We start from the raw sequence: 57,056 nt of genomic DNA, 5'->3' as shown, positions 1-57,056 counted from the left end.
AAGGGCGGCGACATCATCGTCCCTGGCGGCATGTTCACGTATCAGGTCGTCGTGCGCAGCGAGCGCGTCTACGGTGTTCAGATCACCTACTTGGGTTTCTGAGCGAGCTGACACCGGCGCAGGCAGGGCTTCCTTCAGCCCGCGGCCGACGCGTTCCGCAACCGCGCGAACGACGCCTCCAGCCCCCGCTTCAGCACCCCCGCCACCGGCCGCTCCACGAACCGGTGCACCAGCCAGCTCAGCACCAGGAACCCTGCGATCACCGCAGCCACCAGCACCCGCGCGTCCATCGTGTCGCGCAGGCGGTTGATGACCGTCGTACCGGCCGCGTAGTGCATGAGGTACAGCGGATAGGTCAGGCTGCCGGCCGTCACCAGCCACTTCCAGCGGATGCGGTCCGTGGCGCCGAGGGCGATGGCGACCATGGCCAGCAGGAAGACCGTGAAGATCAGTACGCTGCCGCGCCAGCTCGAGACATGTTCGACCTCGTCGATCCTGATGCCGAGCTCCCGCTGCCCCATCAGCCAGGCCATCGCGAGGATGCCCCACAGCAGGAGGTCCTGGCCGAAGCGGTGCATGAGGTAGAGGGCGAGGCCGGCGATGAAGTACCAGGCGCCCTCCGGGTTGGCGACCAGCTCCAGCAGCGGGAACTCCGCCACCGGCGCGAGCATCGCGGCCGCGCCCCAGACGCAGCAGAACACCACGACCTTGCGGTATGTCAGGCCGGTCGCGACGACGAGCAGGAACAGCAGATAGAAGCGCAGCTCGGACCAGAGGGTCCAGTAGACGCCGTCGACGTTCTGCACACCGGAACCGGTCTGCAGCATCGTGAAGTTCAGGAGGACTTCCCGCAGGCGCAGACGGTCCCACACGCCCGGCAGTGCGACCAGTACGGCCGTGGTGAAGGCGACGGCGAACCAGTACGCCGGGTAGAGCCGGATCACCCGGGAGACGAAGAACTGGCGAGGGCCGCGGCCCCAGCAGGACATGCAGATCACAAAGCCGCTGATCACGAAGAAGATCTCGACGCCGATCCAGCCGTAGGCGGCGACGTGGAAGACCGACGGCATGATGTCGGACACCGGCCGGTCCCAGACCAGGTTGTGCGGCTGGTCGACACGGTAGGTGCCGGCGAAGTGGTGCACCGCCACCATCAGCGCCGCGACGAGCCGGATGCCGTCGATGGCGTAGAGGCGGGGGCGGGGCCGCGGGCGCGGCTGACCGGCGGAGGCCGGGACGGCAGCGTGTCTGCCCGGCGGCCGGAGCGCCCGCAGCGGCTGCGTGGGCCGGTCGGTGACCGTGGATGAAGGCACCGGCTCACCGTAGGCCCCTCACCACCACCCCACAGCGAACAGACAGGAACATTCGGTGCGCGGGCGAGTCGAAGTTGACCGAGCTTTCCCCGACACATCCCGCAGGGTTCGCCAAGACTTCATCAGCCGCCGTACAACACTGCCGAGCAGCAGCGCCCTACAGGGCAAAAGGGGCCCGTACGACCGCGAAACCGGTCGTACGGGCCCCTTCAGGAGCTCAGCTCAAGCTGGAGCTACCCGGTCAGGCCGAGGATCACTTGTTGATCTTGGTGACCTGGCCGGCGCCCACGGTCCGGCCACCCTCACGGATGGCGAACTTCAGGCCCTCTTCCATGGCGACGGGCTGGATGAGCTCCACCTTCATCTCGGTGTTGTCACCCGGCATGACCATCTCGGTGCCCTCGGGGAGGGTCACGACGCCGGTCACGTCCGTCGTACGGAAGTAGAACTGCGGACGGTAGTTGTTGAAGAACGGCGTGTGGCGGCCACCCTCGTCCTTGGAGAGGATGTAGGCCTGCGCCTCGAACTCGGTGTGCGGGGTGACCGAGCCCGGCTTGATGATGACCTGGCCGCGCTCGACGTCCTCGCGCTTGATGCCGCGGAGCAGCAGACCGACGTTCTCACCGGCCTGGCCCTCGTCGAGCAGCTTGCGGAACATCTCGATGCCGGTGACCGTGGTGGTGGTCTTCTCGGTCTTGATACCGATGATGTCGACGGTCTCGTTGACCTTCAGGACACCACGCTCGATACGACCGGTGACGACGGTGCCACGACCGGTGATCGTGAAGACGTCCTCGATCGGCATCAGGAACGGCTTGTCGACGTCGCGCTCCGGCTGCGGGATCGACTCGTCGACGGCCTTCATCAGGTCCAGGACCGACTGGCCCCACTCCTTGTCGCCCTCGAGCGCCTTGAGCGCCGAGACCTTGACGACCGGCAGGTCGTCGCCCGGGAACTCGTACTCGGAGAGGAGCTCACGGACCTCGAGCTCGACGAGCTCCAGGATCTCCTCGTCGTCCACCATGTCGGCCTTGTTCAGGGCGACGACGATGTACGGAACGCCGACCTGGCGGGCCAGGAGCACGTGCTCCTTGGTCTGCGGCATCGGGCCGTCGGTCGCGGCGACCACGAGGATGGCGCCGTCCATCTGGGCAGCACCGGTGATCATGTTCTTGATGTAGTCCGCGTGACCGGGGCAGTCGACGTGGGCGTAGTGACGGGTCTCCGTCTGGTACTCGACGTGCGCGATGGAGATGGTGATACCGCGCTGGCGCTCCTCGGGAGCCTTGTCGATCTGGTCGAACGCCGAGGCCTCGTTCAGGTCCGGGAACGCGTCGTGCAGCACCTTGGTAATGGCGGCCGTGAGGGTCGTCTTACCGTGGTCGATGTGACCGATGGTGCCGATGTTGACGTGCGGCTTAGTCCGCTCGAACTTCGCCTTCGCCACTGGGGTCCTCCTGTGGAGTGGTTCTGAACGCCTTGCTTCATCGGCGCCAGGTGATCTTTGCTGGAAAGCCCGGGCCCCGGGGCATTCCGCCACATTTGCGGTGGAATGCCCCATGAGGCTCCGGAGTCAAGCCTAAAGCGTCTGAACGCGGTGCGTTACTCGCCCTTGGCCTTCGCGATGATCTCCTCGGCGACGTTCCGCGGAACCTCGGCGTAGGAGTCGAACTGCATCGAGTAGCTTGCGCGACCCGACGTCTTGCTGCGGAGGTCTCCGACGTAGCCGAACATCTCCGAGAGGGGCACGAGACCCTTCACGACGCGGGCACCGGCCCGCTCCTCCATGGCCTGGATCTGGCCACGGCGGGAGTTGATGTCGCCGATGACCTCACCCATGTAGTCCTCGGGCGTGGTGACCTCGACGGCCATCATCGGCTCGAGCAGCACGGGGCTGGCCTTGCGCGCGGCCTCCTTGAAGGCCTGCGAACCGGCGATCTTGAAGGCGAGCTCGGAGGAGTCGACCTCGTGGTAGGCACCGTCGAGAAGCGTGACGCGGACGCCCGTCATCTCGTAGCCGGCGAGGATGCCGAACTGCATGGCCTCCTGCGCACCGGCGTCGACCGAAGGGATGTACTCCTTCGGGATACGACCACCGGTCACCTTGTTCACGAACTCGTACGACGTGTCGCCGCCCTCGAGGGGCTCGATCGCGATCTGCACCTTGGCGAACTGACCGGTACCACCGGTCTGCTTCTTGTGGGTGTAGTCCACGCGCTCGACGGCCTTGCGGATCGTCTCGCGGTACGCGACCTGCGGCTTGCCGACGTTGGCCTCGACCTTGAACTCACGGCGCATGCGGTCGACCAGCACCTCGAGGTGCAGCTCGCCCATACCACCGATGATGGTCTGGCCGGTCTCCTCGTCCGAGTGGACCTGGAAGGAGGGGTCCTCCTCCGCGAGACGCTGGATGGCGACACCCAGCTTCTCCTGGTCACCCTTGGACTTGGGCTCGATGGCGACCTGGATGACCGGCGCCGGGAAGTCCATGGACTCCAGGATCACCGGCTGCTTGTCGTCGCACAGCGTCTCACCGGTCGTGGTCTGCTTCAGACCCATGACGGCGATGATGTCACCGGCGCCCACCGACGCGATCTCCTCACGCTTGTTGGCGTGCATGCGGTAGATCTTGCCGATGCGCTCCTTCTTGCCCTTGACGGAGTTCAGCACGGCGGTGCCGGACTCCAGGCGGCCCGAGTAGACCCGGACGAAGGTGAGCTTGCCGAGGTGCGGGTCGCTCATGATCTTGAACGCCAGCGCGGACAGCGGCTCCTCCTCGGAGGGCTTGCGCTTCACGACCTCCTCGGGGTCGCTCACCGCGTGGCCCTCGATGGCCTCGATGTCGAGCGGGGAGGGCAGGTAGCGGACCACCGCGTCGAGCAGGGGCTGAACACCCTTGTTCTTGAACGCGGTACCACAGAACACCGGGGTGACCGTGATGTCGCTGGACTTGCCGGAGGCGATCGTGATGCGGCGGATGGCCGCGTACAGCTGCTCCTCGGAGGGCTCCTCGCCCTCCAGGTACAGCTCCATGATCTCCTCGTCGTTCTCCGCGACGGCCTCGAGCAGCTTGCCGCGCCACTCGTCGGCCGCCTCGGTGTGCGTGGCCGGGATGTCGACGACGTCGTACATCTCGCCCTTGGTGGCCTCGGCGGACCAGACCAGGGCCTTCATGCGGACCAGGTCCACGACGCCCTTGAAGTCGGCCTCGGCACCGATCGGGAGCTGCATGACGAGCGGCTGGGCACCCAGACGGTCGCTGATCATGTCGACGCAGCGGTGGAACTCCGCGCCGGTACGGTCCAGCTTGTTGACGAAGCAGATACGCGGAACGCGGTAACGGTCCGCCTGACGCCACACGGTCTCGGACTGGGGCTCGACGCCGGCGACGCCGTCGAACACCGTCACGGCACCGTCGAGCACACGCAGCGAACGCTCCACCTCGACGGTGAAGTCGACGTGACCCGGGGTGTCGATGATGTTGATGGTGTGGTCGACGTCCTCCAGCGGCCAGTGACAGGTGGTGGCAGCAGAGGTGATCGTGATGCCACGCTCCTGCTCCTGCTCCATCCAGTCCATGGTGGCAGCGCCGTCGTGGACTTCACCGATCTTGTAGGAAACGCCGGTGTAGAACAGGATCCGCTCGGTGGTGGTCGTCTTGCCCGCGTCGATGTGGGCCATGATCCCGATGTTGCGGACCCTGGCCAGGTCAAGCGAAGTGGTAGCCATAAGGCTTCAGTCTTCTCTCGGTCTCGATGGGGTCTGCGACTACCAGCGGTAGTGCGCGAAGGCCTTGTTGGACTCGGCCATCTTGTGCGTGTCCTCGCGCTTCTTCACGGCCGCGCCGAGGCCGTTCGAAGCGTCGAGAAGCTCGTTGAGCAGACGCTCGGTCATGGTCTTCTCGCGACGGGCGCGGGAGTAGCCCACGAGCCAGCGCAGCGCCAGGGTGTTGGCACGGCCGGGCTTGACCTCGACCGGGACCTGGTAGGTGGCGCCACCGACACGGCGGGACTTGACCTCGAGGGTCGGCTTGATGTTCTCGAGAGCGCGCTTCAGCGTGATGACCGGGTCGTTGCCGGTCTTCTCGCGCAGGCCCTCCATGGCGCCGTAGACGATGCGCTCGGCGGTGGAGCGCTTGCCGTTCAGCAGCACCTTGTTGATGAGCGAGGTGACAAGAGGAGAACCGTAGACCGGGTCGATGATGACCGGGCGCTTCGGGGCGGGGCCCTTACGAGGCATTCTTACTTCTCCTTCTTGGCGCCGTAACGGCTGCGAGCCTGCTTGCGGTTCTTGACACCCTGGGTGTCGAGCGAGCCGCGGATGATCTTGTAGCGAACACCCGGCAGGTCCTTCACACGGCCGCCGCGCACGAGCACGATGGAGTGCTCCTGCAGGTTGTGTCCCTCACCCGGAATGTAAGCGGTGACCTCGATCCCGCTGGTCAGACGCACACGCGCGACCTTACGCAGGGCCGAGTTCGGCTTCTTCGGGGTGGTCGTGAACACACGCGTGCAGACGCCGCGACGCTGAGGGGAACCCTCGAGTGCGGGCGTCTTGTTCTTCTCGACCTTGTCCTGCCGGCCCTTGCGGACCAGCTGCTGGATCGTAGGCACTACTTCTCCGGTTTCTGTGTGCCGATGGGTACAGCTAACCTGGAACGTCGCCGACCCACGCGGTCGGGTGTGTCGAATCCCGCAGACTCCCGCCGGAAGACGGAAAGGGCGCAGATTACGGTGGCCGCTAACGGCTCGCTATGCGGTTGAGGACACGCACAAGAGCCAGGGCACACCCCAGGCACAAGGTCTGAGCGTACCTACCTCATTCGCTGCGGTCAAAACAAATGGACACCGCCCGCATCGCCGTGCGCCGCATGTCAAGCCCATGCAGCGTCCGTGATCTTCGAAACAACGTTCGTGATCTCCGTGATCGTCACGCCGACACGACGGCCACCAGCAACAGCATCAGCATGAGGGCCCAGCCGGCGGTGGACATCCAGCCGAGGACCAGCCCGGTCAGCGCAAGCCCGTCGCCGTGTTCCCCCGTGCGGCGGATCTCCGAGCGCGCGGCATGCCCCAGCACGACCGCGGGAATGCCGGTGAGCCCGACGGTCACCAGACACAGCACACCGCAGATCGCGGACCCGACCGCCTTGTCGTTCGTCCTCGGCCCGGCCATGGGCAGAAACGTCCGCGGCACGTACGAGGCCGCGGCGGGCAGCGGTACGGGCCCCTGGGGCAGGTCGGCGACGAGCAGGCCCAGCTCCCCCACCGTCCGTGCCTGGTACGCCCGCGCGACCCGCTTCTCGAACTCGGGCTGCTGCAGACGCCCTTCGCTGAATCCCGCTCTGAGCACATCCACGGCCCGCTCACGATCCGCGTGGGAGGCGAGCATCGATGCGTTGCTCTGCCACGGCTGGGGGACGCTCGGCCCCTGCCACGGCTGCCAAGGCGACGGTTGTGACACCGGAACACCTCCCCGGACGGCGATACCTACATCATCCTCCGACGCGCCAGTTCCGGCATCAGTTCCCGCACCGCTCTCTGACAACCCCCTGACGGCTCCCTGACGGCTCCTGCGCCCCGCCCCCCACACGCCGACGGGCGGCCACCCGCGAGGGGTGACCGCCCGTCAACTCACGCTGCCCGCTTACTGGTTGTACGGACCGTAGTCGTAGTCCTCCAGCGGCACGGCCTGGCCGGAGCCAGTGCCGAACGGCGAGTAGTCGATGTCGTCGTAGCCGACGGCCGAGTACATCGCGGCCTTGGCCTCCTCGGTCGGCTCGACCCGGATGTTGCGGTAGCGGGACAGGCCCGTACCGGCCGGGATGAGCTTACCGATGATGACGTTCTCCTTGAGGCCGATCAGGGAGTCGGACTTGGCGTTGATCGCCGCGTCCGTGAGGACCCTGGTCGTCTCCTGGAAGGACGCCGCCGACAGCCAGGACTCCGTGGCCAGCGAGGCCTTGGTGATACCCATGAGCTGCGGCCGGCCGGAGGCCGGGTGGCCGCCTTCCTGGACCACACGACGGTTCTCGGTCTCGAACTTCGAGCGCTCGACCAGCTCGCCGGGCAGCAGCTCGGCGTCGCCGGACTCGATGATCGTCACGCGGCGCAGCATCTGCCGGATGATGATCTCGATGTGCTTGTCGTGGATCGACACACCCTGCGAGTTGTACACCTTCTGGACCTCGCCGACCAGGTGGACCTGGACGGCACGCTGGCCCAGGATGCGCAGCACGTCGTGCGGGTTGGTGGCACCCACGGTGAGCTTCTGGCCCACCTCGACGTGCTCGCCCTCGCTGACCAGGAGACGGGCGCGCTTCGAGATCGGGTACGCCGTCTCGTCGCTGCCGTCGTCCGGGGTGACGACGAGCTTCTTGGTCTTCTCGGTCTCCTCGATCCGGACGCGGCCGGTGGCCTCGGAGATCGGGGCGACACCCTTCGGGGTACGGGCCTCGAAGAGCTCGACGACACGCGGCAGACCCTGGGTGATGTCGTCACCGGCCACACCACCGGTGTGGAAGGTACGCATCGTCAGCTGGGTGCCGGGCTCACCGATGGACTGGGCGGCGATGATGCCGACCGCCTCACCGATGTCGACCAGCTTGCCGGTGGCCAGCGAGCGGCCGTAGCACATGGCGCAGGTGCCGACGTGGGACTCGCAGGTCAGGATCGAGCGGGTCTTGACCTCCTCGACACCGTGGTGCACGAGCTGGTCGATGAGCACGTCGCCCAGGTCCACGTTGGCCGGCGCGATCACCTTGCCGTCGATGACGACGTCCTCGGCGAGCATGCGGGCGTAGACGCTCGTCTCGACGTCCTCCGCCTTGCGCAGCACGCCAGTGGCGTCCTTCGAGGCGATCCGCAGCTTCAGACCGCGCTCGGTGCCGCAGTCCTCCTCGCGGATGATGACGTCCTGCGAGACGTCCACCAGACGACGGGTCAGGTAACCCGAGTCGGCGGTACGCAGGGCGGTGTCCGCCAGACCCTTACGGGCACCGTGCGTGGAGATGAAGTACTCCAGCACGGACAGGCCCTCACGGAAGGACGCCTTGATCGGACGCGGGATCGTCTCGTTCTTCGCGTTCGACACCAGACCACGCATACCGGCAATCTGACGCATCTGCATCATGTTGCCTCGTGCACCCGAGTTCACCATCATGAAGATCGGGTTGGTCTTCGGGAAGTTCTCGTTCATCGCCTCGGCGACCTCGTTGGTCGCCTTGGTCCAGATCGCGATGAGCTCCTGCGTGCGCTCGTCCTTGGTGATCAGACCGCGCTCGTACTGCTTCTGGACCTTCTCGTCCTGCGCCTCGTAGCCCTTGACGATCTCCTTCTTCGCCTCGGGAACGACGACGTCGGAGATGGCGACGGTGACACCGGAACGGGTCGCCCAGTAGAAGCCGGCCGCCTTCAGGTTGTCGAGCGTCGCCGCCACGATGACCTTCGGGTAGCGCTCGGCGAGGTCGTTGACGATCTCGGAGAGCTGCTTCTTGCCGACCTCGTAGTCGACGAACGGGTAGTCCTCGGGCAGCAGCTCGTTGAAGAGCGCACGGCCGAGCGTCGTCCGCAGACGGAACGAGTCGCCGTTCTGCCACTCGCCTTCCCCGATGCGATCATCGCCCTCCTCCTGCACCGGCGGGACCCAGCCGCGCGGCGGGATGGTGCCCACCGGGAAGCGGATGTCCACGCGCGACTGCAGCGAGAGCTCCCCGGCGTCGAACGCCATGATCGCCTCGGCGACCGAGGAGAAGGAGCGCTCCTCGCCCTTGACGTCGCGCATCTCGCCGTCGGTCGTCAGGAAGAACAGACCGAGGACCATGTCCTGGGTCGGCATCGTCACCGGACGGCCGTCGGCGGGCTTGAGGATGTTGTTCGAGGACAGCATCAGGATGCGGGCCTCGGCCTGCGCCTCCGCGGACAGCGGCAGGTGCACGGCCATCTGGTCACCGTCGAAGTCCGCGTTGAACGCGGTGCAGACGAGCGGGTGGATCTGGATGGCCTTGCCCTCGACCAGCTGCGGCTCGAAGGCCTGGATGCCGAGGCGGTGCAGCGTGGGCGCACGGTTCAGCAGCACCGGGTGCTCGGCGATGACCTCTTCGAGGACGTCGTACACCACGGTGCGGCCACGCTCGACCATGCGCTTGGCCGACTTGATGTTCTGCGCGTGGTTCAGGTCGACCAGGCGCTTCATCACGAACGGCTTGAACAGCTCCAGCGCCATCGCCTTCGGCAGACCGCACTGGTGCAGCTTCAGCTGCGGACCGACGACGATCACGGAACGCGCGGAGTAGTCCACACGCTTGCCGAGCAGGTTCTGACGGAAACGGCCCTGCTTGCCCTTGAGCATGTCGCTCAGGGACTTCAGCGGGCGGTTGCCGGGACCGGTGACCGGACGGCCACGACGGCCGTTGTCGAACAGCGCGTCCACGGCCTCCTGGAGCATGCGCTTCTCGTTGTTCACGATGATCTCGGGCGCACCGAGGTCGAGAAGGCGCTTCAGGCGGTTGTTGCGGTTGATGACACGGCGGTACAGGTCGTTCAGGTCGGAGGTCGCGAAGCGGCCACCGTCCAGCTGCACCATCGGACGCAGATCCGGCGGGATGACCGGCACGCAGTCGAGCACCATGCCCTTGGGGCTGTTGCTGGTCTGCAGGAACGCGGAGACGACCTTCAGGCGCTTGAGCGCCCGGGTCTTCTTCTGGCCCTTGCCGGTACGGATGATCTCGCGGAGGCGCTCGGCCTCCTCGTCGAGGTCGAAGGACTCCAGGCGCTTCTGCAGCGCCGCGGCACCCATCGAGCCGTCGAAGTAGGTGCCGAAGCGGTCACGCAGCTCGCGGTAGAGGAGCTCGTCGCCCTCCAGGTCCTGGACCTTGAGGTTCTTGAACCGGGTCCACACCTCGTCGAGACGGTCGATCTCGCGCTGCGCACGGTCGCGCAGCTGCTTCATCTCACGCTCGGCGCCCTCACGGACCTTCCGGCGGACGTCGGCCTTGGCGCCCTCGGCCTCCAGCTCGGCCAGGTCGGACTCGAGCTTCTTGGCGCGGCCCTCCAGGTCGGCGTCGCGGCGGTTCTCGACCTGCTGCCGCTCGACGGAGACATGCGCCTCCAGGGAGGGCAGGTCGCGGGTGCGGCGCTCCTCGTCGACGTACGTGATCATGTACGCCGCGAAGTAGATGACCTTCTCCAGGTCCTTCGGAGCGAGGTCCAGCAGGTAGCCCAGACGCGACGGGACGCCCTTGAAGTACCAGATGTGCGTGACGGGGGCGGCCAGCTCGATGTGGCCCATCCGCTCACGGCGCACCTTGGCGCGAGTCACCTCGACGCCGCAGCGCTCACAGATGATGCCCTTGAACCGGACACGCTTGTACTTGCCGCAGTAGCACTCCCAGTCCCGGGTCGGACCGAAGATCTTCTCGCAGAAGAGTCCGTCCTTCTCGGGCTTGAGCGTGCGGTAGTTGATGGTCTCGGGCTTCTTGACCTCGCCGTGGCTCCACTGGCGGATGTCGTCAGCGGTGGCGAGGCCGATCCGGAGCTCGTCGAAGAAGTTGACGTCGAGCACTATGCGTCAATCCCTCTCAGGGTCGTAAGTCTTGGGGTCTGATACGGGGGTCCTGGGGCCGGCCGGAGGTTCCTCACGGGGCCTCCGGCCGGACTCCCGTCAGACCTCTTCGACGCTGCTCGGCTCGCGCCGGGACAGGTCGATGCCGAGCTCCTCCGCAGCGCGGAAGACGTCCTCGTCGGTGTCACGCATCTCGATGGACATACCGTCGCTGGACAGCACCTCCACGTTCAGGCAGAGAGACTGCATCTCCTTGATGAGCACCTTGAAGGACTCGGGGATGCCGGGCTCAGGGATGTTCTCGCCCTTGACGATGGCCTCGTAGACCTTCACGCGGCCGGTGACGTCGTCGGACTTGATGGTCAGCAGCTCCTGGAGGGCGTACGCGGCGCCGTAGGCCTCGAGGGCCCACACCTCCATCTCACCGAAGCGCTGGCCGCCGAACTGCGCCTTACCACCCAGCGGCTGCTGGGTGATCATCGAGTACGGACCGGTCGAGCGGGCGTGCAGCTTGTCGTCGACCAGGTGGTGCAACTTCAGGATGTACATGTAGCCGACCGAGATCGGGTCCGGGAACGGCTCACCGCTGCGGCCGTCGAACAGCCGCGCCTTGCCGGTCGGGAGCACCATGCGCTCGCCGTCGCGGTTCGGGATGGTGTGGTTCAGCAGACCCGCGAGCTCGTCCTCGCGCGCACCGTCGAAGACGGGGGTCGCGACGTTCGTGCCCGGGTCGACCTGGTCGGCGCCGATCGCCTGGAGGCGCTGCGCCCACTCGTCGGCGAGGCCGGAGACGTCCCAGCCGCGGCTGGCGAGCCAGCCGAGGTGGATCTCCAGGACCTGTCCCGGGTTCATTCGGGACGGCACACCGAGCGGGTTGAGGATGATGTCGACCGGGGTGCCGTCCTCCAGGAACGGCATGTCCTCGATCGGCAGGATCTTCGAGATGACGCCCTTGTTGCCGTGACGGCCGGCGAGCTTGTCACCGTCGGTGATCTTGCGCTTCTGCGCGACGTAGACGCGCACCAGCTGGTTCACACCGGGGGGAAGCTCGTCGCCCTCCTCGCGGTCGAAGACGCGGACGCCGATGATCTTGCCGGTCTCGCCGTGCGGCACCTTCAGCGAGGTGTCACGGACCTCACGGGCCTTCTCACCGAAGATCGCGCGCAGCAGGCGCTCCTCGGGGGTCAGCTCGGTCTCACCCTTGGGGGTCACCTTGCCGACGAGGATGTCACCGGCGATGACCTCGGCACCGATGCGGATGATGCCGCGCTCGTCGAGGTCGGCGAGGACCTCCTCGGAGACGTTCGGGATGTCCCGGGTGATCTCCTCGGGGCCGAGCTTGGTGTCACGGGCGTCGACCTCGTGCTCCTCGATGTGGATCGAGGAGAGGACGTCGTCCTGCACGAGGCGCTGCGACAGGATGATCGCGTCCTCGTAGTTGTGACCCTCCCACGGCATGAACGCCACGAGCAGGTTCTTGCCGAGGGCCATCTCACCGTTCTGGGTGGCCGGACCGTCGGAGAGGACCTGGCCCTCGATGACGCGGTCGCCCTCGTTGACGATGACCTTCTGGTTGACCGAGGTGCCCTGGTTGGAGCGGGCGAACTTGGCGAGGCGGTACGTGATGTACGTGCCGTCGTCGTTGGCGGTGGTGATGTAGTCGGCGGAGACCTCCTGGACCACACCCGCCTTCTCGGCCTTGACCACGTCGCCGGCGTCGACCGCGGAGCGGTACTCCATGCCGGTGCCGACGAGCGGGGACTCCGCCTGGATCAGCGGAACGGCCTGGCGCATCATGTTCGCGCCCATGAGGGCACGGTTGGCGTCGTCGTGCTCGAGGAACGGGATCATGGCGGTCGCGACCGACACCATCTGGCGCGGCGAGACGTCCATGTAGTCCACGTCGTCACCGGCGACGTAGTCGACCTCGCCGCCACGACGGCGGACCAGGACGCGGTTCTCGGCGAAGCGGAGGTCGTCCGTCAGCGTGGCGTTGGCCTGCGCGATGACGAATCGGTCCTCTTCGTCGGCCGTCAGGTAGTCGACGTCGTCGGTGACCTGGCCGTCGACGACCTTGCGGTACGGCGTCTCGACGAAACCGAACGCGTTGACGCGGCCGTAGGAGGCGAGCGAACCGATCAGACCGATGTTCGGGCCTTCGGGCGTCTCGATCGGGCACATACGGCCGTAGTGCGACGGGTGCACGTCACGGACCTCGAAGCCGGCCCGCTCACGGGAGAGACCACCCGGACCAAGGGCCGACAGACGGCGCTTGTGGGTGAGACCCGACAGCGGGTTGTTCTGGTCCATGAACTGCGAGAGCTGGCTGGTGCCGAAGAACTCCTTGATGGAGGCGACGACCGGCCGGATGTTGATCAGGGTCTGCGGCGTGATCGCCTCGACGTCCTGGGTCGTCATCCGCTCGCGGACGACACGCTCCATACGCGCCAGACCCGTACGGACCTGGTTCTGGATGAGCTCGCCGACGCTGCGCAGACGACGGTTGCCGAAGTGGTCGATATCGTCGGTCTCGACGACGATCGACTGGCCGCTGTCGCCGACCGTCTCGGTCTCGCCCGCGTGCAGCTTCACCAGGTACTTGATCGTCGAGATGACGTCCTCGACGGTCAGGACACCCGCTTCGAGCGGAGCGTCCGCACCCAGCTTCTTGTTGACCTTGTAGCGGCCGACCTTGGCCAGGTCGTAGCGCTTGGGGTTGAAGTACAGGTTCTCGAGCAGCGTCTGCGCGGCCTCACGCGTCGGGGGCTCGCCCGGGCGCAGCTTGCGGTAGATGTCGAGCAGCGCGTCGTCCTGGCCCTGGGTGTGGTCCTTCTCCAGGGTGGCGCGCATGGACTCGTACTCGCCGAACTCCTCGAGGATCTGCTCGGTGGTCCAGCCGAGCGCCTTCAGGAGGACGGTGACGGACTGCTTGCGCTTGCGGTCGATACGGACACCGACCATGTCGCGCTTGTCGATCTCCATCTCCAGCCAGGCACCCCGGGATGGGATGATCTTGGCCGAGAAGATGTCCTTGTCGGACGTCTTGTCGATGGAAGAGTCGAAGTAGACGCCCGGCGAACGGACCAGCTGCGACACGACGACACGCTCGGTGCCGTTGATGACGAAGGTGCCCTTGTTGGTCATGAGCGGGAAGTCGCCCATGAAGACCGTCTGGGACTTGATCTCGCCGGTCTCGTTGTTGGTGAACTCAGCCGTGACGAAGAGCGGGGCGGCGTACGTGAAGTCGCGCTCCTTGCACTCGTCGATGCTGTTCTTCGGCGGCTCGAAACGGTGGTCGCGGAACGTCAGCGACATCGACCCGGAGAAGTCCTCGATCGGGGAGATCTCCTCGAAGATCTCCTCCAGACCGGACTTGGTGGGGACGTCCTGACCGGACTCCAGAGCCGCCTCGACTCGAGCCTTCCACGCGTCGTTGCCGAGCAGCCAGTCGAAGCTCTCGGTTTGCAGCGCAAGAAGGTTCGGAACCTCGAGGGGCTCCTTGATCTTTGCAAAGGAGATGCGCAGCGGGGCGGTGCTGGCGCCGTTGTTCGTATTCGCGGTCGAGGCAGTGCGCGAGGCGGCCAAGAGGGGGTCCTTCCGAGGGCTCGGACTCACTACGCGCGTACCGGCCCCTCTCCCGGGCACAGCGACAGAAATTTCCTTCACCGGCCCAATAGGCCAGGTCAGGGACGGTTCGGTCGTCGGTGCTCGAGCGAGGGCATGCCCCTGGTGACGGGCAGGGGACAGCTAACAGGCAGCGCAAAGGGTCAGTGTAGCCACTTGGCACACTGATGTCCAGTGCGGGTTTCTCGAGACCCTCGTTGTTCTCGACACCTGCGCAAGCCCACGCCCTCAACGCACGTTGATACTGCCCTCTTCGCCGTCGATCCATGCCTCGGATTCGGATCCTTGTGACGACGCGTCCTGAGAATTGCGCGCTGCGTGCGGTTCGTCAAGGCCTGTCTTGCCCAAACCGGGTGCTGCCCTCGTCACTTGCGGCCTGCCACCAGGCGACCCTCGACGGTAGACGAAGATCACCCTACTCCCGGGGTCCCCGGGAGCAAGGCAGCCGCCGCCGGGCTCCCCGGAACGCCGAAGAGCGACCACCCGGATGGATGATCGCTCTTCTGTGCGTCAGCGTTACAGCCCTCTGTCGGACGGCTGCACGCTCGCGTGAGTCCGTGCGGACCCGTGAGGTGTTACTTGACCTCGACGGAGGCGCCGGCGCCCTTGAGGGCCTCGGCGGCCTTCTCCGCGGCGTCCTTGGCAACCTTCTCGAGAACGGGCTTCGGGGCGCCGTCCACGAGGTCCTTGGCCTCCTTCAGACCCAGGGAGGTCAGCTCACGCACGACCTTGATGACCTGGATCTTCTTGTCGCCGGCGCCGGTGAGGACGACGTCGAACTCGTCCTTCTCCTCGGCCTCGGCGGCGGCCGGGGCACCCGGGGCGCCCGGGGCGACGGCGGCGACGGCCGCGGCGGCGGTGACGTCGAACTTCTCCTCGAACGCCTTCACGAACTCGGAGAGCTCGATGAGGGTCATCTCCTCGAACTGCGCGAGCAGGTCTTCCTGGCTGAGCTTCGCCATGATGGGCGATCCTTCCACTAATTTCGGCTGGTGCCGGATGTACATGTCTGGCGGGCGTACGTTCGGCCCGCTACGACCTCCGCCTCAGGCGGCGGCGGTCATTTCGCGAGCCGAGTTACTCGGCACCGCCCTGCTCGTCCTGCTTGGCGCGAAGGGCGTCCACGGTGCGGACGAACTTCGAGGGAAGCGCCTGGAAGAGCGAAGCAGCCTGGGACTGCTTGCCCTTGAAGGCACCCGCCAGCTTGGAGAGCAGAACCTCGCGGGACTCGAGGTCCGCAAGCTTCTTGATCTCGTCGGCGGACAGCGCCTTGCCGTCAAGGACACCGCCCTTGATGACGAGGTTCGGGTTGTCCTTGGCGAAGTCACGAAGACCCTTCGCCGACTCCACCGGGTCACCGGTGACGAAGGCGACCGCCGTCGGACCGTTGAACAGGTCGTCGAGCGTCGTGATCCCGGCCTCGTTGGCCGCAATCTTGGTCAGCGTGTTCTTCACCACGGCGTACTGGGCGTTCTCACCGAGCGAACGACGCAGCGTCTTGAGCTGCGCCACGGTGAGACCCCGGTACTCGGTCAGCACGGCGGCGTTCGAGCTGCGGAACTGCTCCGCGAGCTCGGCTACCGCGGCAGCCTTGTCGGGCCTTGCCATAGAGCGTCGGCCTCCTTCCGGGTGATGAGGACCGCTCGGAAGGGGCTGGGTAAACGAAACGCCCCGGCGCAGGCGCGCGGGGCGTAGCTCGACCGGGCATTCGCCGCGCGAGCAGCGAACTCTCAGGAGCACTTCCACAGTCACCTGCGCGGGTCGTCCGCGGTTCAGCGGATCCTTCGGCCACCGCGCCCTCTTGCGAGCGCACGGCAACGACCAGCGGTCTTTGGCTTCCGTAGGAGAGTACGGGACCGGATCGCCGACAGGCAAATCCGCTCGTACGGTGCTGGAGGCCGCCCGGCGGATCAAGACGCGGGCGCGCGGCAGGGCACGCCCTCCTCCGCCTTGCGGCCGGACGCAGCCTGCCCCGCTCACCTGCACTGATCAGATGCCGCAGCTCTCCCGGCGACCTGATCCGCCCTACGGGCCCCAGCCCGCTCTAGCCCTCCATGCCCTTCATCATCTCCGCCAGGTCCGCCGTGTCCTTCGCCGGCGGGGCGGTGACCGTGACCGGCTTGTTGATGTCCAGGAAGGTGATGGTCATGTCCAGCGGGCCCTTGTCGGCGTCGCCCTGCATCCGGAACTGCTTGGTGTGGTCGTCGCCGTCGATCCACATGTCCATCGTGAGCGCGTCGACGCCCATCTTCTCGTACACCTTGATGCTCTTCTCCCGCTTCTCGCGGGTGGCCTTGTCCTCGTCCTTGAGGGAGGCCTGGAGGTCTTCGAGGGAGACGGTGCCCTTGTAATGGGTGGTCTGCACCCCGTCGACGGTCTCGGTGCCGACCTTCTTGATGTCCTTGGAACCGGTGAGGAAGGTGGACTCGGTCGCCGGGTTCTGGTCGGCCTGGCCGGCCCCGAACTGGCCGGAGTTCATGTCCTTGCCGGCGCCGAGCGCGGACATGTCGAACTTGATCCAGCTCTTGCCGTCCATCTCCTTGGCGGCCGCGGCGCCACCGCCGATGTACATCGCCTTGTCGACGAGCCGGATCTCCACCTGGTTGTCGGTGGACTGGTCCAGGGCCGTCATTTTCATGCTCATGGCCAGCGGCTTGACGCTCATCGACGCCTCACCGCGCACCCGGCCCTGCTCGGGCACCTTCCCGGTGAGCTTGTAGCGGAAGGACGTGATGTCGTCGGCGTTCTTCGCGGCCTTGGCGACGGCGGCGGCCGGCTCCATCTCGGGCGCCTGCTCGTCGGCGCTCTTGGAACAGCCCACCGCGCCCGCGGCGACGATCAGGGCGGCGAGGCCGGCGCCCGCCGCCCGACGGCGCGCGGAACCACGTACAGAAGTCTCCATTGATTCCCCCCAAGGAATGCATGGCTGTTACACAGGCAATGCCGCGAAGCCTATCCCAGGAGTCTCGAACGGGCTCCCGAATTCCATGGGCCCCACGAGTCCCCTGCGTCACATGGGCGCCAACAGCCCCATGGGCCTCAGGAGATCGTGCCCGTGCCGCCCTGCTTCTTCAGCAGCGCCTTGAAGTCCTCGGTGTCACCGGCGGGGGGCTTCTCGGCGGAGACCTTCACGCCGTAGTCGCTGTAGTAGGCCGTCTGGGTGAGTTCGCCGTTCGTCATCTTGCCCTTCTCGACCTTCTTGACCAGCAGGTTCTGGTCGTTCACCCAGATGTCGACGGTCTGTGTGGTGACGCCCGCCTGCTCCAGCTGCTTGCGGAGGCCGGCCAGCTGGCTCTCGCTGAGGCTGGAGTTCTTCGCCGCGAGGTCCGCGACATCGACGGTGCCCGAGTAGTGCGTGGTGTCCACCCCGCGCACCTTCTCCTCGCCGACCTTCTTCACGTCCCCGGAGGCCAGCAGCAGCTTCACCGACTGGTTCGGGGTCGTGTTCTGCATCTGGTCCTTGAGGTAGGCGCCGGAGCTGCCGCCGAGGTCCGCGAGGTCGTCGTACCCGTACCGGATCCAGTGCTTGCCGCCCGCCTGCGCGGCGAACTTCTCGCCCATCCTGGCGTAGTAGGCGTCCGGCAGATAGCGGGCCTCCATCGATGTGGTCCCGAGCTGACGCATCGTGTCGGCCATCGTGCCGCCGGTGTAGGTGATGGTCATGGTGCCGGTGATGCCGTCGCCCCAGCCGAGGGCGCCGTCGGCCGTCATGGACATCAGCGAGCCCATGGTGGTGGTCGACTCGACCTTGGCGGAGTCGGCGGCGTCGGTGGACTTCTCGGCGGTGCGCAGCGCGGCTATCGGGCTGAGGCGCGTGGACGTCCTGTCGTCCTTGCGGGAGCTCTTGGAGGAGCCCCCGGAGTCGGTGGAGCTGCAGGCCGCCACCCCCGCCAGCGCGGTCACCGCGGCGATCGAGAGGGCCATCCGGCGCACGGTCGTGCTCTTCATTCGTCCCACCCCTATGCGAATCCTGTGCCCCGCACGCTAGCGGAGGGCACTGACACACACGTACCGAAATAGGGGACGGGCCCCGCACCTCGAAGGTTGCGGGGCCCGTGACCGGATGTGGCGAGCCGTCAGACTCAGACCGCGGCCGGGTCCTCCTCGACGAGGAGGTTGCGGGTGCGGTTCGGGTCGACCGGGATGCCGGGGCCCATCGTGGTGCTGATGGCGGCCTTCTTGATGTAGCGGCCCTTCGCGGCGGACGGCTTGAGGCGGTTGATCTCCTCCAGCGCCGCGGCGTAGTTCTCCACCAGCTTGGTGTCGTCGAAGGACGCCTTGCCGATGATGAAGTGCAGGTTCGAGTGCTTGTCGACGCGGAACTCGATCTTGCCGCCCTTGATGTCGTTGACAGCCTTGACGACGTCCGGGGTCACGGTGCCGGTCTTGGGGTTCGGCATGAGACCACGGGGACCGAGCACACGGCCGAGGCGGCCGACCTTGCCCATGAGGTCCGGGGTGGCGACGACGGCGTCGAAGTCCAGGCGGCCCTTCGACACCTCGTCGATCAGCTCGTCGGAGCCGACGATGTCGGCGCCCGCGGCCTCCGCGGCCGCAGCACGGTCACCGGTCGCGAAGACCAGGACCCGGGCAGTCTTGCCGGTGCCGTGCGGCAGGTTCACGGTGCCACGGACCATCTGGTCGGCCTTGCGCGGGTCGACACCCAGACGGAAGGCGACCTCGACGGTGCCGTCGAACTTGGTCGTGGAGGTCTCCTTGGCGAGACGGACGGCCTCGAGCGGGGCGTAGAGCTTCTCCCGGTCGACCTTGGCGTCCGCAGCCCGAAGGGACTTGCTGCGCTTGCTCACTACTGCTCCTGTGTGTTCTTGAGGAGTCGTGGTACGGGCCGAGCAGGCCCTGCCACTTCTTCTGCTGGGGGGTGGGGCTCAGCCCTCGACCGTGACGCCCATGGAACGCGCGGTACCGGCGATGATCTTCGCGGCGGCGTCCAGGTCGTTGGCGTTGAGGTCGGGGAGCTTGGTCTGGGCGATCTCGCGGACCTGCGCCTCGGTGATCTTGGCGACCTTGGTCTTGTGCGGCTCGCCGGAGCCCTTCTCGATGCCCGCGGCCTTGAGGATCATCTTGGCGGCCGGCGGCGTCTTGGTGATGAAGGTGAAGGAACGGTCCTCGTAGACCGTGATCTCCACCGGGATCACCCAGCCACGCTGCGACTCGGTCGCGGCGTTGTAGGCCTTGCAGAACTCCATGATGTTCACGCCGTGCTGACCCAGCGCGGGGCCGACCGGCGGGGCCGGGTTGGCGGCGCCGGCCTGGATCTGGAGCTTGATGAGCCCCGTGACCTTCTTCTTCTTGGGAGGCATTGCTCTCCGGGTCCTTTCGATTCGGGTCCTGCCTGCGCGCGGGGACCACCCGGACGCAGGCATACCGCACAACGATAACGGGTATGGATGCGCGGCCAAAAACCGAGCAGGTCAGACCGGCTGCTGGAGCCTGCCTGACCTGCGCGGAAGCGGTCGGTCCAGAAGGAAATGGTTCTTCTCGGACCTAGTTCTTCTGGATCTGGTCGAACGACAGCTCGACCGGCGTCTCGCGGCCGAAGATCTCCACCAGGCCCTTGACCTTCTTCGAGTCGGGGTTGATCTCGTTGATGGTCGCCTGGAGCGTGGCGAACGGGCCGTCGGTGACGGTGACCGAGTCGCCCACCTCGAAGTCCAGCACCTGGACCTCGACCTTGCGCTGCGGGGCCGGCTTGCCCTCGGCCTCGGCGGCCTCGCGGGCTGCCTTCTCCTCGGCCTCCGGGGCGAGCATCTTGACGATCTCGTCCAGGGTCAGCGGGTAGGGGTCGTAGGCATTGCCGACGAAGCCGGTGACGCCGGGCGTGTTGCGGACGACGCCCCAGGACTCGTTCGTCAGGTCCATGCGCACCAGGACGTAGCCGGGGAGCTTGTTCTGACGGATGGTCTTGCGGTCGCCGTTCTTGATCTGGACGACCTCTTCCTGCGGCACCTCGGCCTGGAAGATGTAGTCCTCGACGTTCAGCGAGACGGCACGCTGTTCGAGGTTGGTCTTCACGCGGTTCTCGTAACCGGCGTAGGTGTGGATGACGTACCACTCGCCGGGCAGGGTGCGCAGTTCCTCGCGCAGGGCGGCGATGGGGTCGACGGGCTCGGCCTCCTCCGCCTCGTCGGAGACGGCCTGGTCCGCGGCCTCGCCGTCGACGTCCTCGCCGGACTCGTCCTCGACGTGCAGGGCGCTCTCCTCGGCGGGCTCACCCAGTTCGGCTTCCGCAGCCTCGAACTCGTCCACCTCGTCCGCGCCCTCGACGATGTCGAGTTCGTCATCCACGGACTCGTCCGGCTCGACGGCCTCGTTCAGGTTCGGGTCAGACACGGTGGCTGCTTCTTCCTGGATACATGGGGGTGGAACACGCGAAAGGGGCGCCGTCACCGGCGCCCTTCGCTTCTGGTTCAGCCGAAGACGTACTTGGCGGCGTGGTCGAGCCCATAGTCAATCACGGTCACCAGGCCGATCATGATGGCCACGAAGACGATCACCACGGTCGTGTATGTCGTCAGCTGGCTGCGCGTCGGCCAGACGACCTTGCGGAGCTCCGCGACGACCTGGCGATAGAAGAGGGCAAGACGCTTCAGCGGGCCCCTCTTGGCACGCTTGCCGCCCTTGCGGGTCTTCTTCTTGGACTCCGGCGCCTCATCCTGGGCATCAGGCATGTCGATGGAGCCCACGGCGTCCGTCACTCGTCCTCACCTGATTCCGGGTCGTTTCCGTGCCGCGCCCGGTCCGAGCCGCACGGCGATGCGATGCTGTACGTACATGTGCACACATCCTGGCGAAGGAGTGTGTAGCAGGGCCGGAGGGACTTGAACCCCCAACCGCTGGTTTTGGAGACCAGTGCTCTACCAATTGAGCTACGACCCTTTGTATGCCCCCCAACGTACCGCATCCGGCCGGGTGCTCGGTGTACACCGGTCGGGTGCGGCCTGCTGAAGGCCAACGAGGTGAGAGTGTACGTGTTCCTGGGCCGTTGGTCGAACAGAAAGCGCCCGTAGGGACTTTGCCCGCGGAAGATCGCCCAGCACGGGGGTCGGATACGGACGGTTGTTCTGTCGTTGTTCAGTCCGTGAAACCCGCGTGCCGGGCTGGTTTCCGGTCTGAAACCATGGGTCGTATGAGCGCTGCAACCCCTCCCACCGAGCGCCGGGTCTCCGCCCGAGTCGGCGCGATCTCCGAGTCCGCCACCCTCGCCGTGGACGCCAAGGCCAAGGCCCTCAAGGCCGCCGGGCGTCCGGTGATCGGCTTCGGCGCCGGTGAGCCGGACTTCCCGACCCCGGACTACATCGTCGAGGCCGCGATCGAGGCCTGCAAGAACCCGAAGTACCACCGCTACACCCCGGCCGGTGGTCTGCCCGAGCTGAAGGCCGCGATCGCCGCGAAGACGCTGCGCGACTCCGGCTACGAGCCCGACGTCTCGCAGATCCTGGTGACCAACGGCGGCAAGCAGGCGATCTACGAGGCCTTCGCCGCGATCCTCGACCCGGGCGACGAGGTCATCGTCCCGGCGCCGTACTGGACGACGTACCCGGAGTCGATCCGCCTCGCGGGCGGCGTTCCCGTGGACGTCGTCGCGGACGAGACGACCGGCTACCGGGTCTCCGTGGAGCAGCTGGAGGCGGCCCGCACCGAGAACACGAAGGTCGTGCTCTTCGTCTCCCCCTCCAACCCGACCGGCGCGGTCTACAGCGCCGAGGACGCCGAGGCGATCGGCCGCTGGGCCCTGGAGCACGGCCTGTGGGTGATGACGGACGAGATCTACGAGCACCTGGTCTACGGCGATGCCACGTTCACCTCGCTGCCCGCGCTGCTGCCGGAACTGCGCGACAAGTGCATCGTGGTCAACGGTGTCGCGAAGACGTACGCGATGACGGGCTGGCGCGTCGGCTGGATCATCGGCCCGAAGGACGTCGTCAAGGCGGCGACGAACCTCCAGTCGCACGCGACGTCGAACGTGTCGAACGTCGCACAGGTGGCGGCCCTCGCGGCGGTCTCCGGCGACCTTGAGGCGGTCGCGACGATGCGTGAGGCCTTCGACCGGCGCCGCAGGACCATCGTGCGGATGCTCAACGAGATCGACGGTGTGCTCTGCCCGGAGCCCGAGGGCGCGTTCTACGCCTACCCCTCGGTGAAGGCGCTGATCGGCAAGGAGATCCGCGGCAAGCGTCCGCAGAACACCGTGGAGCTGGCCGCGCTGATCCTGGAGGAGGCGGAGGTCGCGGTCGTTCCCGGTGAGGCCTTCGGCACGCCGGGCTATCTGCGGCTGTCGTACGCGCTCGGTGACGAGGACCTCGTCGAGGGCGTGAGCCGGATCCAGAAGCTGCTGGCGGAGGCGCGGGACTGACGTCCCCGGCCTTCTCGATGGGGCCTCCTCCCGAATCCGGGAGGAGGCCCCCGTTTGTTTGTGCGAGCAAGACCACTCATGGGGAAAGCGGTACCGGGACGGCGGGGACGTACGGCAGGATTCCGGAATGGAGCGTGTACGTGATGTCTCTGAGCTGCCGAAAGCCCATCTGCATCTGCACTTCACCGGATCGATGCGGCCCACCACCGTGCTGGAGCTGGCCGACAAGTACGGCGTACGGCTGCCCGAGACGCTGACCGAAGCACTGATCAGCGGGGAGCCGCCGAAGCTGCGGGCGACGGACGAGCGGGGCTGGTTCCGCTTCCAGCGCCTGTACGACGCGGCGCGCTCGTGCCTGCGGGAGCCCGAGGACATCCAGCGGCTGGTGCGGGAGGCGGCCGAGGAGGATCTGAAGGACGGCTCGGGCTGGCTGGAGATCCAGGTGGACCCGACGTCGTACGCCCCTCGTCTGGGCGGTCTGATCCCCGCGCTGGAGATCATCCTGGACGCGGTCGACACGGCGGTGCGGGAGACGGGGCTGGGGATGCGGGTGCTGGTCGCCGCGAACCGGATGAAGCACCCGCTGGACGCGCGCACGCTGGCCCGGCTCGCGGTGCGGTACGCGGACCGGGGTGTGGTGGGCTTCGGTCTGTCGAACGACGAACGCCGGGGCATGGCAAGGGACTTCGACCGGGCCTTCGCCATCGCCCGCGACGGCGGCCTGCTGTCGGCGCCGCACGGCGGCGAGCTGACCGGCCCGGCTTCGGTGCGTGACTGTCTGGACGACCTGTACGCGCACCGGGTGGGCCACGGGGTGCGGGCGGCGGAGGACCCGCGGCTGCTGAAGCGGCTGGCGGACCGGGGTGTGACCTGCGAGGTGTGCCCGGCCTCGAACGTGGCGCTGGGCGTCTACGCGAAGCCGGCGGACGTTCCTCTGCGGACGCTGTTCGAGGCGGGCGTGCCGATGGCCCTCGGCGCCGACGACCCGCTGCTGTTCGGCTCGCGTCTGGCGGCCCAGTACGAGATCGCCCGGCGCCATCACGCCTTCACGGACGCGGAGCTCGCGGAGGTGGCCCGGCAGTCGGTACGGGCGTCGGCGGCGCCGGAGGACACCAGGGCGAAGCTGCTGTCGGGGATCGACGACTGGCTGGCCGGGTAGGCGGGCCGGGCGTCTACGGGGCTTCGAGGTTCGCGGTCTTCCGGGGCCGGAGTTCTCGGGCCTAGAGGCTGACGCCGACCGTCACCGGCTCGTTGACCAGGGTGATCCCGAAGGCCTCGCGGACCCCGGCGACGACTTCGCGGGCCAGCGCCAGCAGGTCCTCCGTGGTCGCGCCGCCGCGGTTGGTGAGGGCGAGGGTGTGCTTGCCGGAGATACGGGCGGGGCCGCTGCCGTAGCCCTTGGTGAAGCCCGCCTTGTCGATCAGCCAGGCCGCGGAGGTCTTGGTGTGGCCCTGCCCCGCCGGGTAGGCGGGCGGTTCCACGCCCTCGCCGAGGCGCTCGCGCACGCGCGCGTGGAACGCGGCGAACTCCTCCTCGGTGAGGATCGGGTTGGTGAAGAAGGACCCTGCCGACCAGGTGTCGTGGTCCTCGGGGTCGAGGACCATGCCCTTCCCGGAGCGCAGCTTGAGCACGGTCTCGCGGGCTTTCTCGACAGGTACGCGGTCCCCGGGTTCGACGCCGAGAGCGCGGGCCGTCTCGGCGTACCGGAGCGGCCCCGACAGGCCGCCCGCGTCCTCCAGTTCGAAGCGGACGCGCAGTACGACGAACCGCTCGGGGTCGGCCTTGAAGCGGCTGTGGCGGTAGGAGAAGGCGCACTCGGCGTTCGGGATGGTGACCGTCTCGCGCGTGACACGGTCGTAGGCGACCACCTCGGTGATGGTCGTCGAGACCTCCTGGCCGTACGCCCCGACGTTCTGGATGGGGGTCGCGCCGGCCGAGCCCGGGATGCCGGCGAGGCATTCGACGCCGGCGAGTCCCGCCTCCACGGTGCGGGCGACGGCGTCGGTCCACACCTCGCCGGCGGCCAGCTCCAGGCGGGTGCCGTCGAGGGCGAAGCCCTTGGTGGCGATGAGGAGCGCGGTGCCCGCGAAGCCCTTGTCGCCGATGACCAGGTTGGAGCCGCCGCCGATGAGCAGCAGGGGCGTGCCGCTGTCGTCGGCCTCACGGACGGCGGCGATCACCTCGGCGTCGGTCGTGGCGGTGACCAGCCTGGTGGCGGGGCCGCCCAGCCGGAAGGTGGTCAGCGGGGCGAGGGGGGCGTCGTGGAGTTCCTGCACGCGCCCAAGAGTACGAGACGCCACCGACAGCCCTGCCCACAGGCGAACGGCCCGGCCATGGGCCGAGCCCTTTCTCCTGTCCACACGCGCGTGCCAGGCTTCTCCGCTCCACGCGCGTGTGGCCGCGGTGCTCGCACTCACGTCAGGCGCCGGATCGCCTCGCTCCAGTCCACCGGAAGGCTGTCGCTCGTCGTCGTCCAGGTGGTGAACTTCGCGTCCCGCATCTGCGGTGCCAGGCCCTGGGAGGTGGGCGCGTGGGTGCCCGTGCGGGCGAAGGCCTTGAGTGCCTCGGGCGACTCCCAGGCGGACAGGGTCCAGAAGGTCCGCCGCAACGGCTGCGCCTTCAGGCTGGCGCCGTAGGCCCCGGGCGCCCCGGTCACCTGCCGCCACACACCGGGCGTGCGGGCGAGGAAGCGGAGCGCTCCCCACAGGGTGCGGGTCTCGAAGCGGGAGGCGAAGACGTGGACGTCGGTGCCTCGGGGCGGGGTGTTCGGCACGGTCCAGGGAAGCGTGGGCATGACGAGCTCCTCTCGTTCCGTATCGGATGTCAGCCGGCGACGGTTTCGGCGATCCGGGCGGACTCCTGCCCGGCCTCGCTCACAATCTCGGGGTCGCGTCGCCGGGACGGGATCAGGAGGGCCGCGATTCCGGCCACCGCGACCACCGCGGCGCCGGTGACCAGCGCGGGCTGCAGGCCGTCGACGAACGCCTGCCCGCTCTCGTAGCCGCCCTGGGCGGAGAAGATCGAGGCCATGACCGCGATGCCGAGCGCGCCGCCCACCTCGCGCAGGGCGTTGTTGGCGCCGGAGGCTATGCCCTGTTCCTTGGGGAGGACGCTGGACATCACGAGGTTGGCCGCGGGAGCGAAGTACAGCGCCATGCCGACGCCGCTGATGATCAGGCCGGGCAGCTGGCTGGCGTAGGAGGCGTCGGCCGTGGCCGCGTACGCCATGTAGCCGAGGCCGGCGGCCTGCAGGAAGAGGCCGGCGGCGACGACGGGGCGGCCGCCGATGCGGTCGGAGAGGCTGCCCGCGATCGGCGCGACGAGCATCGGCATACCGGTCCAGGGCAGCATGCGCAGGCCCGCCTCGGTGGGCGAGTAGCCGAGCACGCCCTGCATGTACTGGCTGAGCAGGAAGATCGATCCGAACATCCCGAGGAACATCAGCAGACTCGCGGCGTTGATGCCGGAGAAGGCGCGGGAGCGGAACAGCCGCATGGGCAGCATCGGGTTCTTGGCGCGGGTGCTGTAGAGGACGAACCCGGCGAGCATTGCGGTCCCTGCGAACAGACCGGTCAGGACCAGGGGGCTGGTCCAGCCGTCGACGGGGCTGCGGACCAGGCCGTAGACGATGCCGAAGAGGCCGCCGCTGGCGAGCAGGGTGCCGGGAACGTCGAGCGGGGCGCCGGTGCCGTACGACTCGGCCAGGCGCAGACGGGCCAGCGGCAGCAGGGCCACGCCCAGCGGAACGTTCAGCCAGAAGATCCAGTGCCATGACACGTGTTCGGTGAGGCTGCCGCCGATGAGCGGCCCGGAGGCCACGGCAAGTCCGTTGACGGCGCCCCAGATGCCGTACGCCATCCCGCGCTTGGCGGCGGGCACGGCGGCAGTCAGCAGGGTGAGCGTCAGCGGCATCATGATCGCCGCGCCGACGCCCTGGACCGCGCGGGCGGCGATGAGGGTGTCGATGCCGGACGCCATGGCCGCGGCGGCGGACGCGCCGGTGAAGACGGTGAGCCCGACGAGGAAGAGCCGGCGCCTGCCGAACCGGTCGCCGAGCGCCGCGCCGAACATCAGCAGGACGGCGAAGGTGAGCGTGTAGGCGCTCACGGTCCATTCCAGGTCGTCCAGCGCTCCGCCGAGGTCCTTGCGGATGGAGGGCAGGGCGGTGGTGACGACGAGATTGTCGAGGGCCGCCATGAATCCGGCGACGCTGGTGATGACGAGGGCCCAGACGGCTCCCCCGCGACGTTCGGTCTGCTGTGACATCGCTCCCCCAGCGGGTGATCGTGATCGTTGGCTTGGTGATCGATATTTCGGGTTAGTTATTGCTGACTAACTTTCGCGGGCATGGAAGGGCGCTGAAGACGAAGAGTGCGGGGCTTTCGCCTTCCCCTCTCCTCTTTCTCTCCTCTTGTTCCGTTTATTTCTCTTGCGCCCTACGCCTCCAGTCGGCCCTTGGCCCGCGCCGACGGGTAGAGCCCCTCCCAGACCCGGTGTTCGGGCGGGAATCCCATGGCCACCAGGCAGTTGATGAGCATGCCGTACGCCATGAAGGTCGTCGTCTCCTCGACGTCGGCACCCAGGGGTAGATGGACGCTGTCCCACAGCCGCATCCAGCCGGCCCGCACGGCCTCGCCGAACTCGTGGTCACCGGCCTGCTCGGCGGCGCCCACTGCCACGTACATCTGCATCTGCATCATCAGACGCTCGGGCCGCTCCGCGATGACGTTGGTGTACGCGTTCGCCATCGCATGCAGGGCCTCTTCCCCTTCGAGCCCCTCGGAGGCCTCCGCGAACGTGCGGATGGTGTCCTCCACACACCGCTGGGCCGTCGCGAGGAAGATCGCCTTCTTGCCCGGGAAGAGCCGGAAGAGATACGGCTGCGAGACGCCGACGCGCTTGGCGATCGCCTCGGTCGACGTGCCGTAGTAGCCACCGCGGGCGAACTCAGTCGTCGCCGCACGGATGACGCTCTCGCGTCGCTCTTCTGCGCTCATCCTGACCATGAAGATAAGTTAGTACTCAATCACTAACTTAGTCAAGGGGTGCCGTGCGACGGACCGGAGTCCCACGGAACGTCTGCCGCGGATCGACCGTTGCTACAGATAGGGGGCCGCGATCAAGTAAGGGGCGCGCCGCAATGGACAACGCCCCTTACACCCCCGCCCACATCCCGTCAGGCCAGCCGTACGACCGCCCGCGACATCCCCAGCACCTTCTGCCCGGCGCTGGTCGCCGTGAGGTCCACGCGGACCGTGTTGTCGTCGAGCTTGGCCGCGATCTTGCCGCTGACCTCGATCGTGGCGCCCTGGTCGTCGTTCGGGACAACGACGGGCTTGGTGAAGCGGACGCCGTACTCGACGACCGCGCCCGGGTCGCCGACCCAGTCGGTGACCACGCGGATCGCCTCGGCCATGGTGAACATGCCGTGCGCGATGACGTCCGGCAGCCCGACCTCCTTGGCGAACTTCTCGTTCCAGTGGATCGGGTTGAAGTCGCCGGAGGCACCCGCGTACTGGACGAGGGTGGCCCGGGTCACGGAGAACGTCTGCGCGGGCAGCTCGGTGCCGGGCTCGACATCGTCGTACGCGATCTTCGCCGTCATCGGATCCTCACGCCTCCTCGGCCGCGCGGGCCACGAGCTTGGTCCAGGCGGTCACCACGTGCTCGCCCGCCTCGTCGTGGACCTCGCCGCGAATGTCCAGGATGTCGTTGCCGGCCAGGGACTTGATGGCCTCGATGGTCGAGGTGACCGTGAGCCGGTCGCCGGCGCGCACCGGCCGGGTGTAGGCGAACTTCTGGTCGCCGTGCACCACGCGGCTGTAGTCCAGGCCGAGCTGCGGGTCCTCGACGACCTGCCCCGCGGCCTTGAAGCTGATCGCGAAGACGAAGGTCGGCGGCGCGATGACATCGGGGTGTCCGAGCGCCTTGGCGGCTTCCGGGTCCGTGTACGCGGGATTGGCGTCCCCCACCGCCTCCGCGAACTCACGGATCTTCTCCCGGCCCACTTCATAGGGGTCGGTGGGCGGATAGGCCCGCCCCACGAAGGACTGGTCGAGCGCCATGGCCCGGCACCTCCTGATGTCTGCGTGATGTCTGCTGCGGGTTGCTGCCTGCAGTGGACCTGGTCGTCCTGTACGGGACCTGTAGTCGGCCGGAACCGGTCGGTAACCGGGACCGAAACGACGCGAGGCCGCCCCCCGAGAACGGGGGCGGCCTCGCCTACGAGCCTGATTTATCGCGTCTCGCGGTGCGCGGTGTGCGCGTTGCAACGCGGGCAGTGCTTCTTCATCTCAAGACGGTCCGGGTTGTTACGCCGGTTCTTCTTGGTGATGTAGTTCCGCTCCTTGCACTCCACGCAGGCCAGCGTGATCTTCGGGCGGACGTCGGTGGCAGCCACGTGAGTGCTCCTTGACGAACGGATAGATGTGTTTAACGCAAGAAAGAGTAGCCGATCGAAGGACCGACCCCGCAATCGGCTACTGTCAGTAGCGGTGACCGGACTTGAACCGGTGACACAGCGATTATGAGCCGCTTGCTCTACCGACTGAGCTACACCGCTGTGATGCGATCGGGCCCCGCCTCGCGACGGGAACCTCACACACCAGAGCCCCAATACGGAATCGAACCGTAGACCTTCTCCTTACCATGGAGACGCTCTGCCGACTGAGCTATTGGGGCGAGCGATGAAGACATTACACGCTCGGCCGCCGTTCACCCAAATCCGTTTCGGGCCCGCAGCCCGGCCCCGTTCCACCGCCCTCCCGGGCGCCCCCGGCGCCTCTCCCGCGGCCCGCGAGGCAGCAGCACCACACTGGTACGACTATTGCGCTCCTCCCCGAAGCGGACGGGTCGTCACCCTAGGCTCGACTCACTCTGTGTGATCTTGCGTCCCCCTAGTGCGCAGTGCCCGAGCCCCTGGAGCGCGATGCCCGACAGCCAGCCGCCACCGCCGTGGTCCTCCTCTTCGGGCTCATCGTCGCCTTCGGGCTCATCGTCACCTTCGGGCTCATCGGCTCGTTCGGGCTCATCGTCGTCGCCGGACTCGGCGCCTTCAGCGGATTCACGGCCGTCGCCCGGCTCGTCGTCTGCTTCGGACCCACGGGCCGCGTCCGGACCGTCGTCTGCATCGGACTCGCGGCCCTCGCCCGGCTCAAGGCCTGCTGCTTCGCCCCCGGAGATGTGCTCGTCATGGCCGGCCGATCCGGCCGGCCTTGTGTTGTGCGGGGCGAGGCTCACCGACGGCCGGAGGGTGGACGTACGGCTGGGCGGAGGGCGCATCGAGGCGGTCGGGACGGCCGGCAGCCTGGCGGCGGGCGGGGCATACGGCTGCGGCACGCGCGTCGACCTCACCGGCTATCTGCTCCTGCCGGCCCCGGCGGAACCGCACATCCACGGTGACACCGCGTTCTCGGCCGACGTCGACGGAGGCGGCCCGGTCTCGTACGAGCCCCAGGACGTCCAGCGCCGGGCCACCGAGGCCGCCCTGCTCCAGCTCGGGCACGGCACGACGGCGCTGCGGGCACACGTGCGCGTGGGCGACGTCCAGGGGCTCGGCGCCCTGAGCGCCGTACTGCGGGCACGGCGCTCGCTGCGCGGGCTCACCGAGCTGACGGCGGTGGCGATGCCGAGGATGCTGACCGGGGTGGCCGGGGCCGACGGGCTCGCGATGCTCCGGGACGCGGTGAGCATGGGCGCCTCTGTCGTGGGCGGCTGTCCGGATGTGGACCCCGATCCGACGGGCTATGTGGAAACCCTCCTGGAGGTCGCCTCCGCGCACGGCTGCCCCGTCGATCTGCACACCGACGCCACCGACCCGGCCCGTATCGCCCGGATCGCGGCGATGGCCGGCGGGCTGCGTCCCGGCTTGACGCTCGGCCCGTGCGGCGGCCTCGGACGGCTGCCCGCCGATGTGGCGTCACGGACCGCGGACCAGCTAGCGGCGGCCGGGGTGGCGGTCGTGTGTCTGCCGCAGGGCGGCTGCGCGGGCGTCGACCGGCGGGGCACGGCTCCGGTACGGCTGCTGCGTGCGGCGGGCGTCAAGGTGGCCGCCGGCAGCGGCGCCCTGCGCGACGTGTCGAACCCGGTGGGCCGCGGAGACCCCTTGGAGGCGGCGTATCTGCTGTCGTCCCGCTACGGGCTGCGGCCTGAGGACGCCTACGACGCCGTGAGTTCGTCGGCGCGGACGGTTCTGGGGCTGCCCGAGGTGCGGGTGGAGGCGGGCTTTCCGGCCGATCTTCTCGCGGTGCGCGGGGACCGGCTGGCGGGTGCACTGTCCCTGGCGTACAGCAGGATCGTGGTGCACCAGGGCCGGGTGGTGGCGCGGACGAGTGCGGTGCGGGAGTACTGCAACTCGGCGGCGGCGGTGGAACTGGGGCTGCCCCGGCAGGGGCGGGGCGAGGCGTGGGATTGAACCCACCCAGGTCATGCGGTGTATGCGGCGCAGGAGGCCGCCCGGGCGTACGGTCGAGAACATGCGCATTGTCATCGCTGGTGGTCATGGTCAGATCGCGCTGCGGCTGGAGCGGCTGCTCGCCGCGCGCGGATATGAGGTCGCGGGGCTCATCCGCAGCGCCGAACAGGGCGACGACCTGCGGGAATCCGGTGCCGAACCAGTACTCCTGGACCTGGAGTCGGCCTCGGTGGAGGAAGTCGCGGCACATCTGCACGGCGCCGACGCGGCAGTCTTCGCGGCGGGCGCGGGCCCGGGCAGCGGCACGGCCCGCAAGGACACGGTGGACCGGGGTGCGGCGGTCCTGTTCGCGGACGCGGCGGTCCGCGCGGGTGTACGACGTCACGTGGTCGTGTCCTCCATGGCCGCGGATGCCGCGCACAAGGGGGACGAGGTCTTCGACGTGTACCTGCGCGCCAAGGGCGAGGCCGACGACTACGTCCGCAGCCTGGCCGCCCTCGACTGGACGATCCTGCGCCCCGGCTCACTGACGAACGAGGCCGGTACCGGTCTCGTACGCCTGGAGGCACACACGGGCCGCGGACCCGTCCCGCGCGACGACGTGGCCGCGGTACTGGCGGAGTTGCTGGACACTCCGGCGACGGCGGGCCTGACCCTGGAGCTGATCGGCGGTTCGACACCGGTGTCGGTGGCGGTGAAGTCGGTGGCGGGGAACTGAGGCAGTCGGGACCTAGAAGGAAGTGGGCATCTAAGAGGAAGAGGGGAGCTGGAAGAGAGACAGCTGCCCGGGAAACTCGGGCACCACGTACCCGTCCAACGACGGCTGGGCGGCCCCGAGTTCCGCATACCTGCGCGATCCGGGACAAGAAACGAGTTCCCCACTCTCCCGTGCCCCGGGCGGATCATGCCGAGCAAACCGCCCGGCAACGACAGCAATCTCCCGACGACATTCGGGACAACGCCTGCGACGAGTGGACATGGGGTCAGTGTGCCCTGAGTGGGGGCGTGTTGAGCGGACGGCCGCACGGGGAGCACTGGACACCAGGTCGACGGTCGGCCACGTGCCGACGCTGCTCCGTCGCGGGTCAGCTCTGCAACCATCCCTACGGATCGACAGCGATGGCGCCACCGGCACTTTCCCCAGGCCAGTGGCGCCATGCCGAGCTCACACCCTCACTGAACGTCAGACCAGAATGAAGGGTGGGCTGTGGATGAACGACACGACTTGACCAGCCTGGTCGACCAACGTCGCGATGTAGTGGAAAACGTGGCCCGCAACGCCGGCGGGCACCGGAATGCTGAACGACTCAGTCTTGATGAAGTTTCCCCCGGCGAGAGTCCAGCCGGACGCGCCGTTGAATGCCTGCGCTACCCCCGGAACGCTCATGGTGCTGTTCGGTGCTGCCAGGGTCTCGTCGATGCAGACAAGATCCAGGATGTACGGAGCAGCGTTGTTGCCGATCGCACTGCCTGCCACCGCCTCCAGAAGGAGGGTGAAGCTGGCTGCTGGGGCGCCCCCCGGGCTACCCGTGTTGGGTTCGTCGTCCGGTATTTCGGTACCGGCAGAGCAGGCGACCAGTCGCGTGAGTTCCGCATCGTTCGGTTGTGGCACCTTGTCCCCCTATTTACCAACCTTGTGTAGGTTGTCTGCCACCCAAGATGGCAACTCGGCTGCACTGTGCGCCAGCACCGATGAGGGGGCACTCAGCGCGCAAACCGGCACGCTTGAGGCATCGCGCAGGAACGCTGTACCTCTACACGCCCTGACAACAGATGGCGTCCGGTACCTAGAGCCACCCGAGGGGCAGGCTGCGTGACACGTCTCCAAGACGCGCCCTACGTGGTGAGGCGGAAGGTCCCCGGACCACGGCGGCACGCCCATCCGTGACTCCCACACCGCGGTGCCGTCGCCGGGAGCCGTCGAGGGTGAGCCAGCGCAGGCTGCAGTCTCGTACCTGCACCTTGCGGGGGGACCCCCGTGGTGGAGATCTACCGCACCGCACCCACTGAAGACGGCAAGCCCGTCGAGGTGATCTGGATGCTCCTGACACCGGCGCGTACGTCATGGAGTCCCGCATCGCAAGCTGACTTCAGCAGCCGTGCCCCAGCTCAGCGGGTGAGCGCAGCCCAGACCGCGACGCCGAGGAAGAGCACGCCTCCGGCCCACGGAAGGACCACCGACGATCTGCGGTGCTTCCGGGTGAACACCCTTGCGCTCTCCGGCTGTTCGGGCAGGTAGACGACCGGCACATGGGTTCCGAGGTCCAGGCCGAGCCCCGTCCCCGTCGCGACGGGCTGGAACCTGACGGGTCGGCCCTGCCGGTCAGTGAACGCGATGACGGGGGTCCACGGTTCGTCCGACGACGACTGCTCCTGGTCCACCACCACCCCCTCGGCGTGCACCCCGCACCGGCTCAGCCGCACCTGCAGCCGTGCCTCCCGCACACCGGCCCACAGACACACCAGGCCCGCCAACACGGACAGCCCGACACCGATCGCTTCACCCGTCATCCGCCCCCTGCTCTCCCTCGCACAGCGCCCAGCCGGCACGGGCCCCGCATCAGGATGGCGCGGCACGCAGCCCGATGGTTCACGAAGGCGCGCGGGCGCGCCGGGCAGCCCTCGGGCTTACTTGGTCTTGGTGAGGGTGGCGCGCAAGAAGGGCCGGTAGCCGCCTTCGCCGTCGTGCACGTTCGAGTCGCAGGCGATGGTTGCGTCGGCGTTGAGGGTGCCGGCCATGCGGGTCGGGCCATGCTCACCGGCCGGTGGCGTCAGGCGCGTTCCCGCTCGCGCGTCTCCTCGATGGCTGCGGCCCGGGTGGGACGGCGGCCCAGCAAGGTGCATCCCACAGTCACCAGGCCGATGGCGATGACCTTAGCGGCGCCGTGGTAGCCGGACGCCAGCTCCTCTGGGGTGCCGGGCAGCCGGAAATAGACCCATGCTGCCGCGAGACCCCCGAAGACGATCAGTGCGACAGCGCCCCACGTCCCGAGATCCGCCCACCAGGGCCCCGGGGCGTAACCCCGCCCGTCGGTCTGCCCAACGTCCTTGTCAGCCACGGTCTGTTCTCCTGGGCATGCGGTGGCGGTCGCGCGGGAAGACGCGGGCCCGGCGCGGAAGGTTCCGTACGGGTGCCAGGCCGCCCAAAATCCCGACCATGCCCCGTCCACAGAGTTTCGAGACCGGGAGTTCGCAGGCGAGACGGCGTGAGACGATCGGCCATCCGGCGGGACTCATGACGAAGGGCCCGTGACCTGCATTTTTGCAGGTCACGGGCCCTTCGTTCCCGTGTGGCGGCGCCAGGATTCGAACCTGGGAAGGCTGAGCCGGCAGATTTACAGTCTGCTCCCTTTGGCCGCTCGGGCACACCGCCGGGGTTGATGCCCTTCAAACCGTCTTTCGGCGGTGATCCGGGGCAACGACGTAAACGATACCTGATGCGGAGGGGTGCTTCGCCACCCGATTGATCTGCGCTCTGAGGACCGTGGGTGGCTAGGCTTGTCCGGATGCGGCCCGGGACAACGCCGGGCTCGGCGGCCGCCCCCACGTACGCCGATACGCACCCGATACGCACCCGATACGCACCCGATACAAGGAGCCACAGGACATGGCCGACTCCAGTTTCGACATCGTCTCGAAGGTCGAGCGGCAGGAGGTCGACAACGCCCTCAACCAGGCCGCCAAGGAGATCTCGCAGCGCTACGACTTCAAGGGCGTGGGTGCCTCGATTTCGTGGTCCGGTGACAAGATCCTGATGGAGGCGAACTCCGAGGACCGGGTGAAGGCTGTCCTCGACGTCTTCCAGTCCAAGCTGATCAAGCGCGGGATCTCGCTGAAGGCGCTGGACGCGGGCGAGCCCCAGCTCTCGGGCAAGGAGTACAAGATCTTCGCGTCGATCCAGGAGGGCATCTCCCAGGAGAACGCGAAGAAGGTGGCGAAGATCATCCGTGACGAGGGCCCGAAGGGTGTGAAGGCCCAGGTGCAGGGCGACGAGCTGCGCGTCAGCTCGAAGAGCCGTGATGACCTGCAGGCCATCATCGCCCTGCTGAAGGGCAAGGACTTCGACTTCGCCCTGCAGTTTGTGAACTACCGGTAGTCCGTAGCCAGTAGTCAGTAGTCCGGTTCGGTCGTCCCTGGTCGTTCTGCGAGGAAGGGTGGGCATCCGGTGGTTCACCGGTGCCCACCCTTCTCGCCTGCTGGCCGCGGTCCAGGGGCGTGCCGAGTCGTGCTCCGGCTCAGTCGCGCGAGTTGCCGAACAGGAGGCGGTAGACGATCAGGAGGACGAGGGAGCCGCCGATCGCCGCCGCCCAGGTGGCACCGTCGTAGAAGTCCTTGCTGATCGGGTGGTCGAGCCAGCGGGCCGATATCCAGCCGCCGATGAACGCGCCCGTGATGCCGATGAGGGTCGTGCCGATGAAGCCGCCCGGGTCACGGCCGGGCAGCAGGAACTTGGCTATGGCTCCGGCCAGGAGTCCCAGGATGATCCAGCTGATGATGCCCATACGGTGAACCTGCCCCTTCGGCCTGCGCCTGCACTGTCCCGGCCCTGTGTTCTCGGTCCGGACAGGTTGTGCTCGTGAGGTCGGCGCGTCCCTTTTGTCGTGCGTTTGTTCCTGCCTTGTTGATGAAGAGGACGCCCGGCCGGCATCCGGCGGTTGCAGTGGTCAGTAGGGTGCGCCACATGACGCGTTCTGGTGCCGAGCTGCGGCGCACTCTGGGTGTGGGCGACGCCGTGGTCATCGGGCTCGGCTCGATGGTCGGCGCCGGGATCTTCGCCGCGCTGGCGCCCGCGGCACGCGCGGCCGGGTCCGGGCTGCTGCTCGGGCTGGCGGTCGCCGCCGTGGTCGCCTACTGCAACGCCACGTCGTCGGCTCGGCTGGCCGCGCTGTACCCGGCATCGGGCGGCACCTACGTGTACGGGCGCGAGCGGCTCGGAGAATTCTGGGGCTACCTCGCGGGCTGGTCCTTCGTGGTCGGCAAGACGGCCTCCTGTGCGGCGATGGCGCTCACCGTGGGGGCGTACGTGTGGCCGGACCAGGCGCATGCCGTGGCGGTCGCCGCGGTGGTGGCGCTGACCGCGGTGAACTACAGCGGCGTCCAGAAGTCCGCCTGGCTGACTCGGGTGATCGTGGCGGTCGTCCTGGCTGTCCTCGCTTCCGTGGTGGTCGTGTGCCTGGGGTCCGGGGCTTCCGACGCGGCGCGGTTGGACGTCGGGGCCTCCGGAGGTGTCGGCGGAGTGCTGCAGGCGGCCGGCCTGTTGTTCTTCGCGTTCGCCGGGTACGCGCGCATCGCGACCCTCGGCGAGGAGGTACGGGATCCGGCACGCACCATTCCCCGCGCGATCCCGCTGGCGCTGGGGATCACGCTGGTGGTGTACGCGGCTGTGGCGTTGGCTGTCCTTTCCGTGCTGGGGGCCGGTGGTCTCGGGCATGCTGTGGCGCCGCTGGCCGACGCGGTGCGGGCGGCCGGGGTGCCGGGGCTTGTGCCGGTGGTGCGCGTGGGCGCCGCCGTGGCCGCGTTGGGCTCGCTGCTCGCGCTGATCCTGGGTGTCTCCCGGACGGCACTGGCCATGGCGCGGGACCGGCATCTGCCGGGCGCACTGGCTGTGGTGCATCCGCGGTTCCAGGTGCCGCACCGGGCCGAGCTGGCCGTGGGTGCGGTGGTCGCGGCCCTTGCCGCCACGGTGGACGTGCGGGGCGCGATCGGGTTCTCCTCCTTCGGTGTGCTGGCGTACTACGCGGTGGCCAACGCGTCGGCCTGGACGCTCGGGTCCGCTCCGGCGGACCGGGTGGTGCCGGCGGCGGGGCTGCTCGGGTGCGTGGTGCTGGCCTTCGCACTGCCTGCGGTTTCGGTGATCGTGGGGGCGGGAGTGCTGGCGGTGGGTGTGGTCGCGTGCGGCGTGCGGCGAGGCCTGGCCGGTCGGTAGGCCGGAGTACGCCCGCAACGGCTCCGGGGGCTCCGGTCTGTCAGGACGCCTGAACGATTCCCGTACGTATGCGGAACTCTGCCCAGGGGACCATCTCCAGCTCCTCGTCCATCTCGTCGTACCAGCCCGTGCCCTCGATCCAGTTGCGCAGCCAGTCCTCGAGGCTGGGTGCGTCCACGTACCAGGCGTGGTCGGCGTCGTGGGCGTTCGGCTCGAAGAGCAGGACGGCGGCCCGGGGGCTGCGGCAGTCCACGCACGCGTACATCGCGCAGCCCCAGTGGGATATCGGCAGGACGCCTTCCGGCCAGGGCCAGTCGGGGTCCTTGCGGCCGCTCTCGCGGTTGGCGATGTACTGCACGACGGCGGCGGGCTCGCCGGCGGGCGGGTTGTCGAGCAGCGGCAACAGGCCGTACTCCGGGCCGAATCCGCCGTCTCCGGTCTGGAGGTAGAGCTCGGCGAGCAGCGGGGGCAGGCGGAAGCCGAGGGTGGCTTCGGCGCGGGCCAGCGTGGCGGTGTCCACCGGCTCGGGGAGGGATGTCCAGCCCCATGGACGGGTGTTGCGGGCCTTGGCATCCACCCGTGCCAACAACTGCTCGATCTCGGTCATGGGTTCATCATGCAAGGCGGCACTGACAATCGGGCCGGCCTGTGGACAACCGCCGGATTGTGGAAAACCGCGGGCCGGCGCGGCAGGCCCGCCTCGCCGTCAGCGTTGCGCGAACGGCTCGTCCGTGCGCACGATTTCGCGTCCCAGCGGGAACAGCGACACGGGGATCAGTTTGAAGTTGGCGATGCCGAACGGGATACCGATGATCGTGATGCAGAGGATCAGCCCGGTGACGATATGGCCGAGGGCCAGCCACCAGCCCGCGAGGACCAGCCACAGGACGTTGCCGATGCAGGAGGGGGCTCCGGCGTCGCGGCGCTCGACCGTCGTGTACCCGAAGGGCCACAGGGCGTAGACGCCGATACGGAAGGCCGCGATGCCGAAGGGGATTCCGATGATCGTGATGCAGAGGACGAGTCCGGCGGCCAGGTACCCGAGGAACAGCCAGAAGCCGCTCAGGACGAGCCAAATGACGTTCAGGATGGTTTTCACTGCTGGTGACCTGCCATCTTCTCGAGCCGGGCGATGCGCTCCGCCATCGGCGGGTGTGTCGAGAACATCTTGGAGAATCCCTGGCCTGGGCGGAAAGGATTCGCGATCATCATGTGGCTCGCGGTCTCGATCCGCGGCTCCGGGGGCAGCGGGAGCTGCTTGGTGCCGCGTTCGAGCTTGCGCAGGGCGCCGGCGAGCGCGAGGGGGTCGCCGGTCAGTTGGGCGCCGGAGGCGTCCGCCTCGTACTCCCGGGAGCGGCTGATGGCGAGTTGGATGAGGGAAGCGGCGAGCGGGCCGAGGATCATGATGAGCAGCAGGCCGAGGATGCCGGGGCCGTCGTCGTCTTCCGAGCGGCCGATCGGGATCAGCCAGGCGAAGTTGACCAGGAACATGATGACGGAGGCGAGCGCGCCGGCGACCGACGAGATCAGGATGTCGCGGTTGTAGACGTGGCTGAGCTCGTGGCCGATGACGGCGCGCAGTTCGCGTTCGTCCAGGAGGCGGAGGATGCCGTCGGTGCAGCACACGGCGGCGTTGCGCGGGTTGCGGCCGGTCGCGAAGGCGTTGGGTGCCTCCGTCGGGGAGATGTAGAGGCGCGGCATGGGCTGTCGGGCCTGGGTGGAGAGTTCGCGGACCATGCGGTAGAGGGCGGGGGCTTCGAATTCGCTGACCGGCCGGGCGCGCATCGCGCGTAGAGCGAGCTTGTCGCTGTTCCAGTACGCGTACGCGTTCATGCCCAGCGCGACGACGACCGCGAGGATCAGCCCCGTGCGGCCGAAGAAGCTGCCGATGACGATGATGAGCGCGGACAGTCCCCCGAGGAGTACTGCGGTCCTGAGCCCGTTGTGCCGGCGGTGCACGGTACGCCCTCCAAGTCGTGCAGCAGGGGAACCCTTTGCTTGCTGATCTTGCGTCTTGGTCTCCGATGCCACTGGTGCCGCGCTGTCACGTCCAGTGGACCCTCCTGTCCTGGTCAACGCCAGGCGAAAGGCACTAGTTCCCTTGTGCGCGCGGCTGCCCGCGTGAGCCGTACGGGTGATGGCGAGGGCCTGTGCACGCGCGCGTGCGGTTCGAACGCCCCGCGCGCGTGGGGAGGGCGCAGGTCGCTCGGGTGGTTGCTGTGCCGCTTGCTCAGAAAAGCGCGGTGTCGGTGAAGCGCAGGACCATCTGGGGGGCTCCGGAGAGGACGATGCCGAGGATCGCGGTCACGGCGATCGCGGCCGTGAGGGGCGCCGGCACGCGGTGCCTGACGGGCTCGCCCTCGGGGGCGCGGAAGAGCAGGGCCGTCCACTGGAGGTAGTAGAAGAGGGCGATGACGACGTTGACGGCCATGACCACGGCGAGCCAGCCGAGGCCCGCGTCGACGGCCGCGGAGAACACGGTGACCTTCGCGAAGAGGCCGATGATGCCCGGGGGCAGTCCGGCGAGGCAGAGCAGGAAGAAGGCCAGGAGGAGGGCTGCCAGGGGGTTGGACGCGTACAGGCCGCGGTAGTCGGTGATGCGGTTGAGGGAGCGCGTACGGCCCACCAGTGCGGCCACCGCGAAGGCGCCGAGGTTCACGGCGGCGTACATGAGGGCGTAGGCGACGGTGGAGCCGATCGCTCCTTCGGCGTCCTCGGAGTACGCGGCGGCGGCGATCGGTACAAGGAGATAGCCGGCCTGGCCGACGGACGACCAGGCGAGCAGCCGTACCGCGCTGTACGCGCGCGTGGCCTGCTGGCGCAGGGCGCCCACGTTGCCGACGGTCATGGTGAGGGCGGCCAGCGCCGCGAGTGCCGGTCCCCAGACGTCGGCGTACGACGGGAGCGCGACGACCGTGACGAGGATCAGGCCGGAGAAGCCGACCGCCTTGCCGACGACCGACAGGTAGGCGGCGATCGGGAGCGGTGCCCCCACGTAGGTGTCCGGCACCCAGAAGTGGAAGGGCACGGCTGCCGTCTTGAAGGCGAAGCCGACCAGGGTGAGGACGACCCCGGTCTGGGTGAGGGTGTGGAGCTGCCCGTCGACGTGCTGGATGCGGTCGGCGACCTGGGTGAGGTAGAGGGTGCCGGTGGAGGCGTACACGAAGCTGATGCCCATGAGGCTGACCGCTGTCGCGGTGACCGAGGACAGGAAGAACTTCAGGGCCGCTTCGGAGGACTTCCGGTCGCCGTACCTGAGGCCGACGAGGGCGAAGGCGGGCAGGGAGGCGACCTCCAGGGCGACGATCAGAGTGGCGAGGTCGCGGGAGGCGGGCAGAAGGGCGGCACCTGCGGCGGAGGACAGCAGCAGGAACCAGTACTCCCCTTCGGGGAGTCCCTTGTCGGCGTCCTTGAGGGCGGTGACCGACAGGAGGGCGGCGAGGAGGGCGCCGCCGAGGACCAGGAACTGGATGACGAGGGTGAAGCGGTCGACCGTGTAGCTGCAGACGCCGGGGTCACCGGTCAGGCAGAAGGTGCTGCGGTCGCCGTCCAGGAGGGGCAGCAGCAGGAGCGTGGAGGCGGCGAGGCCCACGACCGACACCCAGCCGAGCAGTGCCTTGTTCCGCTCGGTCGTGAACAGGTCGGCGACGAGGACGGCGAGGCCGACGACCGCCGCGAGGGTGGGCGGCGCGATGGCGAGCCAGTCGACGGACTGGACGACGGAGCTCATCGGGTGCCTCCTGCGAGGAGCTGCTGCACGGCCGGATCGGTCAGCCCGAGGAGGGTCTTGGGCCACAGGCCGGCGATGACGGTGAGGGCGACGAGCGGGGTCCAGGCCGCGAACTCGTAGCTGTGGACGTCGGCGAGCTTCGGGGATTCCTGCGGGGAGGCGCCCGTGCAGACACGGCGGACGACCACGAGCAGGTACGCGGCGGTGAGCAGTGTGCCGAACGCGCCGATCGCCATGAACGTGAGGAAGGCGGGGCGGCTGAGGTCGGCGGCGGGGTTGAACGCGCCGAACAGCGCCAGCATCTCCCCCCAGAACCCGGCGAGGCCAGGCAGGCCGAGTGAGGCGACCGCCGCGAAGGCGATCAGGCCGCCGAGGCGCGGGGCCTTGCCGTAGAGCGCGGCGCCGGTCGTGTCGGCGAGCGCGTCGAGGTCGGTGGTGCCGGTGCGCTCCTTCAGTGCGCCGACGAGGAAGAACAGCAGGCCGGTGATGAGGCCGTGGGCGATGTTGGCGAACAGGGCGCCGTTCACGCCGGTCGGGGTCATGGTGGCGATGCCGAGCAGGACGAAGCCCATGTGGCCGACGGAGGAGTAGGCGATGAGGCGCTTGAGGTCGCCCTTCGCGCCCTGCTGGGCGAGGGCCAGGCAGGCCAGCGATCCGTAGATGATCCCGACGACGGCGAAGGCGGCGAGGTAGGGGGCGAAGGTGCGGAAGCCGTCGGGTGCGACGGGCAGGAGGATACGGACGAACCCGTACGTACCCATCTTCAGCAGCACGCCGGCCAGCAGGACCGAGCCGACCGTCGGGGCGGCGGTGTGGGCATCGGGCAGCCAGCTGTGCAGCGGCCACATCGGCGTCTTGACCGCAAGCCCGATTCCGATCGCCAGAACGGCGATGACCTGCACGGATGTGGTCAGCGATGAGCCGTTGTCAGTGGCGAGTGCCACCATGTCGAATGTGCCCGCGTTGATTCCGATCAGGAGCAGGCCGAGCAGCATGACGACGGAGCCGAGCAGCGTGAACAGGATGAACTTCCAGGCGGCCTGGGTCCGTTGCTCACCGCCCCAGCGGGCGATGAGGAAGTACATCGGGATGAGGACCATCTCGAAGGCGAGGAAGAAGAGGAGCAGGTCCAGGACGGCGAAGGTGGCAAGCGTGCCGGACTCGAGGACGAGCAGCAGTGCGATGAAGGCCTTCGGGGTCGGGCCCGCGGGCATCTTGAAGTAGGAGTAGAGCGCGCAGAGGAAGGTCAGCAGCGCGGTCAGGACCAGAAGGGGGAGGGAGATGCCGTCGATGCCCAAGTGGATCCGCACGTCGAGTGCGGGGATCCAGCTGATGTCGGTCGTGGCCTGCATCTTCGACGGGTGGTCGTGGTCGAAGCCGAGCGCGAGGACGATCGCGGCGATGAGGATCGCGCCGGTGACGGTCATACCGTGCCGCAGCACGGCCTGTTCGGGCGACTTCCCCTTCAGCCCGGGCGGGGCCGGCAGGAGAGCGGCGGCGGCGCCGAGGAGCGGGCCGACGACGACGAACGCGAGAAGGAACTGCATCACGGACTCGTTGATATCGATCACGCCTGCTCACGCTCCCGTGGCGACGAGGACGACGGCGACCGCGAGGACGACGGTGCCGGCGAGCAGCGCGCTCACATAGGTCTGCACATTGCCGGTCTGGGCACGCCGTACGGCGGCGCCGAGCCATCGGGGCAGGGCGCCCGCACCGCGGACGTAGGTGTCGACGACCTCACGGTCGAGGAACCGGACGAGGGTGGCTCCGGCCCGTACCGGGCGGACGAAGAGGGCCGAGTACACGGCGTCGACGTGGAAGCCGACGGCCGCGTGCCGGTACAGCGGGCCGAGCAGAAGGCGGCCCGGGTCGGCCGGATCGGGGGCATGGGCCACGTCTCCGTAGGCGGGTGCGTGGCCGGCGATGGCCTCGGCCTCGACCAGACCGGCGTCGCCCTCCGGGTGGGCGGCGACCGCGCCCAGCGGTACGCGGGCGGCGAAAGCGGTGGTGTGCCGCCAGGCTCCGTAGACGACGATCACGCCGATCAGGGCCAGCCCCGTGCCGAGCACGGCGGTGGTGAGGGTCGGGGCCAGGTCGCGGCCGTCGAACCAGTCGGGCAGCGTGCGGTAGACGAGTCCGCCGAGGGCGAGGGACGGGACGGCGAGCACCCACAACACCACGGTCATGGTGAGCGGCTGGCGGCCGTGGTCGGGGGCCTCGGCGCCCCGGCCCTGGAAGGCGCGCAGCCACAGGCGGGTCGCGTACGCGGCGGTGAGCAGAGCCGTGAGCATTCCGGCGACCAGGACCGTCCAGCCTGCGGCGCCGGGGGCGTGCTCGGTGTGGCCGGTGGCGACGTGCTCGGCGGCGCCGAGGACGGACTCCTTGGAGAAGAAGCCGCTGAACGGCGGGATCGCGGCGAGCGCGAGGAGCGCCACGGTCATCGTCCAGAAGGCGTCGGGGACACGGTGCCGCAGGCCCCGCATACGGGACATGGCGGCCAGCGAGTTGGTGCCGGCAGCGTGGATGATCACGCCGGCGGCGAGGAACAGCAGCGCCTTGAAGGCGCCGTGGGACAGGAGGTGGAAGACGGCGGCACCGCGGTCGCCGACGGCGAGGGCGCCGGTCATGTAGCCGAGCTGGCCGATCGTCGAGTAGGCGAGGACGCGCTTGATGTCGTCCTGGGCCAGCGCGGCGAGTCCCGAGCCGATCATGGTCACGGCGGCCATGACGGCGAGGACGACCATCGCGGCCTGGGAGGCCTCGAAGACCGGGAGGAGACGGGCGATGAAGTAGACACCGGCGGCGACCATCGTCGCGGCGTGGATCAGCGCGGAGACGGGTGTGGGGCCTGCCATCGCGTCGGGCAGCCAGGTGTGCAGCGGGAACTGCGCCGACTTGCCCGCCACGCCCGCTAGGAGCAGCAGGGCGATGAGGGTCGGGTGGTCGAGTCCGCCGCTCGCGACGGTGCCGAGGACCTTCGTGATCTGGAAGGACCCGGCGTCCGTGGCGAGGGCGAACAGACCGATCAGGAAGGGGACGTCACCGAGCTTGGTCACCAGGAACGCCTTGATGGAGGCGGCGCGGGCCTCCGGGGTCTCCCAGTAGTGGCCGACCAGGAAGTACGAGCAGATGCCCATGATCTCCCAGCCGACGAGGAGCACGATCAGGTCGCCCGAGTACACGACGAGCCACATCGCGGAGGTGAACAGGGAGACGAGAGCGGCGTACGAGGGGTAGCGCGGGTCGTCGCGCAGGTAGCCCGTCGAGTAGATCTGCACGCAGGTGGCGACGACACCGACGAGGACGGCGACCAGGGCGGCGAAGCCGTCGATGTACAGGGCGAGTTCGATGGGGATCGAGCCGGTGGGGGTCAGTTCGGTGGCTGCGTTCACCGCCTGGTCGCCGCCCTGGCGCACGGCGACCAGTGCCGCCAGCAGGAGCGAGGTGAGGGTCGGCAGGACGGCGAGCGGGCGGACGAAGCCGGGCGCGGTGCGGCCCAGAAGCAGGCCGGCGGCCGCGCCGAGGAAGGGAAGGAGGGGGACGAGGACGGCGAGGGTGGTCGTGGTCACGCGGTGGCCTCAGCCTTCTCGTCCGCAGCAGGGGTGCCGCTTTCGTGGCCCTCGGCGGTGTCGCGGAGCTTGTCGATGTCCGAGGTGCCGCGGTTGCGGTAGACGGCGAGGACGATCGCCAGGCCGATGCCGATCTCGGCGGCGGCGATGGCGATGGTGAACAGGGTCAGGGCCTGCCCGGAGTGCAGGGTCTCCTCCGCGGCTTTGCTCAGCCAGATGTCGAAGGCGACCAGGTTCAGGTTGACGGCGTTGAGCATCAGCTCGACCGACATCAGGACCAGGATCGCGTTGCGGCGGGCGAGCACGCCGTACAGGCCGGTACAGAAGAGAAGAGCGGAGAGCACGGCGGGATAGGCGAGGTGCATCAGCGGGCCCCTTCCTTGTCGGCCTGGTCCGTGTCGGCCTTGCCCGCGTTCGGCCTGGCCCGGCCGGCCTCGTCTGCGTCCGCCCTGGCCTTGCGGGACAGGACGATCGCGCCGACCAGGGCGGCGAGCAGGAGGACGGAGAGGGCCTCGAAGGGGAGGACCCAGTTCTGGAAGAGGCTCTCTCCGGTGGCCCTGGTCGAACCCTCGGCCGGGCCGTCCAGGTCGATCCAGGTCGTGCGGAAGGCGTCGACGACGACCCAGACGAGGGTGGCCGCCGCGGCCAGGGCCACGGTGAGGGCGGCCCAGCGGTTGCCGGAGTCGGCGTCCGGGGAGCGGCCGATGGGGGCCTTGGTGAGCATCAGACCGAACAGAAGGAGGACGACGACGGAACCGACGTAGATGAGGACCTGCACCCAGGCGATGAACTCGGCGGTGAGCAGGAGGTACTCGACGGCCAGGCCCCCGAGGGTCACCACCAGCCACAGGGCGGCGTGCACCAGCTGCCGGGTGGTGACGGTGACGAGCGCGGCGCCGAAGGTGGCCAGGCCGACGAGGAGGAAGGCGATCTCGACGCCGGTCGGCGAGAGGAAGCCGTGCGATGCGGCGAGGGTCACGACTCTCCCTCCTGCGGTTCGGTCGGCTCGGCCTGGGCGGCCGCCAGCTTCTCGGCGGTCTTGCGGGCCGCGGCGATCTCCTTCGGCTCCTCCGCGGCGGGGTCGAGGGCGGGCGGGGCCGGGACCGTCCACATCCACTCGCGCAGCTTGTCGCGCTCGTGGGTGAGTTCGCGGATGTCGGTCTCGGCGTACTCGAACTCCGGGGACCAGAACAGGGCGTCGAAAGGACAGACCTCGATGCAGATACCGCAGTACATGCACAGGGAGAAGTCGATGGCGAAGCGGTCGAGGACGTTGCGGCTGCGTTCGCGGCCGCCGGGGGTCGTCGCCGGGATCGTCTCCTTGTGGGAGTCGATGTAGATGCACCAGTCCGGGCACTCACGGGCGCACAGCATGCAGACCGTGCAGTTCTCCTCGAAGAGCCCGATGACGCCGCGGGTGCGGGGCGGGAGGTCGGGCACGACGTCGGGGTACTGGTCGGTGACGGACTTCCTCGTCATCGTGCGCAGGGTGACGGCCAGGCCCTTGGCGAGGCCGGCGCCGGGGATGCGGGGCCGGGAGGGCGGCAGAGGCGCAGCCACGGTTACATCACCACCTTGACGATGCCGGTGAGGGCGATCTGGGCGAGAGAAAGGGGAACGAGGAGCGTCCAGGACAGCTTCTGGAGCTGGTCCTCGCGCAGGCGCGGGTAGGTGACGCGCAGCCAGATGACGAGGAAGGCGAGGACCGCGGTCTTCAGCAGGGTCCAGACCCAGCCGAGGCCGTCGGCGCCCCAGGGGCCGTGCCAGCCGCCCAGGAAGAGGACGGTGGTCAGGCCGCACAGGACGACGATTCCGGCGTACTCGGCGAGGAGGAACAGAGCGAAGCGGAGGCCCGTGTACTCCGTGTAGGCGCCGAAGATGATCTCCGAGTCGGCGACCGGCATGTCGAAGGGGGGCCGCTGGAGTTCGGCGAGGCCGGCGACGAAGAAGACGATCGCGCCGACGATCTGCCAGGGCAGCCACCACCACTCGAACGCGTCGAGGATGCCGGGGAGGGAGACCGTGCCGGCCGCCATGGCGACGGAGGCGGCGGCCAGCAGCATCGGGAGTTCGTAGGCGAGGAGCTGGGCGGCGGTGCGCAGGCCGCCGAGGAGGGAGAACTTGTTGGCGGAGGCCCAGCCGGCCATCAGCGAGCCGAGGACGCCGACGCCCATCACGGCGAGGACGAAGAAGATGCCCGCGTCGAGGACCTGGCCGACCGCGCCCTCGCTGGGGCCGATGGGGATGGCGAGCAGGACCAGGAGGTACGGGAGGAGGGCCACGGCCGGGGCGAGCTGGAAGATACGGCGGTCCGCGCCCGTGGGTACGACGTCTTCCTTCTGCGCGAACTTGACGCCGTCGGCGACGAGTTGGGCCCAGCCGTGGAAACCGCCGGCGTACATCGGGCCGAGGCGGCCCTGCATATGGGCCATCACCTTGTGCTCGGTCTGGCCGATGATCAGGGGGAAGGTGAGGAAGACGACGAAGACGATCAGGAGTCGCAGGGCGACATCGAGAGCGTCGTTCACTGCGGGCCTCCTTCGGGGGCTTCGGTGGTGTCGGGGGAGTCGGCGTCGGCGGGGGCAGGGGGGCCCTCGGCCTCGGGGGCTTTCTCCGTGTCGGGTGACTTCTCGGTGTCGGGTGACTTCTCGGTGTCGGGTGACTGCGGTGCCGGTTCGGGCTCGGGACGTGGTTCGCCTTCTGTGGCCGGTTGGGCCTCAGGACGGGTCCCGCTGTGCTCCGGCTCGGGCGTGGCCTCCCGGCCCCGGTCGCGTACCGGTTCGGATTCGGGTTCGTCGAAGGCCGGGCGGGCGTGGTGCCACGGGGCATCCGGGCTGCGCGGGGCGGCGGGGGCCTTCGGGGGTACGGCCTGCGCAGGTGAGCCTGCGGAGGGTGCGGCCGTGTGGCCGTCGGTCGGCGGTGGCGTCTGCGAGGCGGCTCGCTGGCTCGCGGACCCGCCCGAGGCGCTGCGCGTCCGTCGGGGGCCGGCGGGAGCACCCGCTCCCGGACGCCGCGACGGTGCCGCCTCGCCGGCCGGAGACGCCTCCGCCTGACTCACCGAACCCTCCGCGGCCGTACGCGCACGCCGGGGAGCGGTCGGTGCGCCCGTTGCCTCGGGTGCGCCCGTTGTCTCGGACGCCTCCGTCTGGCTCGCCGAACCCTCCGCGGCCGTGCGGGTGCGCCGGGGCGTGGTCGGTGGGGAGGCCTCTGCCTGGCTGGCTGAGCCTTCCGAGGCTGTGCGGGTGCGGCGTGCCGGGCGTTCGCCGGGGGCGCGGGTTGCCGCGCGGGCCGGGCGGGCGGGGGCAGGGGGCAGCTGGCCCTTCAGGGGGCCCCATTCGTTCGGGTCGGGGACACCCGGGGGGAGCATCTGGCGGCGTTTGGGGCCGCCGTGTTCGGACTCGCCGGGTTCCTTGGCGCCGGGCCAGGCCTTGGCGACGCGGGCGGCCAGGACGAAGTCCTTGCGCAGGGGGTGACCCTCGAAGCCCTCCGGGAGGAGGAGGTGGTCCAGTGCCGGGTGGCCTTCGAAGGCCACGCCGAACATTTCGTGGGTCTCTCGTTCGTGCCAGGCCGCGCCCGCGTAGACATTCACGGCGGAAGGGAGGACGGGGGTCTCGTGGGGGACCGTCGTGCGCAGGAGCAGACGGCGTACCGGCGACAGCGCGACCACGTGCGCGGTGACGCGGAAGCCCGTGCCCGGTTCGTCGACCGCGCTCAGCCAGTCGAAGTAGGTGCAGGACAGCCGGTCGCGGGCCGCTTCCAGCGCCGCGATCCAGGATGCCGGAGGGACGTCCACGGTCAGGACGTCGTACGACTCCTCGGCCGTGGCCTGCGCACCGAAGAGCTCCTCGGTGGGGGCGGGCAGCCAACCGACCGTGGTCATCGGCCCTCCCCCGAACCCGAAGCCGAAGCCGAACCCGAACCCGATGCCGAGCCCGCGGTCGGCGGCTTGATCAGGCCGCTCTGCAGGGTCGCCGCCGAGGGGCGCGCGCCGCCGTGGCCGTACCGCTCGCCCAGTGACTCCCGGGCGATCTTCTCCTGGAGCTTCAGGATGCCCTGGAGGAGTGCCTCGGGGCGGGGCGGGCAGCCCGGGACGTACACGTCCACCGGGATGATCTGGTCGACGCCCTTGGTGACGGAGTAGGAGTCCCAGTAGGGGCCGCCGCAGTTGCTGCACGCGCCGAAGGAGATGACGTACTTCGGCTCGGGCATCTGCTCGTACAGCCGCTTCACGGCCGGCGCCATCTTGTCGGTGACCGTGCCGGAGACGACCATCAGGTCGGCCTGGCGCGGGCCCGGCGCGAACGGGATGACGCCGAGGCGGATGAAGTCGTGGCGGGCCATCGACGCGGCGATGAACTCGATCGCGCAGCAGGCGAGGCCGAAGTTGAAGACCCAGAGCGAGTAGCGGCGGCCCCAGTTCAGGACGACCTTCATCGGCTCGGGGGCGAGGCGGGCGAGGGCGCCCAGCCGCTTCGGCTCCGGCAGGTACACGGGTTCCGGGGAAACCGCTTCTGGCGTCACGTCCATGCCAGGACGCCTTTCTTGTAGGCGTACAGCAGGCCCACGGCCAGGAAGCCGAGGAAGATGAACATCTCGACGAGCGTGGTAGCGCCGTAGCCGTCGTTGGCGAAGACCGTCGCCCAGGGGAACAGGAAGATCGAGTCGACAGCGAAGATCACGTAGAGGAAGGCGTAGACGTAGTAGCGGACCTGGGTGTGGGCCCAGCCCTCGCCGACGGGGTCGACGCCGCACTCGTACGTCAGGAGTTTCTCGGGGGTGGGGACCACGGGTCGCAGCAGGCGCCCCGCTCCGAAGGCGACCGCGACGAACAGCACACCGACGACGGCGAGCAGTCCGACGACCGAGTAGGACTGGAAGTAGTCCGCCGCCACGACGACGGTCGGTTCCGGCACGTCCGTCCCTCGCTCCCTGACTTGGTGACCTTGCGGTTCTGTGACCCTACGGTTCTGTGAACCCTACGGTCCGTGGCCGGTCCACCGGCCCTGCGGTCCTCTGGCCCCTGCAACCCTGTGATCTTGTGAACGACGCTGTTCGACGATCTGTACGCACGGGAGTCTAGGGCCTGATAAAGACACGGTAAGCAGGCCGTCACGGGTCGAGAAGGCGGGGTGGGGTTTTCCCCAGTGGATCGTGGCGGTCCGCCTCATGGCGCGGCGGGGCGTCGCGCGGCACGCTGGCCCGTATGACCGACCCCCAACCGTCCAGGGACAGCAACCGTCTGCCGTCCGAGGACAGCGACCGTCTGCCGCCCGTCCGCTTCGCCTACGACCGGCACACGTGGAAGGAGATCGCGCACCTCCTCGCGAACTTTCCGGTGTCGCTGTTCGGGTTCATCTACGTCGTGACGGTGCTGTTCACCGGCGCGTTCCTGACCCTCACGGTGATCGGGTTGCCGCTGCTCGCGGCCGGGCTGGTGGGCGCGCGGCAGCTGGGCAAGCTGGAGCGGGCGCGAGCCCGGGCGCTGCTCGGGGTGCGGGTGGACGAGCCGAGCCCGCTACCGCTCCGCAGCACGAGGAACGGGGTCTTCGCTCAGTTGTGGATGGCGCTGAAGGATCCGGTGGGCTGGCGCACGGTCCTGTACGACTTCATCCGGCTGCCCTGGGGCATCCTCACCTTCACCGTCACGCTGACCTCGCTGTTCGTGCTGTGGCCGGTGCTTCCGTTCATCGCGCGGGGCCTCGCCAACGCGGACCGGGCGATGGTACGGGGGCTTCTGTCGCCCTCCGACGAGCTGGAGCGGCGTATCGCCGAGCTGGAGTCGGACCGGGGGGTCGTGGTCGACACGGCCGCGGCCGACCTGCGGCGCATCGAGCGGGATCTGCACGACGGGGCGCAGGCGCGGCTGGTCAATCTGGCGATGGGGCTCGGCCTGGCCAAGGAGAAGCTGCTGGAGGGCCAGACCGACGACACCGTCGCGATGATGGTCGAGGAGGCGCACGGGGAGGTGAAGCTCGCGTTGCAGGAGCTGCGGGATCTGGCCCGCGGCATCCATCCCGCCGTACTGACGGACCGCGGTCTGGACGCCGCGCTGTCCTCGGTCGCCTCGCGCTGCACCGTGCCCGTGAAGGTGACGGCGGATCTCGATTCCCGGCCGGCCGCGGCCATCGAGGGCATCGCCTACTTCACCGTCTCGGAGCTGCTGCAGAACATCAGCAAGCACAGCGGGGCGAGATCGGCGTCGGTCGATGTCTGGCGGACCGAGAAACGGCTGCTCATCCAGGTGTGGGACGACGGACGCGGCGGCGCGAACCTCGACGGCGGTACGGGGATGCGGGGTCTGGCCGAACGCCTGGACGCGGTCGACGGGCTGTTCGTCGTCGACTCGCCGCCGGGCGGCCCCACCACCGTCACCGCGGAGCTGCCGTGGCGGGACCGGAGCGAGGACGTCCGGCGGACCTGACGACGCCCCCGTGGGTGGGGAAAACCCCCGGGCCGAGACGCCGACGGCCGTCATGGCCCGCGGGGGCGTGGCCGAGCAGTCTGGAGGTACGACAGCACAGCCGACCACGACGAGCAATGGCTCAGGACACGGGCAGGCTCAAGACACGAGCACAGCTCAGGACGACGGGCACAAGCTCGGGACGAGTAGAAACGGACGACGCCGATGGCCACGGACCACGGACAGGGCTACGGGCACGACAGCGGGTTCGGGCACGACAGCGGGTTCGGGCACGACAGCGGGTTCGGGTTCCCCGGTGACGCCGGTGAGCGCCGGCGGCGGCTGCCCGCCGGGCTGCGGGCGCCGTTCGAGGCGCGCAGCTGGCGCGAGTTCGGGTATGTGCTGCTGAGCCTGCCGGTGAGCATCCTGCTGTTCACGTACGCCGTCACGATGCTCTCGCTCGGTGTGGGCCTGCTCGTCACGTTCCTCGGGATACCGGTGCTGGCGGCGGGGCTGGCCGGGTGCCGTGGGTTCGGGGCGCTGGAGCGGGCCCGGGCCCGTGCCCTGCTGGGTCTGGAGGTGGCCGACCCCGAGCCGCTGCGGATGCGGAAGAGCGGCCTGATGGCGTGGATGGGGGCCGTCCTCAAGAGCGGCACGTCCTGGCGGAACCTGCTGTACGCGGTGCTGCAGCTCCCGTGGGCGGCGTTCTCATTCGGCGTCGCGGTGGCGTTCTGGACGTATGGGTGGGCGCTGCTGACGTATCCGCTGTGGTTCTGGCTCTTCCCGCTGTACGGCGGGCAGGGCGGGCTCCAGCTGTACGGCGACGACCGGCACCAGGTCTACCTCGACAACGCCTTCGAGATCACCGTGACCGCGCTGGTGGGGCTGTTGTTCACGCTCGCCTCGCCCTGGATCGTGCGGGCGCTGACGACGGTGGACCGGCTGCTGGTGCACGGGCTGCTCGGGCCGTCGCGGCTGTCGGCGCGGGTGGTGGAGCTGGAGTCCGACCGGGGGGTCGTGGTCGACACGGCCGCGGCCGACCTGCGGCGCATCGAGCGCGATCTGCACGACGGGGCGCAGGCGCGGCTCGTGGCGCTGGCCATGGATCTGGGACTGGCGAAGGAGAAGCTCGCGGAGGATCCGCAGGCGGCGGCGCGGATGGTGGACGAGGCGCACGGCGAGGTGAAGACGGCGCTGCAGGAGCTGCGGGATCTGGCCCGCGGGATCCATCCGGCGGTGCTGACGGACCGGGGGCTGGATGCGGCGCTGTCCGCGGTGGCCTCGCGGTGCACGGTGCCGGTGCAGGTGGAGGTCGATCTGGCCGAGCGGCCGGCGGCGGCGATCGAGGGGATCGCGTACTTCACGGTGTCGGAGCTGCTGCAGAACATCAGCAAGCATGCACGGGCGACCTCGGCGGCGGTGGATGTGTGGCGGGCCGAGGACCGGTTGATGCTGCAGGTCGTGGACGACGGGGTGGGTGGGGCGGATGTCTCCGGGGGGTCGGGGCTGGCGGGGCTGGCCGGGCGGCTGGGCGCGGTGGACGGGGTTCTGGTGGTGGACTCGCCGGTCGGGGGGCCGACGAGGGTGACCGCGGAGTTGCCCTGGCGGCGGTGAGGTGCGCCGGCGGGGGTGGGCGGCTCGGCTGGGCGGGGGGGTGCGGTGAGGGTTTTCGGTTTCGCCCCCGCCGCCCTTACCCGTCCCATCCCTGGGGGCTGCGCCCCCAGACCCCCCTTTCGGCCTGGACGGCCTCGTCCTCAAACGCCGGACGGGCTGACTGCGCCCGCCCCCGCCACCTTCACAACCACGTGCTCAAGATCATTCCGCTCTCTTCGCCCCGCGCAAGCGCACCCGCATCCGATTGCTGGAATGCTGGGCCCTGTCGTGCGGGCGGGCTATGGGGGGCCGGAATCGTGGAGGACAGGGTGCGTGTGGTCATCGCCGAGGATTCGGTGCTGCTCAGGGAGGGCCTGACCCGGCTGCTGACCGACCGTGGGCACGAGGTCGTCGCCGGGGTCGGTGACGGGGACGCGCTGGTCAAGACCATCACGGAGCTGGACGGGCAGGGCGAGCTGCCGGATGTCGTGGTGGCCGACGTACGGATGCCGCCGACGCACACCGACGAGGGGGTGCGGGCCGCGGTGCAGTTGCGCAAGGCACACCCCGGTCTCGGGGTACTCGTACTGTCGCAGTACGTGGAGGAGCGGTACGCCACCGAACTGCTGGCCGGTTCCAGCCACGGGGTCGGCTATCTGCTCAAGGACCGCGTGGCGGAGGTGCGTGAGTTCGTGGACGCGGTCGTGCGGGTCGCCCAGGGGGGTACGGCCCTCGACCCGGAGGTGGTCGCGCAGCTGCTCGGGCGCAGCCGCAAGCAGGACGTGCTCGCGGGGCTCACCCCGAGGGAGCGCGAGGTCCTGGGGCTGATGGCCGAGGGGCGCACCAACTCGGCGATCGCCCGCCAGCTGGTGGTGAGCGACGGCGCCGTCGAGAAGCACGTCAGCAATATCTTCCTGAAGCTCGGGCTGTCCCCGAGCGAGGGGGACCACCGGCGGGTGCTGGCGGTTCTGACCTATCTGAACTCCTGAGCAGTCTTGAGCGCTCCTGCGTTTGGACGGGCCGCAGAACCGGACCCCGGATCGGCAGCGTCTTCAAGGATGCGCCGGGGGCGCAGTAAAGCGTGACGGGCACATCCTGACAAGTCAGGGCGCCCGACCATCTCAAAAGCATGTCCATCATGCGAATGACCCAGGGAAGGCGACCCTCACGGTCGTAGGGTTGATCCTGGGAAGGGACCTGTGGGAAGGCCGCCTCCCAGACAGCCGCCTCGAGGGAGGTCCAGTTCAGTGACCAGCAAGGTCAGTAGCCCAGCGGAGCAGGCAGACGGAACCGTCGTAGGAGAGCAGCGCAAAGCGGCCGGCGCCAAGGACGTACGCCGCCTCGACCGGGTGATCATTCGATTCGCGGGCGACTCGGGTGACGGTATGCAGCTCACCGGCGACCGCTTCACCTCGGAGACGGCGTCCTTCGGCAACGACCTGTCCACCCTGCCGAACTTCCCCGCCGAGATCCGGGCCCCTGCGGGGACTCTGCCGGGCGTGTCCTCCTTCCAGCTGCACTTCGCCGACCACGACATCCTCACTCCGGGTGATGCGCCGAACGTGCTGGTCGCCATGAACCCCGCCGCACTGAAGGCGAACATCGCCGATCTGCCGCGCGGCGCGGAGATCATCGTCAACACGGACGAGTTCACCAAGCGGGCGATGCAGAAGGTGGGGTACGCGGCCTCGCCGCTGGAGGATGGCTCCCTCGACGGTTACAGCCTGCACCCGGTCCCGCTGACCACCCTGACCGTCGAGGCGCTCAAGGAATTCGACCTCACCCGCAAGGAGGCCGAGCGCAGCAAGAACATGTTCGCGCTGGGCCTTCTGTCGTGGATGTATCACCGGCCGACCGAGGGCACCGAGAAGTTCCTGAAGGCCAAGTTCGCCAAGAAGCCCGCCATCGCGGCCGCCAACATCGCCGCCTTCCGCGCGGGCTGGAACTTCGGGGAGACGACGGAGGACTTCGCGGTCTCCTTCGAGATCGCCCCGGCGACGAAGGCCTTCCCGGTCGGCACCTACCGCAACATCTCCGGGAACCTCGCCCTGTCCTACGGGCTGGTCGCCGCGTCCCGGCAGGCGGACCTGCCGCTCTTCCTCGGCTCGTACCCGATCACGCCCGCCTCGGACATCCTGCACGAGCTGAGCAAGCACAAGAACTTCGGTGTGCGCACCTTCCAGGCCGAGGACGAGATCGCCGGTATCGGCGCGGCGCTGGGCGCGGCCTTCGGCGGCTCGCTGGCGGTGACGACGACCTCGGGTCCCGGTCTGGCCCTGAAGTCGGAGACCATCGGTCTCGCCGTCTCCCTGGAGCTGCCGCTGCTGATCGTCGACATCCAGCGCGGTGGCCCGTCCACGGGTCTGCCGACCAAGACGGAGCAGGCGGATCTGCTGCAGGCGATGTTCGGCCGCAACGGCGAGGCCCCGGTGCCGGTGATCGCGCCCCGCACCCCGGCCGACTGCTTCGACGCCGCCATCGAGGCCACGCGGATCGCGCTGACGTACCGCACTCCGGTGATGCTGCTCTCCGACGGCTATCTGGCCAACGGCTCGGAGCCCTGGCGCATCCCGGACCTCGACGAGCTTCCGGATCTTCAGGTGCAGTTCGCCCAGGGACCGAACCACACCCTGGAGGACGGCACCGAGGTCTTCTGGCCGTACAAGCGTGATCCGCAGACGCTCGCCCGTCCGTGGGCGATCCCGGGCACACCGGGCCTGGAGCACCGGATCGGCGGCATCGAGAAGGAGGACGGCACGGGCAACATCTCCTACGCCCCCGCCAACCACGACTTCATGGTCCGCACCCGCCAGGCCAAGATCGACGGGATCGACGTCCCGGATCTGGAGGTCGACGACCCGGACGAGGCCAAGACCCTGGTTCTGGGCTGGGGTTCGACCTACGGACCCATCACGGCGGCGGTACGACGGCTGCGCACGGCCGGGGAGTCGATCGCGCAGGCCCATCTGCGCCACCTCAACCCGTTCCCGAAGAACCTCGGCACCGTCCTGAAGGCCTACGACAAGGTGGTGATCCCCGAGATGAACCTCGGGCAGCTCGCCACCCTGGTCCGGGCGAAGTACCTGGTCGACGCACACTCGTACAACCAGGTCAATGGAATGCCGTTCAAGGCGCAACAGCTCGCCGCGGCTCTCAAGGAGGCCATCGATGGCTGAGACGTCCACAGAAGGCGCGGGCACGATCGAGGCGCTCACTCTGGTGCCCAAGGCCGAAGCCAGGCAGTCCATGAAGGACTTCAAGACCGACCAGGAAGTGCGCTGGTGCCCCGGCTGCGGTGACTACGCGATCCTCGCAGCGGTGCAGGGCTTCATGCCGGAGCTGGGGCTGGCGAAGGAGAACATCGTCTTCGTCTCCGGCATCGGCTGCTCCTCTCGGTTCCCGTATTACATGAACACCTACGGCATGCACTCGATCCACGGCCGGGCGCCCGCGATCGCGACCGGACTGGCCACCAGCCGGCGGGACCTGAGCGTGTGGGTGGTCACGGGGGACGGTGACGCGCTGTCCATCGGCGGCAACCATCTGATCCACGCCCTGCGCCGCAACGTCAACCTGAAGATCCTGCTGTTCAACAACCGGATCTACGGTCTGACCAAGGGCCAGTACTCCCCCACCTCCGAGGTCGGCAAGATCACCAAGTCGACGCCGATGGGGTCGCTGGACGCGCCCTTCAACCCGGTGTCGCTGGCGATCGGCGCGGAGGCGTCGTTCGTGGCGCGGACGATCGACTCCGACCGCAAGCATCTGACGGAGGTGCTGCGGCAGGCCGCCGCCCATCCGGGCACGGCGCTGATCGAGATCTACCAGAACTGCAACATCTTCAACGACGGCGCCTTCGAGGTGCTGAAGGACAAGCAGCATGCCGAGGAGGCGCTGATCCGGCTGGAGCACGGGGAGCCGATCCGCTTCGGGTCGGACCGTTCGCGCGGGGTCGTACGGGATCAGGCGACCGGCGATCTGCAGGTGGTCACGGTGACGCCCGAGAACGAGGCGCAGGTGCTGGTCCACGACGCCCACGCGGCCTCGCCGACCCAGGCGTTCGCGCTGTCCCGGCTGGCCGACCCGGACAATCTGCACCACACGCCGATCGGTGTCCTGCGCTCCGTGGAGCGCCCGGTCTACGACACGCAGATGACCGACCAGCTCGACACCGCGATCGAACAGAAGGGCAAGGGCGACCTGGCGGCCCTGCTGGCGGGCGGGGACACCTGGACGGTCGTGGGCTGACCTGCCGCTGACGTCCGAGGGCCTGGGTGCTGCAGCGCACCCAGGCCCTTTGCGTCGTGTCGGGGAGGTCAGACACCCCATGTCGTTTGGTGTCAAGCGGCGGGGGTGTGGGCGTGGTGTGACCAGGCGGTCGCCTCGTCGTAGGTGGTGCGGGTTTTGAGGCAGCCGTGGAGGATGCCGACGAGGCGGTTGCCGACCTGTCGGAGGGCGGGGTTGTAGCCGGCCTCGCGGGCGCGCTGTCTGTCGTAGTAGCGGCGGGCGCCGGGGGAAGCGCGTAGGGCTGAGAACGCCTGACGCTGGAG

Annotated in this window: 54 protein-coding genes, 4 tRNA genes and 1 pseudogene (1 of these 59 running past the window's edge); 12 read left to right on the top strand and 47 right to left on the bottom strand. The window is 68.7% G+C overall.

Features of this window, described 5'->3' with window-relative positions:
- Window positions 1-102, top strand: partial view of a hypothetical protein gene (locus F7R91_RS16570; protein ID WP_150949531.1) — the end only. Its footprint begins 156 nt before the window's first position; the window shows 102 of its 258 coding nt (coding positions 157-258); its start codon lies off the left edge, out of view; it ends in the stop codon at window positions 100-102.
- Between the two features lie 32 nt (window positions 103-134).
- On the opposite strand, the gene F7R91_RS16565 is transcribed toward F7R91_RS16570, so the two are convergent.
- The 17 genes from F7R91_RS16565 to F7R91_RS16480 form a co-directional block, all read right to left on the bottom strand.
- On the bottom strand, window positions 135-1,313 hold the full coding sequence (locus tag F7R91_RS16565) for an acyltransferase family protein (protein WP_150949529.1): 1,179 nt from the start codon (window positions 1,311-1,313) through the stop codon (window positions 135-137).
- A gap of 253 nt (window positions 1,314-1,566) precedes the next feature.
- Window positions 1,567-2,760, bottom strand: a complete 1,194-nt coding sequence (tuf, locus tag F7R91_RS16560) for an elongation factor Tu (protein ID WP_150949527.1) — start codon at window positions 2,758-2,760, stop codon at window positions 1,567-1,569.
- A gap of 155 nt (window positions 2,761-2,915) precedes the next feature.
- Window positions 2,916-5,042 (bottom strand): elongation factor G, encoded by a 2,127-nt coding sequence (gene fusA, locus F7R91_RS16555; RefSeq protein WP_150949526.1) that lies wholly within the window; start codon window positions 5,040-5,042, stop codon window positions 2,916-2,918.
- A 39-nt stretch (window positions 5,043-5,081) separates the two neighbouring features.
- Window positions 5,082-5,552, bottom strand: coding sequence for a 30S ribosomal protein S7 (gene rpsG / locus F7R91_RS16550; protein ID WP_003998848.1), 471 nt, complete (start codon window positions 5,550-5,552; stop codon window positions 5,082-5,084).
- A gap of 2 nt (window positions 5,553-5,554) precedes the next feature.
- Window positions 5,555-5,926 carry a 30S ribosomal protein S12 gene (rpsL, locus tag F7R91_RS16545; RefSeq protein ID WP_003948652.1) on the bottom strand — a complete coding sequence of 124 codons (372 nt, stop codon included), beginning with the start codon at window positions 5,924-5,926 and terminating at the stop codon, window positions 5,555-5,557.
- A gap of 316 nt (window positions 5,927-6,242) precedes the next feature.
- Window positions 6,243-6,776, bottom strand: a complete 534-nt coding sequence (locus F7R91_RS16540; protein WP_150949524.1) for a DUF1707 and DUF4190 domain-containing protein — start codon at window positions 6,774-6,776, stop codon at window positions 6,243-6,245.
- 183 nt (window positions 6,777-6,959) lie between these two features.
- Entirely contained in the window at window positions 6,960-10,874 is a 3,915-nt protein-coding gene (locus F7R91_RS16535; protein ID WP_150949523.1) for a DNA-directed RNA polymerase subunit beta', read from the bottom strand.
- A gap of 99 nt (window positions 10,875-10,973) precedes the next feature.
- Window positions 10,974-14,459: a DNA-directed RNA polymerase subunit beta gene (gene rpoB, locus F7R91_RS16530; protein WP_150949522.1), complete on the bottom strand. Its 3,486-nt coding sequence runs from the start codon at window positions 14,457-14,459 to the stop codon at window positions 10,974-10,976.
- A gap of 614 nt (window positions 14,460-15,073) precedes the next feature.
- On the bottom strand, window positions 15,074-15,460 hold the full coding sequence (rplL, locus tag F7R91_RS16520; protein WP_150949520.1) for a 50S ribosomal protein L7/L12: 387 nt from the start codon (window positions 15,458-15,460) through the stop codon (window positions 15,074-15,076).
- A gap of 115 nt (window positions 15,461-15,575) precedes the next feature.
- Window positions 15,576-16,106, bottom strand: a complete 531-nt coding sequence (rplJ, locus tag F7R91_RS16515; protein WP_150949518.1) for a 50S ribosomal protein L10 — start codon at window positions 16,104-16,106, stop codon at window positions 15,576-15,578.
- 436 nt (window positions 16,107-16,542) lie between these two features.
- Complete coding sequence (locus F7R91_RS16510; protein ID WP_150949516.1) at window positions 16,543-17,400, bottom strand: DUF1396 domain-containing protein; 858 nt, start codon at window positions 17,398-17,400, stop codon at window positions 16,543-16,545.
- A gap of 137 nt (window positions 17,401-17,537) precedes the next feature.
- Window positions 17,538-18,446, bottom strand: a complete 909-nt coding sequence (locus F7R91_RS16505; protein WP_150949514.1) for a LolA-like protein — start codon at window positions 18,444-18,446, stop codon at window positions 17,538-17,540.
- A gap of 134 nt (window positions 18,447-18,580) precedes the next feature.
- Complete coding sequence (gene rplA, locus F7R91_RS16500) at window positions 18,581-19,306, bottom strand: 50S ribosomal protein L1 (RefSeq protein WP_150949512.1); 726 nt, start codon at window positions 19,304-19,306, stop codon at window positions 18,581-18,583.
- A 78-nt stretch (window positions 19,307-19,384) separates the two neighbouring features.
- A complete protein-coding gene (gene rplK, locus F7R91_RS16495; protein ID WP_003998857.1) occupies window positions 19,385-19,819 on the bottom strand; it encodes a 50S ribosomal protein L11 in 435 nt (144 codons plus the stop codon).
- Between the two features lie 184 nt (window positions 19,820-20,003).
- Complete coding sequence (gene nusG, locus F7R91_RS16490) at window positions 20,004-20,849, bottom strand: transcription termination/antitermination protein NusG (protein WP_150949510.1); 846 nt, start codon at window positions 20,847-20,849, stop codon at window positions 20,004-20,006.
- Between the two features lie 77 nt (window positions 20,850-20,926).
- Window positions 20,927-21,214: a preprotein translocase subunit SecE gene (secE, locus tag F7R91_RS16485; protein ID WP_150949508.1), complete on the bottom strand. Its 288-nt coding sequence runs from the start codon at window positions 21,212-21,214 to the stop codon at window positions 20,927-20,929.
- A 108-nt stretch (window positions 21,215-21,322) separates the two neighbouring features.
- Window positions 21,323-21,395: transfer RNA gene (locus tag F7R91_RS16480), tRNA-Trp, on the bottom strand.
- A 250-nt stretch (window positions 21,396-21,645) separates the two neighbouring features.
- Here F7R91_RS16480 and F7R91_RS16475 point away from each other — a divergent pair.
- Entirely contained in the window at window positions 21,646-22,872 is a 1,227-nt protein-coding gene (locus F7R91_RS16475; protein ID WP_150949507.1) for a pyridoxal phosphate-dependent aminotransferase, read from the top strand.
- Window positions 22,873-22,999: 127 nt separating this feature from the next.
- On the top strand, window positions 23,000-24,031 hold the full coding sequence (locus tag F7R91_RS16470; RefSeq protein ID WP_150949505.1) for an adenosine deaminase: 1,032 nt from the start codon (window positions 23,000-23,002) through the stop codon (window positions 24,029-24,031).
- A gap of 61 nt (window positions 24,032-24,092) precedes the next feature.
- On the opposite strand, the gene F7R91_RS16465 is transcribed toward F7R91_RS16470, so the two are convergent.
- From F7R91_RS16465 to F7R91_RS42055, 10 genes are all read right to left on the bottom strand, one after another.
- Window positions 24,093-25,148 (bottom strand): UDP-N-acetylmuramate dehydrogenase, encoded by a 1,056-nt coding sequence (locus F7R91_RS16465; RefSeq protein ID WP_150949503.1) that lies wholly within the window; start codon window positions 25,146-25,148, stop codon window positions 24,093-24,095.
- 137 nt (window positions 25,149-25,285) lie between these two features.
- On the bottom strand, window positions 25,286-25,666 hold the full coding sequence (locus tag F7R91_RS16460; RefSeq protein ID WP_150949502.1) for a DUF3291 domain-containing protein: 381 nt from the start codon (window positions 25,664-25,666) through the stop codon (window positions 25,286-25,288).
- 29 nt (window positions 25,667-25,695) lie between these two features.
- Entirely contained in the window at window positions 25,696-27,138 is a 1,443-nt protein-coding gene (locus tag F7R91_RS16455) for an MFS transporter (protein ID WP_150949500.1), read from the bottom strand.
- A gap of 170 nt (window positions 27,139-27,308) precedes the next feature.
- Entirely contained in the window at window positions 27,309-27,878 is a 570-nt protein-coding gene (locus tag F7R91_RS16450; protein ID WP_191971516.1) for a TetR/AcrR family transcriptional regulator, read from the bottom strand.
- 170 nt (window positions 27,879-28,048) lie between these two features.
- Window positions 28,049-28,477, bottom strand: coding sequence for a MaoC family dehydratase (locus F7R91_RS16445; protein WP_150949496.1), 429 nt, complete (start codon window positions 28,475-28,477; stop codon window positions 28,049-28,051).
- Between the two features lie 7 nt (window positions 28,478-28,484).
- Window positions 28,485-28,937, bottom strand: a complete 453-nt coding sequence (locus tag F7R91_RS16440; RefSeq protein WP_150949495.1) for a MaoC family dehydratase N-terminal domain-containing protein — start codon at window positions 28,935-28,937, stop codon at window positions 28,485-28,487.
- Window positions 28,938-29,107: 170 nt separating this feature from the next.
- Entirely contained in the window at window positions 29,108-29,272 is a 165-nt protein-coding gene (gene rpmG, locus F7R91_RS16435) for a 50S ribosomal protein L33 (RefSeq protein ID WP_003948671.1), read from the bottom strand.
- 89 nt (window positions 29,273-29,361) lie between these two features.
- Window positions 29,362-29,434, bottom strand: a tRNA-Met gene (locus F7R91_RS16430).
- A gap of 46 nt (window positions 29,435-29,480) precedes the next feature.
- Window positions 29,481-29,553, bottom strand: a tRNA-Thr gene (locus F7R91_RS16425).
- Window positions 29,554-29,727: 174 nt separating this feature from the next.
- Complete coding sequence (locus tag F7R91_RS42055; protein WP_191971531.1) at window positions 29,728-30,111, bottom strand: hypothetical protein; 384 nt, start codon at window positions 30,109-30,111, stop codon at window positions 29,728-29,730.
- Here F7R91_RS42055 and F7R91_RS16420 point away from each other — a divergent pair.
- Window positions 30,053-31,285 (top strand): amidohydrolase family protein, encoded by a 1,233-nt coding sequence (locus F7R91_RS16420; RefSeq protein ID WP_150949491.1) that lies wholly within the window; start codon window positions 30,053-30,055, stop codon window positions 31,283-31,285. The genes F7R91_RS42055 and F7R91_RS16420 overlap by 59 nt on opposite strands.
- 61 nt (window positions 31,286-31,346) lie before the next feature.
- Window positions 31,347-32,003, top strand: a complete 657-nt coding sequence (locus F7R91_RS16415; RefSeq protein WP_150949489.1) for an SDR family oxidoreductase — start codon at window positions 31,347-31,349, stop codon at window positions 32,001-32,003.
- A 30-nt stretch (window positions 32,004-32,033) separates the two neighbouring features.
- Here the strand turns inward: F7R91_RS16415 and F7R91_RS42750 are convergent, their stop codons facing one another.
- From F7R91_RS42750 to F7R91_RS16390, 5 genes are all read right to left on the bottom strand, one after another.
- Window positions 32,034-32,264 carry a hypothetical protein gene (locus F7R91_RS42750; RefSeq protein WP_150949487.1) on the bottom strand — a complete coding sequence of 77 codons (231 nt, stop codon included), beginning with the start codon at window positions 32,262-32,264 and terminating at the stop codon, window positions 32,034-32,036.
- A 204-nt stretch (window positions 32,265-32,468) separates the two neighbouring features.
- Complete coding sequence (locus tag F7R91_RS16405) at window positions 32,469-32,897, bottom strand: hypothetical protein (RefSeq protein ID WP_150949485.1); 429 nt, start codon at window positions 32,895-32,897, stop codon at window positions 32,469-32,471.
- A 497-nt stretch (window positions 32,898-33,394) separates the two neighbouring features.
- On the bottom strand, window positions 33,395-33,796 hold the full coding sequence (locus F7R91_RS16400) for a DUF3592 domain-containing protein (protein ID WP_150949483.1): 402 nt from the start codon (window positions 33,794-33,796) through the stop codon (window positions 33,395-33,397).
- 260 nt (window positions 33,797-34,056) lie between these two features.
- Window positions 34,057-34,344 carry a hypothetical protein gene (locus F7R91_RS16395; protein ID WP_150949481.1) on the bottom strand — a complete coding sequence of 96 codons (288 nt, stop codon included), beginning with the start codon at window positions 34,342-34,344 and terminating at the stop codon, window positions 34,057-34,059.
- Window positions 34,345-34,576: 232 nt separating this feature from the next.
- Window positions 34,577-34,658, bottom strand: a tRNA-Tyr gene (locus F7R91_RS16390).
- Window positions 34,659-34,892: 234 nt separating this feature from the next.
- Between F7R91_RS16390 and F7R91_RS16385 the strand changes: the two genes are divergently transcribed.
- The gene (locus F7R91_RS16385) at window positions 34,893-35,381 is read left to right on the top strand and encodes a YajQ family cyclic di-GMP-binding protein (protein ID WP_150949479.1); all 489 of its coding nucleotides are present in this window, start codon (window positions 34,893-34,895) and stop codon (window positions 35,379-35,381) included.
- Window positions 35,382-35,520: 139 nt separating this feature from the next.
- On the opposite strand, the gene F7R91_RS16380 is transcribed toward F7R91_RS16385, so the two are convergent.
- Window positions 35,521-35,787 (bottom strand): GlsB/YeaQ/YmgE family stress response membrane protein, encoded by a 267-nt coding sequence (locus F7R91_RS16380; protein WP_150949477.1) that lies wholly within the window; start codon window positions 35,785-35,787, stop codon window positions 35,521-35,523.
- A gap of 179 nt (window positions 35,788-35,966) precedes the next feature.
- Between F7R91_RS16380 and F7R91_RS16375 the strand changes: the two genes are divergently transcribed.
- Window positions 35,967-37,211, top strand: a complete 1,245-nt coding sequence (locus tag F7R91_RS16375) for an APC family permease (RefSeq protein ID WP_150949475.1) — start codon at window positions 35,967-35,969, stop codon at window positions 37,209-37,211.
- Window positions 37,212-37,251: 40 nt separating this feature from the next.
- Here the strand turns inward: F7R91_RS16375 and F7R91_RS16370 are convergent, their stop codons facing one another.
- From F7R91_RS16370 to F7R91_RS16310, 13 genes are all read right to left on the bottom strand, one after another.
- The gene (locus tag F7R91_RS16370; protein WP_150949474.1) at window positions 37,252-37,818 is read right to left on the bottom strand and encodes an SMI1/KNR4 family protein; all 567 of its coding nucleotides are present in this window, start codon (window positions 37,816-37,818) and stop codon (window positions 37,252-37,254) included.
- 99 nt (window positions 37,819-37,917) lie between these two features.
- Window positions 37,918-38,310 (bottom strand): YccF domain-containing protein, encoded by a 393-nt coding sequence (locus F7R91_RS16365; protein ID WP_150949472.1) that lies wholly within the window; start codon window positions 38,308-38,310, stop codon window positions 37,918-37,920.
- Window positions 38,307-39,170 (bottom strand): zinc metalloprotease HtpX, encoded by an 864-nt coding sequence (gene htpX, locus F7R91_RS16360; RefSeq protein ID WP_150949470.1) that lies wholly within the window; start codon window positions 39,168-39,170, stop codon window positions 38,307-38,309. Before htpX ends, F7R91_RS16365 begins: the two co-directional genes overlap by 4 nt.
- 271 nt (window positions 39,171-39,441) lie before the next feature.
- Window positions 39,442-40,941, bottom strand: a complete 1,500-nt coding sequence (locus F7R91_RS16355) for an NADH-quinone oxidoreductase subunit N (RefSeq protein ID WP_150949468.1) — start codon at window positions 40,939-40,941, stop codon at window positions 39,442-39,444.
- On the bottom strand, window positions 40,938-42,512 hold the full coding sequence (locus tag F7R91_RS16350) for a complex I subunit 4 family protein (RefSeq protein ID WP_150949466.1): 1,575 nt from the start codon (window positions 42,510-42,512) through the stop codon (window positions 40,938-40,940). The genes F7R91_RS16355 and F7R91_RS16350 overlap by 4 nt, the downstream gene beginning before the upstream one ends.
- 6 nt (window positions 42,513-42,518) lie before the next feature.
- Window positions 42,519-44,513 (bottom strand): NADH-quinone oxidoreductase subunit 5 family protein, encoded by a 1,995-nt coding sequence (locus tag F7R91_RS16345; protein WP_150949464.1) that lies wholly within the window; start codon window positions 44,511-44,513, stop codon window positions 42,519-42,521.
- Entirely contained in the window at window positions 44,510-44,878 is a 369-nt protein-coding gene (nuoK, locus tag F7R91_RS16340) for an NADH-quinone oxidoreductase subunit NuoK (RefSeq protein ID WP_150949462.1), read from the bottom strand. Before nuoK ends, F7R91_RS16345 begins: the two co-directional genes overlap by 4 nt.
- Window positions 44,878-45,492: an NADH-quinone oxidoreductase subunit J family protein gene (locus tag F7R91_RS16335; protein WP_150949460.1), complete on the bottom strand. Its 615-nt coding sequence runs from the start codon at window positions 45,490-45,492 to the stop codon at window positions 44,878-44,880. Before F7R91_RS16335 ends, nuoK begins: the two co-directional genes overlap by 1 nt.
- Complete coding sequence (locus F7R91_RS16330) at window positions 45,489-45,992, bottom strand: 4Fe-4S binding protein (RefSeq protein ID WP_150949788.1); 504 nt, start codon at window positions 45,990-45,992, stop codon at window positions 45,489-45,491. Before F7R91_RS16330 ends, F7R91_RS16335 begins: the two co-directional genes overlap by 4 nt.
- Before the next feature lie 83 nt (window positions 45,993-46,075).
- Complete coding sequence (locus F7R91_RS16325; RefSeq protein ID WP_150949458.1) at window positions 46,076-47,041, bottom strand: complex I subunit 1/NuoH family protein; 966 nt, start codon at window positions 47,039-47,041, stop codon at window positions 46,076-46,078.
- Entirely contained in the window at window positions 47,038-48,393 is a 1,356-nt protein-coding gene (locus F7R91_RS16320; RefSeq protein WP_150949456.1) for an NADH-quinone oxidoreductase subunit C, read from the bottom strand. The genes F7R91_RS16325 and F7R91_RS16320 overlap by 4 nt, the downstream gene beginning before the upstream one ends.
- Window positions 48,390-49,040, bottom strand: a complete 651-nt coding sequence (locus tag F7R91_RS16315) for an NADH-quinone oxidoreductase subunit B (RefSeq protein WP_150949454.1) — start codon at window positions 49,038-49,040, stop codon at window positions 48,390-48,392. The genes F7R91_RS16320 and F7R91_RS16315 overlap by 4 nt, the downstream gene beginning before the upstream one ends.
- Window positions 49,031-49,426, bottom strand: a complete 396-nt coding sequence (locus F7R91_RS16310; protein WP_150949451.1) for an NADH-quinone oxidoreductase subunit A — start codon at window positions 49,424-49,426, stop codon at window positions 49,031-49,033. The genes F7R91_RS16315 and F7R91_RS16310 overlap by 10 nt, the downstream gene beginning before the upstream one ends.
- A gap of 290 nt (window positions 49,427-49,716) precedes the next feature.
- On the opposite strand from F7R91_RS16310, the gene F7R91_RS16305 reads away from it, so the two are divergent.
- From F7R91_RS16305 to F7R91_RS16285, 5 genes are all read left to right on the top strand, one after another.
- Window positions 49,717-50,934, top strand: a complete 1,218-nt coding sequence (locus F7R91_RS16305; RefSeq protein WP_150949447.1) for a sensor histidine kinase — start codon at window positions 49,717-49,719, stop codon at window positions 50,932-50,934.
- 204 nt (window positions 50,935-51,138) lie between these two features.
- Entirely contained in the window at window positions 51,139-52,527 is a 1,389-nt protein-coding gene (locus F7R91_RS16300; protein WP_150949445.1) for a sensor histidine kinase, read from the top strand.
- A gap of 308 nt (window positions 52,528-52,835) precedes the next feature.
- Window positions 52,836-53,495: a response regulator transcription factor gene (locus F7R91_RS16295; protein WP_331000567.1), complete on the top strand. Its 660-nt coding sequence runs from the start codon at window positions 52,836-52,838 to the stop codon at window positions 53,493-53,495.
- Between the two features lie 258 nt (window positions 53,496-53,753).
- Window positions 53,754-55,682 carry a 2-oxoacid:acceptor oxidoreductase subunit alpha gene (locus tag F7R91_RS16290; RefSeq protein WP_150949439.1) on the top strand — a complete coding sequence of 643 codons (1,929 nt, stop codon included), beginning with the start codon at window positions 53,754-53,756 and terminating at the stop codon, window positions 55,680-55,682.
- Complete coding sequence (locus F7R91_RS16285; protein WP_150949437.1) at window positions 55,675-56,754, top strand: 2-oxoacid:ferredoxin oxidoreductase subunit beta; 1,080 nt, start codon at window positions 55,675-55,677, stop codon at window positions 56,752-56,754. Before F7R91_RS16290 ends, F7R91_RS16285 begins: the two co-directional genes overlap by 8 nt.
- Before the next feature lie 92 nt (window positions 56,755-56,846).
- Here the strand turns inward: F7R91_RS16285 and F7R91_RS16280 are convergent.
- Window positions 56,847-57,056: pseudogene (locus tag F7R91_RS16280) on the bottom strand (IS110 family transposase); the annotation flags it as partial.

The sequence above is a fragment of the Streptomyces luteolifulvus genome (assembly GCF_008806595.1).
GTDB lineage: Bacteria > Actinomycetota > Actinomycetes > Streptomycetales > Streptomycetaceae > Streptomyces > Streptomyces luteolifulvus.
This window is presented reverse-complemented; position numbering and strand designations above follow the sequence as displayed.

Coding starts and splice junctions, on each gene's coding strand:
- F7R91_RS16455 (WP_150949500.1), bottom strand. CDS start 27,138: ATGTCACAGCAGACCGAACGTCGCGGGGGAGCCGTCTGGGCCCTCGTC.
- F7R91_RS16370 (WP_150949474.1), bottom strand. CDS start 37,818: ATGACCGAGATCGAGCAGTTGTTGGCACGGGTGGATGCCAAGGCCCGC.
- F7R91_RS16440 (WP_150949495.1), bottom strand. CDS start 28,937: ATGGCGCTCGACCAGTCCTTCGTGGGGCGGGCCTATCCGCCCACCGAC.
- rpsG (WP_003998848.1), bottom strand. CDS start 5,552: ATGCCTCGTAAGGGCCCCGCCCCGAAGCGCCCGGTCATCATCGACCCG.
- F7R91_RS16450 (WP_191971516.1), bottom strand. CDS start 27,878: ATGGTCAGGATGAGCGCAGAAGAGCGACGCGAGAGCGTCATCCGTGCG.
- F7R91_RS16475 (WP_150949507.1), top strand. CDS start 21,646: ATGAGCGCTGCAACCCCTCCCACCGAGCGCCGGGTCTCCGCCCGAGTC.
- F7R91_RS16400 (WP_150949483.1), bottom strand. CDS start 33,796: ATGACGGGTGAAGCGATCGGTGTCGGGCTGTCCGTGTTGGCGGGCCTG.
- F7R91_RS16505 (WP_150949514.1), bottom strand. CDS start 18,446: ATGAAGAGCACGACCGTGCGCCGGATGGCCCTCTCGATCGCCGCGGTG.
- F7R91_RS16460 (WP_150949502.1), bottom strand. CDS start 25,666: ATGCCCACGCTTCCCTGGACCGTGCCGAACACCCCGCCCCGAGGCACC.
- F7R91_RS16330 (WP_150949788.1), bottom strand. CDS start 45,992: ATGACGAGGAAGTCCGTCACCGACCAGTACCCCGACGTCGTGCCCGAC.
- F7R91_RS16285 (WP_150949437.1), top strand. CDS start 55,675: ATGGCTGAGACGTCCACAGAAGGCGCGGGCACGATCGAGGCGCTCACT.
- F7R91_RS16420 (WP_150949491.1), top strand. CDS start 30,053: ATGTGCTCGTCATGGCCGGCCGATCCGGCCGGCCTTGTGTTGTGCGGG.
- F7R91_RS16320 (WP_150949456.1), bottom strand. CDS start 48,393: ATGACCACGGTCGGTTGGCTGCCCGCCCCCACCGAGGAGCTCTTCGGT.
- F7R91_RS16305 (WP_150949447.1), top strand. CDS start 49,717: ATGACCGACCCCCAACCGTCCAGGGACAGCAACCGTCTGCCGTCCGAG.
- F7R91_RS16470 (WP_150949505.1), top strand. CDS start 23,000: ATGGAGCGTGTACGTGATGTCTCTGAGCTGCCGAAAGCCCATCTGCAT.
- F7R91_RS16510 (WP_150949516.1), bottom strand. CDS start 17,400: ATGGAGACTTCTGTACGTGGTTCCGCGCGCCGTCGGGCGGCGGGCGCC.
- F7R91_RS16300 (WP_150949445.1), top strand. CDS start 51,139: ATGGCCACGGACCACGGACAGGGCTACGGGCACGACAGCGGGTTCGGG.
- F7R91_RS16385 (WP_150949479.1), top strand. CDS start 34,893: ATGGCCGACTCCAGTTTCGACATCGTCTCGAAGGTCGAGCGGCAGGAG.
- fusA (WP_150949526.1), bottom strand. CDS start 5,042: ATGGCTACCACTTCGCTTGACCTGGCCAGGGTCCGCAACATCGGGATC.
- F7R91_RS42750 (WP_150949487.1), bottom strand. CDS start 32,264: ATGTCCACTCGTCGCAGGCGTTGTCCCGAATGTCGTCGGGAGATTGCT.
- F7R91_RS16380 (WP_150949477.1), bottom strand. CDS start 35,787: ATGGGCATCATCAGCTGGATCATCCTGGGACTCCTGGCCGGAGCCATA.
- rplL (WP_150949520.1), bottom strand. CDS start 15,460: ATGGCGAAGCTCAGCCAGGAAGACCTGCTCGCGCAGTTCGAGGAGATG.
- F7R91_RS16415 (WP_150949489.1), top strand. CDS start 31,347: ATGCGCATTGTCATCGCTGGTGGTCATGGTCAGATCGCGCTGCGGCTG.
- F7R91_RS16445 (WP_150949496.1), bottom strand. CDS start 28,477: ATGACGGCGAAGATCGCGTACGACGATGTCGAGCCCGGCACCGAGCTG.
- rplK (WP_003998857.1), bottom strand. CDS start 19,819: ATGCCTCCCAAGAAGAAGAAGGTCACGGGGCTCATCAAGCTCCAGATC.
- F7R91_RS16315 (WP_150949454.1), bottom strand. CDS start 49,040: ATGGACGTGACGCCAGAAGCGGTTTCCCCGGAACCCGTGTACCTGCCG.
- F7R91_RS16355 (WP_150949468.1), bottom strand. CDS start 40,941: ATGAGCTCCGTCGTCCAGTCCGTCGACTGGCTCGCCATCGCGCCGCCC.
- rplJ (WP_150949518.1), bottom strand. CDS start 16,106: ATGGCAAGGCCCGACAAGGCTGCCGCGGTAGCCGAGCTCGCGGAGCAG.
- nuoK (WP_150949462.1), bottom strand. CDS start 44,878: ATGCACCTCGCCTATCCCGCCGTGCTCTCCGCTCTTCTCTTCTGTACC.
- F7R91_RS16375 (WP_150949475.1), top strand. CDS start 35,967: ATGACGCGTTCTGGTGCCGAGCTGCGGCGCACTCTGGGTGTGGGCGAC.